Source organism: Lentzea kentuckyensis (assembly GCF_002150765.1).
In the GTDB taxonomy this organism is placed as follows: Bacteria; Actinomycetota; Actinomycetes; order Mycobacteriales; family Pseudonocardiaceae; genus Lentzea; species Lentzea kentuckyensis.
In genome coordinates, this window is record NZ_MUYM01000015.1 from 111,619 (window position 1) to 167,033 (window position 55,415).

Genomic DNA, 55,415 nt, shown 5'->3' on the forward strand with positions numbered 1-55,415 from the left:
ATACCGACTGGTCGGAATGTTGCCTAGGAGTCTCACCCCCGAGGAGGCAGGTGCCCGTGGAACTCACCGGCAAGGTCGCGCTCATCACCGGCGGATCGAACGGCATCGGTGCCGCGTCCGCCCGGCGCCTGGCTTCGCTCGGCGTGCGGGTCGTGGTCGCCGATGTGGACGCTGACCAGGGCAAAGTCGTTGCCGATGAGGTCGGCGGCGTGTTCGTGCGCTGCGATGTGACCCAGCCCGCGGACTCGGCCGAGGCGGTTGAGGTCGCCGTGCGCGAGTTCGGCGGGTTGGACATCGCCTTCCTGAACGCCGGCATCGGCACCGGGTGCTCGTTGGGCGACGATTTCGACGTCGAGAAGTACCGTCGCGCGATGGCCATCAACCTCGACGGCGTGGTCTACGGCGTGCACGCCGCGCTGCCGGCGCTGAGGGCTTCCGGCGGCCAGATCATCGCGACGGCGTCGATGGCCGGCCTCATGCCGGTACCCGGCGACCCCGTCTACGGCGCCAACAAGGCCGCCGTGGTCGGCCTGGTGCGCGCGCTCGGCGGGGCGTATTCCGATGTGCGGATCAACGCGCTGTGTCCTGCTTTCGCGGACACCAACATCATCACGCCGCTGCGCTCGACGCTGGAGGAGATCGGCATGCCGATCCTGCCGGTGTCGACCGTGGTGGACACCTTCATGTCCATTGTGGAGGGTTCGGGCACCGGCGAGGCCTGGTTCGTGCAGTCCGGCCGCCCGTCGGAGCCGTTCGGCTTCCGCAACCCGCCTGGGCCTCGTGCGGCTGACGGCTCGCGGGTCGCGGCCGCCCAGAAGGACCCCATTTCCATCGCGCTCAAGGAGAACTGACGTGCGTGCCATCCAGATCACCGAGTTCGGTGGGCCCGAGGTGTTGCAGCAGGTGGAGCTGCCCGACCCCGTCGCGGGTGAGGGCGAGGTGCTGATCAACGTTTCGCGGGCAGGGTTGAACTACGCGGACACGCACCAGGCGGAGAACTCCTACCTGGCTCAGATGACGCTGCCGCTGGTGCCCGGCGGTGAGGTCGTCGGCACGACCGTTGATGGTCGCCGGGTTGTCGCGCTGACGAAGAACTCCGGTGGGTACGCGGAGAAGGCTGTCGCGCCCGCGTTGACGACGTTCGACGTGCCGGACGGGGTGGACGACCTCACGGCGTTGTCGTTGATCGTGCAGGGCGCCACGGCGTGGCTGTTGCTGCGGAAGTCGACTCACATGGAGCCCGGTGAGTCGGTTGTCGTGCACGCGGCTGCTGGTGGCGTGGGGACGATCGCCGTTCAGCTGGCCAAGTTGTGGGGTGCTGGGCGGGTCATCGCCACGGCTTCCTCCGACGACAAGCGGAAGCTGGCGTTGGATCTCGGGGCGGATGTGGCGATCGACTCGCGGTCAGAGGACATGACCGCCGCGCTGAAGGAGGCCAACGGCGGCCGGCGCGTTGACGTGGTGCTGGACATGACTGGAGGGGCTACCACTGATCAGTCGTTGGTGGCGCTGGCTCCGTTTGGGCGGCTTGCGTTTTATGGGATGGCCTCGCGGGAAAGGCCGAAGCCGGTCGACCTCGGCGCACTGCTCGTGCACTCCACGGCCGTTGCGGGTATGTGGCTGCCGCACGCCCTGAAGGTGCGCGACGCCGAGCACGGGACGTTGGCGCACCGGGCCATGGCCGAACTCTTCCAGCTCGTGGTGGACGGCAAGCTGAAGGCCGTTCCCGGTGGGGAGTACGGACTCGGCGAGATCCAGCAGGCGCACGAGGACCTGCGGGCTCGGCGTACCGCTGGGAAGTTGCTGCTCGATCCGTCCCGCTGACGCACCGTTCGCCGGAGCGTCCACAATGGACTAACGCCGAAGGGGTGGTCCGCCGAAGCGGACCACCCCTTCAGGTGTCTTGCGGGCTTACTCGGAAAGCTCGGCCAGCTGGGCCTTCACCCTGGCCAGCTCGGCCTCCAGCTCCTCCATGCGGGTGCGGTGCTGGTCGCGCGCCGCCTCGAGCACCGTTTCGATGCCCTCCGCGATGTCCTCGTGCAGCTCCTTGGCCGCCTTGGCCACGGCGATGGCCGGGATGACGAGGCCCGACACGACTCGCTGCGTGCCGTGGACCAGGTCGGCCTGCCATTCGCCTTCGGCGGTGCCGGTCACCGTGAGCGTGAGCTCCACGGTGCGGGTCTTCTTCGCCGTGCTCTTGGCGCGGGCGGCCGCCTTCGGCTTTTCGGCCTTGGGCGCCTCCGCGGCCGGCTTGGGAGCCTCTACCGGCTTCGTCGCCTCGGGGGCCGCCGCCGGAGTCTCCTCCACGTCGGTTTCCTCGACTGCCTGCACCTCGGTGAGCGTGTCCGACACGATCAGGTTTCCTCTCTCCGCAACGACGTGACCCCGCGCACAATCGTAGAACACGTGTTCGATCGCGCGTGAATGGGGTCGGTGGAGAGCCTAGTCAGTAGGGCGGGAGCTGTACGCGCCACTGTCGTTCGACGTCCAGGACGCCGGGCACGGAGAGCAGCGAGGGGATGGCGCGGACCTCCACCGTGCCGGTCACCACGCCCAGGGCCTCCAGCACCGTGTCGACCACCAGGCCGGCCTCCCGCAGGTCGTTCAGGACGCGCGGGAGGCTGCCCTCGGTCACGGAGACCATCACCTGGTCCACCGAACCGGTCATGGCGCCTGGACTAGCCCACCGCCGACATCGGTGGACGGCAGCGGGAGCCGCAGGGAGGACAGGGCGAGGCGGGCCCAGAGCTCGAAGCCTCGGGCGCCGGTCTTCTCGGCGATCAGGACCGCCACGCCGGCCGCGTGCGGGGTCGCCATGGAGGTGCCGCGCAGGCGGGCGTACTTCTCGGGCAGTTTGAACGACGAGTAGACGTCCACGCCGGGGCCCGCCACGTCGACCTGGCCGATCTTGTCCGCGCTGCCCGACGAGAAGAACGCGATCTGCCGGTTCACGTCGATGGCCGCCACGGCGATGATGGACGGGCAGCGGGCCGGGTGGCCGACGGGCGCGATCTTGGCCGGGCGCGAGGAGGCGTTGCCGGCGGCCGCGATGATCAGGGTGCCCTTGGCCATGGCGCGCTGGGCCACGGTCTCGTAGATCTGCGAGGCGGGCGTGCCGACCGGGACGTCGGCGCCCAGGGACATCGAGATGACCGCGCAGCCGTTGCTCACGGCCCAGTCGATGCCCGCGAGGATGCCGCCGTCGGAGCCGGAACCCGCGTTGGACAGCACCTTGCCCGCGAAGATCTCGGCCTCGTGGGCGACGCCGTAGCCGGGGGGCGTGGCGGGCTTGCGCGGGCCCGCCGACGTGCCGATGCAGTGCGTGCCGTGGCCGTGGCCGTCCTGCACGTCTTCATTGGCGATGAACGACTTCGTGGTGATGGTGCGGCCCACGAAGTCGGGGTGGTTCTTCTCGAAACCGGTGTCCAGCACGGCGATCTTGACGCCCTTGCCGGTCGCCGTGCTGACGTCCGCGCCGACTGCCTGAAGGCCCCAGGTCAGGACGGACTCGTCGGCCTCGGCCGAGGGTTCTTCCTCGGCCGGTGCGGCGTCGAAGGCGTGCACGACGCGCTCCGGTTCGACGATCTGGATCGGGCCGGGACGCTCGGCGGCGCCGTTCAGCTCGGCCAGCAGGTTCGGGTCGGCGGACACCACCGCCACGCCGAGTTCGGGGAAGACCTGCACGGTCTCCGGGTCCAGCTCGCCGCTGTTCGGGTCGAACCCGGCGATCGCGCCGAGCTCGGCCACCCCCTCTTCGATGGCGTCTTCCTGTAGCAGCACCAGGAACCGGCCGGTGGTCTCCACTTCCGCGGGTTCGGTCATGACGATTCGCCCCTACTCTCCGTCTAGCCCTACTAGAGAGAGTCGTCATCCGGCGGCACTTGTTTCAGGCCATTTGCCGCTTGCGCTGAAAGAATTCACCGATTGGCTCAACGTACTTGGCCGCGATCGGCCCGAGGATCGCCATGAGCAGCACGTACGCGGTGGCCAGCGCCGCGAGCCGGTCGTCCACCTGGCCGGACGCCACGGCCAGCCCGGCGATGACGATGGAGAACTCGCCGCGCGCCACGAGTGCCGCGCCCGCACGCATGCGGCCCATCTTGCCGATGCCCTGCCGGCGGGCGGCCCACCAGCCGGTGACGACCTTGGTGAGGGTCGTGACCGCGGCGAGCGCCACGGCGATTCCAAGAACGGGTGGAATCGTCGACGGGTTGGTGTTGAGTCCGAACACGACGAAGAACATCGCGGCGAACAGGTCGCGCAGCGGCTCCAGCAGCCGTGTCGCGTTCTCGGCGGTCGAACCGGAGATCGCGATGCCGAGCAGGAACGCGCCGACCGCGGCGGACACCTGCAGCTGCGAGGCGATGCCGGCCACGAGCAACGCCGAGCCGAGCAGTTTGAGCAGGAACACCTCGTGGTCCGGACTGTCCACAATGGCCGAGATGAACCGGCCGTACTTCAACGCCACCACCAGGACCACGGTGATCGCGAGCAGTGAGATGCCGACCGAGGTGAGCCCGCCGATGATGCTCACACCCGCCAGCACGGCCGTGAGCACCGGCAGGTACACGGCCATCGCCAGGTCCTCGAACACCAGTACCGACAGCACCACGGGCGTCTCGCGGTTGCCCAGCCGGCCGAGGTCGCCCAGCACCTTCGCGACGATGCCGGACGACGAGATGTAGGTGACGCCGGCCATCGCCAGCGCGCCGACCGTGCCCCAGCCCAGCAGCAACGCGGCGATCGCGCCCGGCGCCGCGTTCAGCACCAGGTCGAGCACGCCGGCCATCCAGGACTTCTTCAGCCCGGTCGTGAGCTCGGACGCCGAGTACTCAAGACCCAGCAGCAACAACAGCAACACAACGCCGATCTCGCTGGCGATGTGCGTGAACTCCTCGATTCCTTGTAACGGCACTAAGCCGCCGACGCCGAACGCGAGACCACCGATCAGGTACAACGGGATGGGGGAGATGCCGATCCGGCGAGCGACGCGGCCGAGCAGGCCGAGGCCGAAGAACACCGCGCCGAGCTGGATCATGGCCAAAGTTGTCTGGTGCACTGTGCTTAACCGCCGTGGAGGATCTCAGCGGCGGCGTCGAGGCCTGCCGCGGTGCCGACGACGACAGCGAGGTCACCGTTTTCGAAGATGAAGTCGGGGCCGGGCGACGGATGCGCGTTGCCCGAGCGCACGACGGCCACGATGGACACACCGGTCCTGGTGCGCAGAGCGGTCTCACCGAGAGTGTGGTTCGCGAACGCGGTGACCGGCAGCTGGCGCGTCGTGATGCCCGCGATGTCGCGGTGCTCCTCGCGCAGGTGGGCGACGAGCTGCGGCGCGCCGAGCAGGCCCGCGAGCGTGCTCGCCTCTTCCGGTGAGAGGGGTATCGAGGCGGCGCAGGAGTCGGGATCGCTCGCCTTGGAGAGGATCAGCTCGAACCGGCCGTCCCGGTAGGTGATCACGCCGACGCGACGTCCGGCGCGGATCGTGAAGTCCTGGCGCGTTCCGATACCCGGCAAAGGCGTGATCTCTACGTTCACACAGATCATGATACGGGGATGTTTCTGCGAGTACGCCCAGTGAGACGGGGGTGGGTGGTGCGCGACCGCGTGCCCGGCCCCGACGTCGACGAGTTCGCCGAACCAGGACAGGTGATCGGCGCGCTCGCCAGAGCCCCGCACGGCACGTTGCTGGCCGTGCAGCACCCCCATCGCACCCCGGCGGCGCTGGCGGCCGGGACGGGGCTGCTCGACGCGCTGCCGGCCGCCCGTGCCGAACTCGCGGCGCTGATCCGGCGGGCGTACCGCGAGGTGACCGACGTCGTCGCGCCGTACCGGGTGGACGGACCGGACGGCACGGCGTGCGGGTTGCTGTGCCTGGTCGACCCGGACGCGATCGCGCACACCGAGGACGTCTACCCGGACGTGGTCGCCGAACGCGGTCAGGTGCTGGCCTCGCTCGGCATCGCGACGAGCGCGGCGATGCTGGTCCCGGTCACCGAGTTGAATCATTCCGGCCACGACGGGCTGACGTCGTTGGTGCTCGGCATGACCGACGAGCCGGCGGTGTCGCTTGTGGACTCCGGCGGGCGCAGGCACTGGGTGTGGCTGGTGGGGCCGGGCGAGTCGCAGGACGCGTTCCTGGAAGCCGCGGGCGCGCATCCGTTGCTCGTGGCGGACGGCAACCACCGGGTGGCCGCGGCCAGGGAGGCGGGGTTGTCCGGCCTGCTCGCGCTCGTCACGTCCGGGCCGGGGCTGCGGATCGGGCCGATCCACCGCGCGATCACCGGCACCGGGTTGGGCGCGTCCGATCTGGTGACGGCGTGGCGACGGGTCGGGTTGACGGTCTCGTCGTTGCCGTACGTCGTCGATCCGGAACCGGGCGTGGTCGTGGTGCGCTGCACCGACGAGGTGCTGCGGGTCGAACTTCCTGCGGGACAAGGGATCGACCACGCCGTCGTGGAGTCGTTGTTGCTGGACCGGGCTCTCGGGCTCGATCCGGAGAGCCCGCGCGTGCGGGCGGTCACCGATCCTTCGGCCGAGGCCGAAGCGGTGCTGCTCATCGCGCCGGTACCGCTGAAGGAGGTGCTCGAGGGTTCGAAGATGCCCCGCAAGAGCACTTACTTCACGCCGAAACCGCGCAGCGGGCTGCTGCTCGCGGACCTGACCCCGTAGGTCCCTGTCAGGCGGGTTCGTTCGGCCCTGTCGTACGAACAGTCCCAGGAACAAACTCGGTCGTAACGGTCCCCCGAGCCGCTGTGGAGAACTACGAATGCGCCACGAGCCGTCACCCTCGTTGCCGCCCCCTCACTCCAAGATCGGACTAGTGCACGTCAAGCACCTGAGGGCGATGACAGCCGCGTTGCGCGCGGTCGACTACCGCTACGGCGGTGGAGCGTGCCGCACGCAGGTGCAGGCGCTCTTGTCGTGGTGTGACAAGGCGTTCGCGCACTCGGCCAATGCCGCGGTGCGTGGTGACTTCAGCAGCGCCATCGCGGAACTGCACACGCTCGCGGGCTGGACCGCGTTCGACGCCGGGCTCGGTGGGTCCGCGCACCGCCACTTCAATCTCGCCCTGAACTTCGCCCAGGACGGTGATCTGGTGGCGAACATCCGCTATCGGATGGGGCGGGTCCACCTGCACCACGGTGGACCCGCCGAAGCGCTCGGCATGTTCCGGCTGGCCGGGCTGGTGGCGAACAGTCACCACACGAACGCGATCCTGGCCGCGAACCAGGCGTGGTGTTATGCCGAACTGGGGCAGCGGGTGCCCGCGCTGGCGTTGCTGGGACGTGCGCACGACGAGTTCGCACGTGCGGATGTGGACGAAGCAGCCCCGTGGGCCGCTTTCTTCGACGTGCCCGATCTCGCGGGCATCACCGGGACCGTCTACACGACGCTGGCGCGCACGGTGGACGAGAGTTTCGCGCGGCCGGCCATCACGTCGTTGCATCAGGCCGTGACGGGGTATCGCGACGACATGGCGCGCAGTCGGACGTTCGCCCTCATCGCGTTGTCGCTCAACCACCTCGTGGAGGGTGACGCGGACGAAGCGGCGGCCGTCGCGGGTCTGGCCGTGACGCAGACCGGCGACATGATGTCCGCACGCACGCGCAAGAAGCTCGAACCGTTGCACGCGGAAGCGGACAGACGCCGGGCGATCACGCTGAGAGAACTCATCATGCCGCTGCTGGCGGCTCCGGCGTATGCGGCGTGATGACCGCGCAGACCCGGTGGTTTCCGGCGATCCCGGCCTCGTTGCCCGAGATCCGGGCCTTCGTGCGCGACCTCGCCGGTGAGTCCGGTCTGAGCGGTGACGACGCGCGGGACGTGCTGCTCGCGGTGTCCGAGGCGGCGGACAACGCGGTGCGGCGCGCGGGCGCGTCCATCGTGGGGGTGACGTGGGAGCCGCGGGACCACGCGGTGTTGCTGACCATCGAGGACGACGGCGTGTTCGACCACGAGGGCAGCGCCTCCGCCCGTCCGCTCGGGTTGCGGCTGCTGTTCGGCATCGCCGACGAGGTGCAGGTGCGGCCCGGCAAACCGACCTGGCCCGGCACGGTCGTGCGTGCGCTCGTGCGGGTCTGGTCGCGTGCGGGCGTCCCGGATCTGCCCGCGCCTCCGGGACGTCCGCGCGTGCTGCTGCTGGACGGCGACCGGTTCTCCGGCCAGTCGCTGGCCGCGTTCCTGCACGCCGAGGGCTACGACGTGACGCTCGTGACGACGGTCGCGGCGGCCGAGTCGGTACTGGAGAACCCGCCCGCGCTGGCGATAGTGGACCTGTTGACGTCTCATGGTGAGGGGACCCGGTTCGCGGCCGTCGCGCGGACGTTCGGTGTGCCGGTCGTAGCCGTTTCGGCGATCGAGCCGGCCGCGCACGTTGCCGATGCCTACCTACCGAAACCCGCGCATCCGCTGCGAGTGCTCGCGGCGGTGCGCGACCTGTTGTCTCCCGACTCCTGAGGCACCGACGATGGATCCCGAATCAGGCTTGCTGGAGGTGCGGCGCCGGGGCGCGGTGGTGGCGCTCGCCGGTGAGGTCGACCTGACCACCAGCGGCCTGCTGCGGTCGGAACTGGCGCTGGCCTGTGCGCACGGGGACGCGGCGGGGGACGTGGTGATCGACTTCAGCGGCCTGACGTTCATCGGGTCGAGCGGCCTGCACGTGCTGATCGAGACGGCGACGCTGCTCGGGGAGAGGCGGCTCGTGCTGCACGGCGGCGGGTGGGCGGCCTACGTGGTGAACCTGCTCGGTCTCACCCTGCGGTACCCCAACATCGTGGTCGACCGATGAGACTTTCTGGCTGAAGCGCTGGGTAACTCGGCGTCGCATCTGGTGATCCGGGCGTGCGAGTTCGTCCCGCGCTAGTGTCGGACGCATGGCGGTACGAGCGATCAGGGGAGCCACGCAGATCGACGCGGACTCGCGTGACCTGCTGCTGGAGGCCACGGCCGAGCTGGTGCGCGAGGTCCTGGACCGCAACGCGCTGTCCCCGGACGACCTGATCAGCGTCGTGCTCACCGCCACACCAGACCTGACGTCCGAGTTCCCCGCCTACGCCGCGCGCCAGGCGGGGCTCTCGGACGTGCCGCTGCTGTCCGCGACCGAGATCGCGGTGCCGGGCTCGATGCCGCGGGTGATCCGCCTGCTGGCACACGTCGAGACGGAGCTGCCGCGGTCGTCGGTGAAGCACGTCTATCTGCGTGGGGCGGCGGCGTTGAGGACAGACCTCAACCACTGAGTCAGGGCGCCCGGTGAGCTCCCCCTGACGGACACCACCCGTTGCTGATTCCACCGATCGATACCGTCGGCGTCGTGCTGATCAAGTGGGTGCGCTGCGAGGTGGTCGATCCGGTCGCGTTCGACCGGGGGCAGCGGGGCTGGGGGCCGTTGGCGCGAGTGCCGGGGTTCCTCGGGCAGTGCGGCGGGTGGAGTGAGCCGGACGTCGCGCACGTGCTGGCGTTCTGGCGGTCGACCGACGATCACGCGGCCTTTCTCGCCGGTCCGCACGACGAACTGGCGAGGGCGCAGCGGGACGGTTACGGCCGGATCGACGTCCGGTTGTTCGAGCAGGAGCTGGCGCCGGGAGACGGCGCGGTGGTGCGGATCGAGCAGCGGGGCGGTGAACTCGTGCTGTCCTGGTGGGGTGCTGAGCGGGACCACGATCGACATCAGGCGGGCGGTGCCGGCGCCGAGGTTGTCGTGCTGGAGCCGTCGTGGGCCGTCCCGCCTGCGGTGTGAGCGTCCGCACCAGGCACAATGTGAACTGTGGGTGTCTCGGAGGGAGCTGTGGTGGGCCAGGGTCAGTTGCGCGGTGTGGTGGCACTCGACGGACCGGCCGGCACCGGCAAGTCCACCGTCGCGAAGCGCCTGGCGATGGCGCTCGACGCGCGCTACCTCGACACCGGCTCGATGTACCGGGCGATCACCGTGGCGGTGCTGCGGGCCGGCGTCGACCCGACCGACGAGGTCAAGGTCGCCGAGGTCGCGGACAACGCGAAGCTCGTCGTGATCACCGATCCCGGGAAGCCGGGGATCACGCTCGACGGCGACGACGTGTCGGTGGAGATCCGCGGGCCCGAGGTGACGCTGGCGGTGTCGCCGGTCTCGGCGGCCAGGCACGTGCGCGAGCTGCTCGTGGCGCAGCAGCGGGCGATCATCGCGGACGCCGTCGACACCGTGGGCGGGATCGTGGTCGAGGGGCGTGACATCGGCACCGTCGTGTCGCCGGACGCGCCGCTCAAGGTCTACCTGACGGCGTCGGCGGACGCCCGCGCCGCGCGCCGGACCAAACAGGACAACGCGGCCGGCCGTGAGTCCACTGTGGACGCCGTGCTCGCGGACGTGCGGCGGCGCGACAACTACGACTCCAGCCGGGCGGTCTCTCCGCTCAAGCCGGCGGACGACGCCGTGGAGCTGGACAACACCGACCTCGATCTCGCGGGCACCATCGACGCGTTGCTGGACCTGGTGGAACGCCGAGGGCTGAGGGTGACCGGGTGACCCTTCCCCCCGAGGGCCTGCCGTGGCTGACCGACATCGGCAGGTGGATCGCCCGCGTGCCGTACGCGTGGCAGTTCCGGATTCGGGTTCACGGGCGCGACCGCGTACCCTTGAGCGGCGGCGTGGTCGTCGTCGCCAACCACAGTTCGATGGCGGACGGGCCGATCCTGTTCGGTGTGCTGCCCCGGCGGGTGACTTTCCTGATCAAACAGGAGATGTTCAAACGCGTCGTGGGCACGTTGCTGCTGAAGATCGGGCAACTCCCCGTCAAGCGGGGGGAAGCCGATCGCACCGCGATGACCACCGCGTTGTCCGTGCTGAAGGCGGGTGGCGTGATCGGGGTCTTCCCCGAGGGCACCCGCGGCGAGGGCGACGTGGCGAGCGCGCAGAACGGTGCGGCGTGGCTGGCCAAGACGTCCGGCGCGATGGTGCTGCCGGTCGCCTGTCGCGGGACCTACCAGGCCAGGGGCTGGCGGCCCCTGGTCGACGTGCTGATCGGTGAGCCGTTCCACCTTCCCGAGGGGAAGGGGCGGGCGGCCCTCGGCGTTGCCACCGAGCAGGTGCGCGATCGCCTGGCGACACTGGTCGCCGAACTTGATGGACTTCGGGTGAGTGAGGGAAGACGATGACGGACCTGGACGGCACCTGGGAGGACGAGGCCGACTGGTCAGCCTTCACCGACCTCGACGGCGAAGAAGGCGAGGACTCGAAGCCGCCACAGCCGGTGCTCGCGGTGGTCGGACGGCCGAACGTGGGCAAGTCCACTCTGGTCAACCGCATCATCGGCCGGCGAGAGGCCGTGGTGCAGGACGTGCCCGGCGTGACGCGTGACCGAGTGGCGTACGACGCGCTGTGGAACGGCCGCAAGTTCACCGTGGTCGACACGGGTGGCTGGGAGCCGGACGCGCAGGGCCTGCAGGCCGCCGTGGCCGCGCAGGCCGAGCTCGCGATGGCGACCGCGGACGTGATCCTGGTGGTCGTGGACGCGTCGGTGGGCGCGACGACGACCGAGGAGGCCGTCGCGAAGGTCCTGCGCCGCTCCAAGAAGCCGGTGATCCTCTGCGCGTCCAAGGTGGACGACGACCGGCTGATGGCCGACGTCGCGTCGCTGTGGTCGCTGGGCCTCGGCGAGCCGTTCCCGGTGTCCGGTCTGCACGGCCGCGGCTCCGGTGACCTGCTCGACAAGATCCTCGAGATGCTGCCGGAGACGCCGCGTGACGACTTCCGCAACGGTGCCGGTGGCCCGCGGCGGGTGGCGCTGGTCGGCAAGCCGAACGTGGGCAAGTCGTCGCTGCTGAACCGACTGACCGGCGAGAACCGCTCGGTCGTCGACTCGGTCGCCGGCACCACCGTCGACCCGGTCGACTCGCTGGTCGAGCTCGACGGCGAGATCTGGCGGTTCGTCGACACGGCCGGCCTGCGCAAGCGGGTGAAGTTCGAGAGCGGCGCCGAGTACTACGCCTCGCTGCGCACGAAGTCGGCGATCGAGACCGCCGAGGTCGCGATCGTGCTGCTGGACGCGCACGAGCCGTTGTCCGAACAGGATCTCCGCGTGCTCACGATGGTGGTCGAGTCGGGCCGCGCGTGCGTGCTGGCGTTCAACAAGTGGGACCTCGTCGACGAGGACCGTCGCAACGAGATGATCCGTGAGCTCGAACGCGGCCTGGTGCGCGTGCCGTGGGCGGACAAGGTCAACATCTCCGCCCTGACCGGCCGCGCCGTGCACAAGCTGGCGCCCGCGCTGCGCACCGCGTTGAACTCGTGGGACACCCGCGTGCCGACCGGCCGGCTGAACCAGTGGCTGTCGGACCTGATCGCCGCGACCCCGCCGCCGGTGCGCGGCGGCAAGCAGCCCAAGGTGCTGTTCGCGACCCAGGCCTCGACCCGGCCGCCGACGTTCGTGCTGTTCACGACCGGGTTCCTGGAGGCGAGCTACCGCCGGTTCATCGAGCGCAGGCTCCGCGAGGAGTTCGGCTTCGAGGGCAGCCCGGTCCGCATCTCCGTGCGCGTGCGCGAGAAGAAGAAGGCCGGCGCCGGGAAGAAGTAGGCGCCGGCCGGTCACGACCCGGAACGGATCACTGCACAGGTGGTTCGTACCGGGTCGGCATGCGCCGCTTGCGCAGGCCCCGGTCGGGCAGGATGCGGTACGCGACGTTGGCGAACGCGATGAGGTAGACGATCGCGAAGACGAACGTGCACACCCAGCCCAGCAGGACCTGGGAGTCGGTCCGCACGTCGGGCTCCAACGGCTTGCCCCGCCGCGAGGTGTGGGCGGCGTACTCCTTGCCGATGTCCGACGGCTTCAGCCAGCCGGTCACAGTCGTCGTGCTGGTCGTACCGCTCTTGGCCCGGAGCTCGGTCTCGCACTCGTAGTGGTAACCGAAGCCCCGCCACGACACCGGGCTGAGGCGTTCGCAGGACTTCGCCACCGCCACGACGGTGGCGTTCTTCAGGTCACCGGGCTCGATCTTGTTCCAGAAGTGGAGGAAGATCGTGGCACCGATCAGGTAACCGAGCAGCGGCAGGACCAGGAAGACCAGGATCCGGCGGAGGACCTTCACTAGCCCTTCTCCTCCTCTTCCTTCAGCTCGCGCCAGGACTGCCAGCCCCGGTTGTCCACGATCTTCGAGCCCTCCTTGCGGAACTCCTCCGCCATGGCGGGACCGATGTCCTTCGGCAGGCCCGTGACGCCGTCGACGATGACCTTCTTGGCACCGGCTCCGGCGTCCTTCATCATCCCGGCGAAGTTGAAGTCCTTCATCGCGCGGGCGATGTCCGCGTTCGCGCCCTGCTTGAGCACGGTGACGAAGTCGTCGCCGCGCTTGGCGAGGTTGACGCTGGCGTTGGCGAGGACGTCGTCGAGCTTCTTGAACAGCCCGCCCGCCTTGCTGAACGCCTTGGTGAGCTTGCGGCACCAGTCGATGCACTTCTGCGCGTACCGCACCGCCGTGGGCACGCACTCGGCGACGGCACCCGCGATGCCCGCGCCGAGCGCCGCGACCGCCGGAGCCCAGCGCAGGCAGATGCTGATCAGCTTGCCGATCGCCTCGGAGATCAGGTCACGCACGATGTCGCGGACCACCTTGAGGATCGTCTTGCAGATCGTGATCAGGATCGACATGCCGCGCGCCGCCGTGCCGACCGCGCCGTAGGTGTCCGCGCGGTCCACACCGAACTCGCGGTACTTCGCCGAGTCCTTGCCGATCCACTGGGCCGCGTCCTTGTTGACGGTGTCCTTGAGGTCGGTGGAGATCTCGTCGAGGTAGCTCGATACCGACGACCACGTCTGCGCCATGCCGTCCAGCGTCTGCTGGTCGCCGGTGAGCCAGTCGAGCGGTTCCTTGAGGAAGCTGACGTGTTCCATCAACCAGCCGAAGCCCGCGCTGAACAGGTACGCAAGCGGATCGGTGAGCATCTTGCCGATGTCACCGGCGGCGCTCGCGAGGTTCAGCAGGCCCTCGGCCCAGTTGCCGTCGGCGAAACCGGTCACCGCCTCGGTGACGTCGTGGAACAGCCCGGCGCCCTCGGTGGCGGGAGTGTCCTCGCCCTTGCGGATCAGCGGGTTCTGGGTGGGCGCCGGAGCGGGCCCCATGCTCGGCGTGCTCATCACTCACCCACCTTGAAGCGGCTGACCTGGTCGTCTTCGTTGTTCTTGACGGCCTCGCGCCACGCCAGGACCCGCTTGTGGTGGTCCAGTGCGGCCTCGGCGGCGTCGTTGAGGGTGTTCATCGCCATGTGCTGCGCGGCCGAGCAGAGGGCGGCGAGCGGGATGCCGAGCAGGCCGAACGCCTCGGAGTTCGACGCCGCGTTGCCCGCGCCGATGGCGGTGCCGATGCGCCCGCCGATCTCGTCGACGCGCTTGGCGTGGTTGTCCATCTCGGTGAGGTCGATGCGGTAGTTCATCGCAGAATGCTCCCGCCGCCGAAGTCGTCGTCGTCATCGGCCGGACGATGCCGTGGCGGCTGCTGCGGCGGTCGCGGCGGCTGCGGGCGTGCGGGCGGCGGGGGAGGCGGCGGCGCGCCTTCGTCCTCGATCGCGCCCAGGCGGGTCTCGGTCGGACCCCAGCTTCCGCCTCCCTGCCCGTACTGCACGGGCGGTGGTGGCGGCTGGGCGCTGCGGAGCTTGTCCATCATCATGTGCATGGCCTCGGAGTCGGGGCCCAGCAGCGGCGCCATCGACTCCTGGACCGTGTTCGCGACACGGCTCTGCGCGGCCTGCAAGGTGCGCATGATGTCCTGCGCGACCGCCGCACCTTCCTTGCGCTGCAGTGCCTGGCCGAGTTGCAGGCCGACGAGGTTGCCCGCGTCGTTCACCGTCACCGTGATCTGCCCGTCCGGGCTCCGCTCGGTGACGTGCAGGTGTGCGAGGTTCTCGCGGATGGCGTCACTCTTGGCCTGAGCCTCGGCGAGCTTGCCTTCGTACTGGCTGAGCAGCTGCTCGGGATCTATCACGCGTCCCCCAGGGTCGCTTTCTCACTGAACGCGACCAGAGGTTAGCCGAACGTGCTGCTCCGTACAGGCTAATGAACTCATCTGTGACATTCGGCGGCGATGCGGCGATGTCGTGTGCGAGGGAGGCGTGGTGGCGAAATCGTTGAAGTCCCGCACAGGCCGGTTCGTGGCGGGGATCGTGCTGGTGGGCGCGGTCGCGGGGCTGGCGTTCGTGATCAGTTCGTCGGCCGAGCAGAGGTCCTGGGCCACGGCCGAGGGGACCGTGCAGGAGCGGCTGAAGTCGGGCAAGAGCGCCTCGGTCAAGGTCGAGTACCCGCTGCCGGACGGCACGAAGCAGGTCACGACCCTGTCGGAGAACGGACCGGCCCGGCACCCCGGTGAGCGCGTGACGGTCCGCTACGACCTGGAGAACGGCCGGGTCGTCGACGCCGCCCTGGCCGACAACGACCAGGCGCACTGGGTGGTCGGCGTCATGCTGGGCCTCGTGATCCTCGGCGGGATCTTCGCGAACTTCATCGCCTGGGCGCCCCGGCCTCGCCCTGAGTGATTTGTGACGCCCCTCACGGCCTGTCACATTCCCGTGGAAGCCGTCGTCTCGTGTGCATGACTGTCTCGGAAGCACAGACGAGCAACAAAGCGACGTTCGGCCGTTTCCACGACGCCGTCAACAGCGGCGACCTGGAGGCCATCACGAAGGCGATCGACGAAGTCGTCGATCCGGACCTGGTGTTCCACGCCCCGGTGCCGAGCGGCATGACGGGCGTGCAGGCGCTCAAGCAGGTGTGGGTGACGCTCCTGCGCGCGTTCCCCGACATCCACGTCGCCATCGAGGACGTGGTCGCCGAGGGGGACAAGGTCGTGTACCGGAACACGGTCACCGGCACCCATCAGGGCGAGTACCGCGGGCTGCCGGCGACCGGGAAGTCCGTCACCTACAACGAGATCTTCATCGTTCGCTTCGCCGGCGGCCGGATCGCCGAGATCTGGGGCGTCGTCGACGTTTTCGCGCAGCTCCAGCAACTCGGCCTTGTCTGACGAAGCCGGACCAACACGAGGAGGGGCAACCATCATGATCCTGATCACCGGAGCCAACGGTGTCGTGGGACGGCGTGTGACGGAACTGTTGTTGCAGGACAACGCGGCCGTCACCGTCGTCACTCGCCAGGAGGCGGAACCGCACGGCGTGGGAGTCGCCCGCGGTGACCTGTTCAGTCCACAGTGGATCAAACCGGCGCTGGCAGGCGTGGAGGCGATCCAGATCAGCCCGCGCGCCACCGGCCCGGGCCTGGCGGAGTTGCTGGCGCTGGCCGGCGAGCAGGGCGTGCGGCGCGTGGTGCTGCTGTCGGCCACCACGGTGGATCACCCGGCGGGAGAGGCCCGCTTCGCCGACCAGTTCCGGCAGGCCGAGGACCTCGTGACCCGCTCCGGTCTGGAGTGGACGGTCCTGCGCCTGGCCGACTTCGCCGCCAACGCGCTGGCCTGGGTGCCGCAGCTCAGGGCCGGTGACGTGGTGCGCGGCGCGTACGGCAAGGCCGCCACGTCCCCGATCCACGAGACCGACATCGCAACGGTTGCCGCACAAGCACTCCGGAGCAGCGTGCACGCCGGATCGGTGTACACGCTGACCGGACCCGAGTCCCTGGACCAGTACGAGAAGGTGCGGCTCATCGGCGCCGCCACCGGCCGGACGCTGTCGTTCCAGGAACTTCCGCCCGAACAGGTGCGGCAGGGCCTTCTCGCGCAAGGACTGCCCGAGGAGGTGCCCGCCCGTCTGCTCGGTTCGCTGGCCGACTACGCCGTCAGCCCGGGGCCCACCACGAGCACGGTGGAGGACCTGCTGGGCAGGCCCGCGCTGACGTTCGCCGACTGGGCCCGCGATCACGCGGCCGTGTTCGGCACACCGGTCAGATGATCAGGTTCAGCAGGAGCGTGAAGACCAGGCCGGTCACGGAAAGGATCGTTTCCATGATCGACCAGGTCTTGATGTTCTGCCCGACGCTGAGCCCGAAGTAGCCCTTCACCAACCAGAACCCGGCGTCGTTGACGTGGGAGAAGAACAGCGAGCCGGCGCCGATCGCGAGGACGAGCAACGAGGTCTCGCCCGCGGACAGGGTCGACACCAGCGGGGCGAGGATGCCGGACGCGGTGACCGTGGCGACGGTCGCCGATCCGGTGGCCAGCCGGATGAGCACCGCGACCAGCCAGGCCAGCAGCAGCACCGACATCCCGCTGCCGGCGACCCAGTCGGCGATCAGCTTGCCGATGCCGGTGTCGATCAGCGTCTGCTTGAAACCACCGCCGGCGGCGACGATGAGCAGGATGCCCGCGATCGGCGGCAGACCGTCCTCAACGGACTTCGCCACGGCCTTGACGTCCATCCGCGCGCCACGGCCGAGGGTGAACATCGCGACGATCACCGCGATCAGCAGCGCGATCAGCGGTGTGCCGAGGAAGTCCAGCACGGTGCGCACGGTGTTGCCCTTGGCCGCGAAGATGTCGGCCAGCGCCTTGCCCATCATCAGCACCACCGGCAGCAGCACGGTGGCCAGCGTGACGGCGAACGTCGGCCGCGGCCGTTCGTCGCGCGGTTCGGTGTCGAACAGCGCGGGGGCGGGCACGTCGACCCAGCGGGCGGCGAACCTGGCGAACAGCGGTCCCGCGATGGCGATGGTGGGCAGGGCGATCAGCACGCCGAGGCCGAGGGTGATGCCCAGGTCGGCCTTCAGCGCGGTGACCGCGACCAGCGGGCCGGGGTGGGGCGGCACCAGTCCGTGCATCGCCGACAGGCCGGCCAGCGCCGGGATGCCCAGGCGCATCAACGACATCCCGGAACGGCGGGAGACCAGCAGGATCACCGGCATGATCAGCACCAGGCCGATCTCGAAGAACATCGGCAGGCCGATCAGCGCGCCGACCGCGGCCATGGCCCACGGCAGGGTGCGGGTGCTGGAGCGGCCGATGATCGTGTCCACGATGGTGTCGGCGCCGCCGGAGTCGGCGAGGAGCTTGCCGAACATCGCGCCGAGCGCGATCAGGGTGCCCACGCCGGCGGCGGTGTCGCCGAAACCCTTGGCGAAGGAGGCGATCGACGCCTCCATGGGCATGCCCGCGATCACCGCGACGATCAGCGACGAGATCGTCAGCCCGAGGAACGGGTGCACCCGGAAGCGGGTGATCAGCAGGACCAGCAGCGCGATGCCGATCAGCGCGGCCGGGATCAGGCGTCCGCTGGAGACAGCGGCGAGTGCGATGTTCACAGGTCCTCCACGGCGGCGTGCAGGTAGGCCTCGACGATCCGGTCCACGGGCTGGTCGAGGTCGATCTCGATCCCGGTCTCGTCGGGGTCGAGCGGTTCGAGGGTGGCGAACTGGGTGGTGACGAGGCTGGCGGGCATGAAGTGTCCGGGCCGTCCGGCGACGCGTTTGCGGACGACCTCCTGATCGCCGGCCAGGTGTACGAACACCGTTGTGGGCGCGGCGGCGCGCAGGATGTCGCGGTAGTCGCGCTTGAGCGCTGAGCAGCTGATCACGCCGCCATCGGCCGAGTGCGCGGCGAGCCACGCGCCGATCGCCGCGAGCCACGGGGTCCGGTCGGCGTCGTCGAGCGAGATGCCGGCGGACATCTTGTCGATGTTGGCCTGGGGGTGGAAGTCGTCGGCGTCGCCGAACGGCACGCGCAGGCGCTGGGCCAGCGCGGCGCCCACGGTCGTCTTGCCTGATCCGGACACGCCCATGACGGCGATGAGTTGCGGCACGGCCCCTCCGTTGGGGTGTTGGCGAGCGCAGTGCGGAACATCCTGAGTTAATAATCTGCTTTTTGCAAGACTTGAGCTTGATTGATCAGCTCTTAACCGCTCCCGTAGCTGTGTGGGGGCAATGATGGGATGATTGGCACTTGTGGTAGCCGAAGAGCAGCTCAAACGTGGTCTGCATGAGACCGTCCTTGATCACCTGGGCACGCAGATCTGCTCCGGCGAGATCCCGTCCGGCGACGTGCTGCGCATCGAGGAGCTCGCCGGGCGCTACGAGGTCGGCCGCTCGGTGATCCGCGAGGCCGTGCGCGTGCTGGAGTCCATGGGCATGCTGACCACCCGTCGCCGCGTGGGCGTGATCGTCGCCGAACGCTCCGCCTGGAACGTCCTGGACCCGCGGATCATCCGCTGGCGGCTGGACGGCCCCGACCGGCAGGCGCAGCTGTCCTCCCTGGGTGAGCTGCGCGCAGGTGTCGAACCGGTGGCCGCGGCCCTGGCCGCGCGACGAGCCACCCCGGAGCAGTGCGGTGTCATGACCGGCGCCGTGATGGACATGGCCGTGCACGGCAAGTCCGGCGATCTGGAGGCCTACCTGCGGGCTGACCTGCTGTTCCACCGGACGCTGCTGGCCGCGTCCGGCAACGAGATGCTCGCCGCCCTGACCGGCGTGACCGACGAGGTGCTCATCGGGCGCACCCATCACGGCCTGATGCCGCAGCTCCCGAACCCGGTCGCCATCCGGCTGCACGGCGATGTCGCCCAGGCGATCCGGTCAGCCGATCCGGTTGCCGCCGAGACCGCGATGCGCGAGATCATCGCCGAGGCCGCCGAAGCCATCAACCACGGCTGAAGGCCATGAACGGCGCTTTCGTGGACCTCACGTCCACAAAAGCGCCGTTCATGGTCTTGCTCAGGTCGGAAGACCCCGCGCGGCGACCACCAGGGCCTCGGCGGTCGCCGCCGCCAGGGACTCCGGCGTCTCGATGTTGAACGCGTGGTGCTCCACGGTCACCCGCAACGCGCCGTTGATCATCGCTGCCTGGATCGCGGTGACCAGGTCGGGTTCGGCCAGTCCAGCGCGGCAGGCGAGCGCCTCGGCGAACACCGGCTCCGCCAGCCGGTGCGCCTCCAGCCAGACCGCGCGCAGGCCCGGCTCGGTCCGGGTCAGCCGGACCAGGTTCATCATCGCCGCCATTTCCTCACGGGATCCGACGCGGCCGGACGTGAGCATGTCGAGCAGCTCCGAGACGCCCTGGTCACGGCGCCACGAACGCAGGCACGCGGCCGTGTGTTCGATCCCGCCGGTCAGCAGCGGCATGACGCAGCTCTCCTTGTTCGGGAAGTAGCGCCACAACGTGCGTGCGGAGATGCCCACCTCCGCCGCGATCTCCTCGGCGGAGGTGCCCGCGAGGCCCTTGGCCAGGAAGAGGCGGACGGCCGCGCGCGCGACCTCCAGCCGGGTCTCCGCCTTGCGTCGCTCGGTCAGCGGCGGTCGTCCGGTCCGGTCCGACGTGCGGGTCTGCTGTTGGTTGGGCATGGCACCTCCGTCCCAGGGCCTCCACATCGTACTTCTTGTCGGCGAGTGACATTCTGGCACTGACTGACAATAAGTGGGTATGGTGAGGGCATGACCTCGAACAGTGATCTGAACGGCAGCAGCGTCGTCGTCACCGGCGGCGGATCGGGAATCGGGCGGGCCGCGGCCCGTCAGTTCGCCGAGTTGGGCGCGAAAGTGGTGGTGGCCGACGTCAACGGCGACGCAGCCAAGGCCGTCGCCGAGGAGATCGCCGCGGCCGGCGGCACCGCGGTCGTCGTGGCGGGTGACCTGACCGACTCCGCCGTGGTCGACGAGGTGGTCGCGACGGCCGTGGAGGAGTTCGGCGGCCTGGACGTGCTGGTGTGCAACGCCGGCATCATGGACTCGATGAGCGCGGCGGCCGACGTCTCCGACGAGGAGTGGGAGCGCGTCCTCGGCGTCAACCTCACCGCGCCGTTCCGGCTCACCCGCGCCGCGTTGCCGCACATGCTCGCCAAGGGCAAGGGCTCCATCGTCTACACGGCGTCGGAAGCGGGCCTGCGGGGCAGCGCCGCCGGCCTCGCGTACACGACTTCGAAGACGGGTCTCATCGGGCTGACGCGCTCGGTCGCGATCACGTACCGCGACTCCGGCATCCGCGCGAACGCCATCGCTCCCGGCGGAGTGAGCACGAGCATCGCCGTGAACGTGGATCCCGCCACGCACGGACCCCAGGTCCTCGGCAAGTACATGCAGAACATCGGCCGCGTCTCGCAGGCCGAGGAGCAGGCCGCCGCCATCGTCTTCCTCGCCTCGAACGCCGCCTCCAACATCAGCGGTGTCGTCCTCCCGGTCGACAACGGCTGGTCCGCGGTCTGAGAAACCCCTTTTAGCGAAAGGCTTTTCTGTGTCTGTTTCCGAGGACCTCGGATTCGACCCGCACGAGCTGCGCGCCAGGTACCGGGCCGAGCGAGACCGCCGGATCCGTCCCGACGGCGCCACGCAGTACCGCGCCGCCGCCGNNGTCGTCGTCATCGGCGGCGGCCTCGGTGGCCTGCTCGCCGGGGCACGGCTCCGGCAGGCGGGGGTCGGCTCCATCCGGGTGGTGGAGAAGGGCGGCGACTTCGGCGGCACCTGGTACTGGAACCGTTACCCCGGCATCCACTGCGACATCGAGTCGTATGTCTACATGCCTTTGCTGGACGAGCTCGGCTACGTCCCCGAGTGGAAGTACGCGCCCGGTGAGGAGATCCGCCGGCACTCGCGCGCGATCGGTGAGCACTTCGACCTCTACCGCGACGCGTGCTTCCAGACCGCGGTCACCGAGCTGCGCTGGGACGAGGACGCGGCGGTGTGGATCGTGTTCACCGACCGCGGCGACCGGATGCGGGCGCGGTACGTGGTGATGTCCAACGGGACGATGGACCGGCCCAAGCTTCCCGGTGTCCCCGGCATCGAGACGTTCCAGGGACACACCTTCCACACCAGCCGCTGGGACTACGCCTACACCGGCGGTGACTCCAGCGGGAATCTCACCGGTCTGGCCGACAAACGGGTCGCCGTGATCGGTACCGGTGCGACCGCGATCCAGGTCGTGCCGCACGTCGGCCGTGACGCGCAGCAGCTGTACGTCTTCCAGCGCACGCCGTCCACTGTGGACTACCGGGACAACCGGCGGACCGACCCCGACTGGGCGGCGTCGCTGGAACCGGGGTGGCAGCGGCACCGGATGGAGAACTTCCTCGGGATCGTCAGCGGCGGCCAGGTCGACGAGGACCTGGTGGGAGACGCGTGGACGGACAGCGCCCGGCTGTTGCGGAAGATCACCGCGGGCGGGGAGGGAGACTCGCTGACGCCGGAGGAGCGCGAGCGTGCCGAGGAGATCCTCGACTTCCGGAAGATGAACCAGGTCCGCGCCCGCATCGACGAGATCGTGGCGGACCGGGCGACCGCCGAGCTGCTCAAGCCCTGGTACCGCTACGCCTGCAAGCGGCCGACCTTCAGCGACGAGTACCTGCAGACCTTCAACCGCCCCAACGTGACCCTGGTCGACACCGCTGACCACGGCGGCGTCGAACGCGTCACCGAGAACGCGATCGTGGTCGGCGGCCGCGAGTACGAAGTGGACTGCGTCATCTTCGCCACCGGCTTCCAGGTCGCCATGTCCGACCTGATGACCGGCCGGCTGCCGGTGTACGGACGTGACGGCGTCAACCTGTTGCAGCACTGGAGCCGTGGACTGCGGACGCTGCACGGCTTCTACAGCGACGGCTTCCCCAACCTGCTCACCCTGGGCGCGTTCCAGAACGCCGCCTCGGTGAACTACGCGCACATCCTCGACGAGCAGGCGAGCCACATCGCGGCGGTCGTCGCGGAGGCCGGCAAGCGCGGCGCCCGGTGGGTCGAGCCGAGCGCGGAGGCGGTGGACGCCTGGGCGGCGGCTCTCGGCGAGAACGCGGAGGAGCTCTACAAGTTCCACCTCGAGTGCACGCCCGGCTACTACAACAACGAGGGCAAGCCGCACCCGCGCCAGGGTTACGCGAAGGGCGCCACCGCGTTCCACGCCATGCTCAGGGACTGGCGGGAAAGCCGCATGGACGACGTCATGGTGATCGCTGAATGAGTTCCTTCCACGGCACCAACGGCATCGCGTTCGGTCCGGACGGACGGCTCTACGTCGCCGACTTCCTCGGTGGGCGCATCAGCGCCGTCGACCTCACGACGGCGGAGATCGACGTGGTCGTACCGGCCGGAGGCGTCGTCCAGTCACCGGACGACCTCGCGTTCGGCGCGGACGGGTCGATGTACATCACCGACCTGGTGCCCGGCCGGGTGTGGCGCCGCGAGCCGCTCGGCGAATTCACGTTGGTCAGCGACGAGGTGAAGGTGCCGAACGGCATCGCGTGCGCCGGGAACCGGTTGTTCGTCAACGAGATGCGCCCCGGCGGACGGGTCCTCGAACTGTTCCCCGGCGGGGGTGAGCCGGTCGTGCTCACCGGCGATCTGCCGCTGGGCAACGCGATGCAGCTCGGCCCGGACGGCTACCTGTACTACCCGCACATGATCACCGGTGAGGTCCACCGGATCTCACCCGATGGCGGCACACCGGAACTCGTCGCCGACGGCGTGAGCATGCCGGTCGCGGTTCGCTTCGACCGCGCGGGCGTTCTGCTGGTCCTCTCCGCTGGTGCCGAAGGTGACATCACGCGCATCTCTCCCGACGGGACCCGGCACACCGTCACCACCGGCGTGTTCGGGCTGGACAACGCGGCGGTCGACGCGGACAACCGCGTGTACGTCTCCAGTTTCGCCAGTGGCGGCATCGCGGAGGTCCACCCGGACGGCCGGATCCGCCAGATCGTGCCGCAGGGCCTCGTCGGGCCCTACGGTCTCGCGGCCGGCTCAGGTGGCACCGTCCACGTGGCGGACCACTACCGCGTGGCCGGCGAGCGGGTCATGCGCTTCACGCACGGCATCGTCGCCGACGGGGACGAGTTGCACGCGACCTCGCAGTACGGCGAGGTGCGCACGGGCCAGAGGTCACGGGCCAACGGTTTGCGCTGCCCTCTCGGCATCGCGGTGCGTGGCGACGGCGCGCTCGTGGTCGCGGAGACAGGTGCGGGGCGGATCATCGCGATCGGTGCCGACGACGAGATCACCGTGGTGGCCGACGGGTTCGCCGAACCGGTGGACGTGGCGTTCGACGCCGAGGGGCGTTGCTACGTCAGCGACGAGCAGGGTGTGGTGTACCGGATCGACGAGCGTCCGGTCCCGATCGCCGAAGGCCTTGCCTCACCACAAGGCCTTGCTGTCCGAGGCGACGAGCTGTTCGTCGTGGAGGCCGGCCGGCGGCGACTGCTGGCCGTCGACCTCGTGACCGGTGAGATCAGGGCCGAGGCCGACCTCGACCTCGGCCCGCTGGAAACGGTCCGCCGCGAGCTCTTCGCGCACGGCATGCCGGGGTCTCCACGCCGGTTCGCGGGGCTCGTCGTCGCACCGGACGGCACACTGCTCGTGTCCGGCGACGGTGTCGTGCTCTCAGTGACCGCCGGCCACCTTGACCACGATGACGACCCCACCGATCAACAGGTTGACCAGTCCACTGAGGACTGACATGACCACGCTCGCCCGCATCCGCCGGCCCGCCGTGTAGCCCCACACGAACATGGTCGCGGTGTCCACGGCGACCGACGCGTACAGCGCGGCGGTGAGCGAGAAGGCACCGAAGGCGGAGAAGAGGATCAGGATCAACGGCCCGGCGGCCGCGGTCATCAGGGGGCTGGTGACGAACAGCATGTGCCGCAGCTCCGGGCCGTTCATCCGGTGTCCGTAGGCGAACCGGTGCCCCTGCACCTCGGCCGCGATCGTCGCGAGCCACAGGCCGAGCGAGGCGCCCAGCACGGACAGGGCGGCCGACAGGTGGGTGCTCGACCCGGCCAGCGCCAGTCCGAGCGTGACCGCGATGACCGCCAGTTCCGCGTAGATGCGTTCCTTGAGGCGTTCCGCGATGCGCGCCACGCTCTGGTCGGTGCTGCCGTCCGACTCGATCACCGTTCGCCGCCTTCGGGGTTCGTGAATCCATTGTGGAGCGACGACCACGGTACCCCGGGCGGTCAACGGTCAGGCGCGGGGTTCCCAGCGGAAGAACCGGGCGATCACCGCGGCGAACACGGCCGCCCACAGCAAGGTGGAGGCCAGGCCGAGCACCAGCGGAGGCACGGAGGTGAGCGTCGCGCCCGCGCCGTAACCGGACCAGCCCTTCGCGACCAGGTCGGCCGGGCCGATCAGCGGCAGCATCACCCCGGACGCCACCACCGGTGCGTCCGGCGCGTCCTGCATGAACAGACCGGCCAGCGTCGCGACGATGACCGGGAACGCGGTGACGGGCGTGGCCTCGACGCTCCTGCTCACGGCGGCGATCGCCATTCCGGCTGCCACCGTCATCAGCAGCCCGGACGTCAGCCCGAGCAGCAGCAGCCACGGGTGCGCCGGCATGGGTGCGCCGACGGCCAGGCAGAACACCACGTAGGCGAGTACCTGGAGCGCGCCCATCGTGACCACCGGCATGGTGATCGCGGTGATCACCCCGGCGTCGGTGAGCTCGGAGGTCCGCAGTCGTTTGAGCACCAGCGACTGCCGCCGTGCGGTGTACACGGTCATGCTGGTCATGAACACCGACAGCAGCATCAGCATCACGAACCGGTCGCTGACCAGTGATCCCCAGCTCTGCGGTGCGTGGTTGCGCACGGTGAACCAGGTCATCACGCACAACCCGATCGGCAGCACCGATGCCGCGAACGCGGTGGTCTTGCGCCGGAACAGCAAACGGATCTCGAGTACGCCGTGCCTCAACGCCATGTTCATCGGGTCGCTCCCACGGTGAGAAAGATCTCGGCCAGTGATGCCTGGCTGGCGGTCAGCCGGTCGAGCTCGATGCCGCCGTCGCCGGCCCAGCGCAGCAGGGAGCCGAGATCCTCCTGCAGTGCGGCGGTTTCGAGCACCAGCAGCGCCGTGTCTTCGTCCAAAGTGGACCTCAACGTGCCGGCGAAAGCGGGCAGTGCCCGTTCCAGGGCCGAGACGGGCACACGGGCGGTGATCCGGGACGGACGTGTCTCCAGCACCTCGGGCAGCGTGCCCGCCACCGAGATCCGGCCCTGGTGCATGATCGCCACCCGATCGGCCAGCGACTCCGCCTCCTCCAGGTAGTGCGTGGTCAACAGGATCGTGCTGCCGCTGTCGCGCAACCGCTCGACGGTCTGCCACAACCGTTGCCGTGACTCGGGATCCAGCCCGGTGGTCGGCTCGTCCAGCACGATCAGTTCGGGACGTCCGTAGATCGCGAGCGCGAAGTCCAGCCGCCGCTTCTCGCCGCCGGAGAGCTGTTCGACGCGGGTGTCCCGGCGCTGGACGAGCTCGATCCGTTCCAGCAGTTCCTCGGCGTCGTCGGTGCGGGTGGTCAGTGAACCCCACAGCTTCAGCGTCTCGAAGACGGACAGTTCCTCGATCAGTCCCGCGTGTTGCAGCATCACGCCCGTCCGAGGCTTCAGCAACGATCTGGCCCGCGCGGGGTCGTGCCCGAACACCCGGACCGTGCCCGACTCCGGGCGGCGGAAGCCCTCGATGAGTTCGAGGGTGGTCGTCTTGCCCGCGCCGTTCGTGCCGAGCAACGCGAAGATCTCGCCGCGGCGGACGGTGACGTCCACGCCGTCGACGGCGGTGAAGGTGTCGTAGGAGAACTTCAGCTGGGAGATCTCGATCGCGGTGTCGTTCATGCCCGGGAACGATCCCCGTAACGCGAACGCCGCCCCAGTCGCCGCTGTCACGACCGGAGATGACGCTCGTACGAGAACGACCATGACAGCTGTCATGGGTGGCTAACCTGGGCGGATGCGGGGAGCCAGACGGGCAGGGGATCGAGGTGCTCTCGAGTCCCTCCGCCGCTACAGCCGGTACAACGTGATCGTCGCGGTGAGCGTGATCGCGGCCGTGCTCGTGCTCGTCGAGTCCGGTGCGTCGCCGACGATCGAGCGCGCGGCGGTGGTGGCCGCCGGACTGGCCGTGCTCGTGCTGTCCCACCGGCGCTGGACACTCCGCTCGATCACCGGCCCGGTCGGCCTGATGCCGTGGTGGCAGGCCGGGGCGATCGCCCTGGTCGGGGTCGGGATGGTGGTGGCCTCCACCGGCACCGGTCGTACCGTGGTGTGGTCCCTGGCGGCGGGTCTGCTCGCGCACGATCTGCGCATCGCCCGCTTTCCCCAGGCCGGCTGGCGATTCAGCGTGCCGTTCGCGCTGCTGGTCGCGCTGGCCGCGAGCATCACCATGGCGGTCACCGGTAACGGGGGCGTCGGAGATGTGCTCCGGCAGGGCGGTTTCGCGTTGTGCCTGGTGCTGGCGACGACCTACGCCGAGGTGACCCTGCTCGGCCAGTGGCATCTCACGCTGGAGCTGGAGAAGGCGCGGCGTGATGCCGCGGAGCTGGCCACCACCAGGGAAAGGCTGCGGTTCGCGGAGGACCTGCACGACATCCTCGGGCACGCGCTCGAAGTCGTGTCGTTCAAGAGCGAGCTGGCGAGCAGGCTGAGCGAGGTCGATCCGGTTCGGTCCCGTGCCGAGCTCGACGAGATCCAAAGGCTGGCCAGGGGCGCGATCCACGACGTGCGCGCACTGGTGCAGGGTCGGCGGTCCACCGAGTTCGCCGCCGAACTGCCCGGTGTCCGCGCGTTGCTCGAATCGGCCGGCATCGGCTGGGAGTTCACCGGTGATCCGGCGGGACTCGACGGCGCGACGAGCGAACTGCTCGGCCGAGTGCTCCGTGAGGCGGTGACCAACCTGTTGCGGCACGCGGCAGCGAGCCGCTGCACCGTGCGGCTGGAAACCGATGACGGCAAGGCGGTTCTGATGGTCGGCAACGACGGAGTGGCTCCGATGCGCGGCGATGATCGTGAGGGTTCCGGACTGCGCGGGCTGGCCCGCCGGATCACCGAGGTCGGGGGAATGTTCAGCGCCGGCGTGCGGGACGGCGTCTTCGAGGTGCGGGCGGAGGTACCGCGATGATCCGGGTGGTGCTGGCCGACGACGAGCAGCTGACCCGTCAGGCCGTCGAGTCGTTGCTCAACCTGGAGCAGGACCTGGAGGTGGTGGCCGGGGTCTCGGACGGAGCCGCCGCGCTGGCCGCGGTCGCCGAGCACCGCCCCGACGTGCTGGTCGTCGATCACGAGATGCCGGTGCTCGACGGTCTCGCCGTGCTCGAACGGCTTTCTGTCGCCTACCCGGACGTCAGGTCGGTGATGCTGACCCGGCACGCCCGCCCCGGAGTGCTGCGGCAGGCGCTGTCGTCCGGTGCCAAGGGTTTTCTGGCGAAGACGGCGCCGGCGTCCCTGCTGGCCGAGGTGATCCGGCGAGTCCATTCCGGACTGCGGTACGTCGATCCGGACTTCGCCGCGGACGCCATCGCCGAGGTCCGCTGCCCGCTGACCGAACGCGAGCTCGACGTGCTGCGGCTCGTCGACGACACCGTCACGGCCAGCGAGATCGCGCGGGCGATGCACGTGTCCGCGGGCACCGTGCGGAACTACGCGTCGTCCGCGATGGCCAAGCTCGGCGCCCGCAGCCGTGGTCAGGCCGCCCGGATCGCCCGCGACCACGGCTGGATCTGATTCCGGCTATACGGCGTATAGTTCGACCTATACGCTGTATAGCATGAGCACTGGAGGGACCTCCGAGCGGATCGCGTCGGCGGCGCGGTCGATCCTGCTGGCCGAGGGCGCCGCGGCGGTCAGCATGCGACGGGTCGCCGAGGCCGCGGGCATCACGGCGATGGCGATCTACTCGCACTACCCGAACCGGGACGCGCTGCTGCGCGCCGTCGCGGACGCGTGTTTCCTGGAGGTGGCCGGGAGCTGGGGGCAGCGCGCGAAAGAAGGCGACCTGCGCGCGCGGACGTTCGGGCTGCTGGAGGACCTGCTCGACTTCGCGCTGGGTCAGCCGCACCTCTACCACTTCCTGCTCGCCGACCGGCGCGAGTCCGCGCGGCGTTTCCCGGAGGACTTCCGCAACGGCGGCTCGCCCACGTTCACCCCGATCCTCGATCTCGTCGAACTCGGCATGCGGGAGGGGCTGCTGCGCGAGGACGACCCGCTGGAGGTCGCGCTGATCTTCACCTCGTCCGCGCAGGGGCTCATCCAGCTCTACCTCGGCGGCCGCATCGGTCTGTCCGAAAAGGACTTTCGTGCGCTGTGCGCGCGGACGACAGGGAGGATTCTCGATGGACTCGAAACGTGATCGCCTGTTAGCCGGCCTGGGGGCCGCGTTGTGCTCGGGGTTGTTGTCCTTCTTCGGCACCGGGTTCACTCCGGTGCCCGCGCTGACCTGGCTCGCTCCCTTGCCGGTGCTGCTGCTGGCGCCTCGGGTGCCGGCCCGGTGGGCGGCCGCCGCGGCGTTCCTCGCCGGTGTGCTGGGGTCCGCGAACAACTGGGCGCATTCCTTGCACTCCAACGATGTTCCGCTGCCGATGGCGCTGGGGATCAGCGCGGGCATGGCGGTGACGCTGACAGCCGTGGTGCTGTTGTTCCGCGCCCTGGTCCTGCGCGGTCTGCCGTTGCTCGCCACAGTGGCCGCGCCCGCCGTGTGGACCGGTGCGTTGTACCTGGCGTCGGTGGCGAACCCGACCGGGGTGATGGGCACGCCGGCCAACAGCATGGGCGATGTGCCGGTGGTGCTGCAGATCGCGTCGGTCACCGGGTTCTGGGGCATCGAGTTCGTGCTGCTGCTGGTGCCCGCGGGCATCGCGGCGATGGTCGGCTCCACGGTGCCGCGGTGGCGGATCGGCGCGGCGCTGGCCGTCGTGCTCGTCGGCGTGCTGGGCTTCGGGATCATCCGGCTGGCGGGGGAGCCCGGGCCGTCGCACCAGGTCGCGCTCATCGCGCCCAACCAGGGGCATTGGGCGGTGGACGTCGCGACGGCGGACGGCGAGCGACTGGTCAGGGCTTACGCGGACCGGATCGCGGCGTTGCCGGAGGGGGTCCGGCTGGTCGTGCTGCCCGAGGGCGAGTTCGGGGTCGACGACGCGAGCCTGCCGTCGTTGGTCACGCCGCTCACCAACGCCGCGCGCGACCGCGGCGCCGATGTCGTGGTCGGTTACGTGCGGCGGTCAGGGGACGCGAAGCTCAACACCGCGCTCGCCATCCCGGCGGACGGCGCTGCGCCGGCCGCGTACGTCCGGGGCCAGGCGCGCGAACTGGTCTACGCGGCGGGTGCGGGGGTGCAGATCTGCGGGGAGGTCAACCTCGCCCACCCGAGTCGCGACTACGCGGCCGCCGGTGCGCGCACCATGGCGATCCCGGCCGCGGACGAGAAGGCGAACGGCTGGCAGCACGCTCGGGTCGCGTCGCTGCGTGGAGTGGAGAACGGTTTTGGCGTGGCCTGGTCCGGCCGGACGGGCGTGCTGATGGTGTCCGACGGGATGGGCCGGATCGTGGCCGAGGCCCGCACCGGCGGAGCGGACACCTTCACGACGGTGGTCGCCGGCCTGCCCGCGGGTCCTGGAGCCACGCCGTACACGCGGCTGGGCGACTGGTTCGCCTGGCTGTGTCTGGTGATCGCGGTGTCGTCGGTGATCGTCGCCGTGCGGCGTCAGCGGGCCGGCGGCTAACGGTATTTCGTCGGTTCGCGATTCGCGAGTGAAGTTGTGGGCAGCAAGAAGAATGGACCATTTGGTCATTGTGCTGCGTCCGGAGGGGCCGTCCCATTGGTCGATTGCCCCGACTTCGGTGCGCCCCTAGTCTTCAGTCGTCAGATTTTTCGGGGGGCGGGGAGCTGACTTGCGTGGGACTCCGTTTGCCGACCCCTGAATTCACCGATCGCACCACAAGATCGTCCTGGAGGGGGATAATTGTGGTAGGCAAACGATTGACGGTGTTGTTCGCGGCGGCAATCACCGCTACCGCACTGGCCAGTGGTGTCGCCACGGCCGAAAGCAACGCCGACGGAAACGCGGTTTCGGTAGCCCGTTCGGCGGACGGGCGCACCGTGAACTCGGCCGCTGCGGAAAGAGCAGTTCTGGATTACTGGACGCCGGAAAGAATGAAAGCATCCATTCCGGCAGATTTACCCGCCGACACGGTCACGTCGACGCGCAAAGCCGTGCCGACCGGGCCCGCGGGTGAGATCAAGCCCGTCGCGCCGACGGTGCAGCCGCAGGACGTCGGCATCCAGGACATCGGCATCCAGGCCACGAACGCGTCGCGAGCCATGGGCAAGGTGTTCTTCCACAAGCCCAACGACACCCGGTTGTGGCACTGCTCCGGCGCCTCGATCGGCAGCCCGAAGCGCCGGCTCGTGCTCACCGCCGGACACTGCGTGCACGGCGGTAAAGGCGGCGGTTGGGCGACCGACTTCGTCTTCGTGCCGTACTACTTCAACGGCAGCCGGCCGCACGGCAGCTTCGCCGCGACGTATCTCAGTTCCAAGAACGGCTGGATCAACGACAGCGACTTCGGCTACGACATGGGTATCGCGGTCACCGGCAACAACGCGGCCGGCCGCAACGTGAACGACGAAGTCGGTGGCAACGGCACGCGCTGGAACTACCCGCGCGACGTGAACATCACGATGATGGGTTACCCGTTGGACCGCAACAACGGGGAAGTGCCCTGGCTGTGCTGGGGCAAAACCGAGCGGGTCGGCATCTTCGACGGCCGCATCCAGATCAAATGCGGTTTCCAGGGCGGCGCGAGCGGCGGCCCGTGGTTGCAGGATTACAACGACCGCGCGGACGGCTGGGGTGTCGGTTACGCCAACGGCGTGACCAGCACCATCAATTCCGACAACTGGAACCGCAGCCCGTACTTCGACGACAACTTCAAATCCTTGTACGATTTCGCCGAGTCGCATGCCTGACAGTCGCCCTGTTTTCGGGATGAGGCAGGCCGCCGTGCTGGCGGCCTGCCTCATCGCGCTGTTCGCGTGCGGTTCCGGCGAGTGCGCTGTAGGAGGTGGGTGCGTGGCCACGTCTCAGGGCGACGAATGCCCGGCGATCGGGCTGCCCAGCGGGGTTTCCGTGCGGGTGGCCGAAGAACTCGCGGCGGCGACCGAGGCCGAGATCACCGTCTGCGAGGGCGAGGCCTGCCAGACGCGGCGAGTACCGCTGACGCCGTCGACGGCGCCGGCCACCACCACCTGCGCCGGGGACAACTGCGGGGCCACGCTGGTGCCGACCGGTGCCAAGAACGGCTTCGCCACGCTGGACATGCCGGTCGCGGCGGTGCGGGTGACGGTGAAACTCTTCGACGCGGCGGACAAACCCGTCGCGGAGGGTTCCGTGGAGGCGACCGCCAAGGGTTCGTCCTCCACGACGTGCCCGACGCCGGGCCGTCAGGTCGCGCTGGCGATGACCCAGGCGGGCGTCACCGTCACCTGACGATGTTCTCCTTCACTCGCAACGCTTCCACGCGAACTGGTAGACCGTGGCGACGTAGGCGTCGGTCGAGTCCATCGCCATGAAGCTCGTGGTCGTCTTCGGGTCCGACGTGCCCGCGCTGACCCGCAGCTCGGTGTTGATGTTGAGGTTCCTGGGCTCGCCGCACGGCCGGTAGACGACCGCCAAGCCCTCGTCCGAGGACTGCCAGTTGTCGCTAACCGGCCCGCGCCAGGTGTGACTCCGGTACTCCGTCGGCACCGTGCCCTGGAAGTAGTAGTTGGCTTTCTGCGTGCCCGTAGCACCACCTGCGAGCTGGATGTACCCGCGGTAGTCGACCTGGGAGATGCCGTAGGTGTAGCCCTGCGGCGCGTTCACCCGGAGGGTGAGCTGGCAGTTCTTCCGGAAGTCCGTCGGCCTGGCACCGACACCGACCAGGGCGATGTAGTCGCTGTAGAGCGCGTGGAACGCGGTGTTGTCCGGTGTCGGCGCCACCGAGGCCGTGCCGGGAGGGCAGCCGGATCCGTTGACGGTGACCAGATCGATGGTGACCGCACCCGGCGGTGGGACGTCGGCCTGAGGGACGTCGGCCTGAGGGACAACGACGGTGGACATCGCCAAGGCGGCGGCGGCAACGGCGTTGATCATCGGACCCACCTTCCGGCTCGTGCGCTGCCTTTACCCAACCCGATGCGGGGGCCGCGAACGTGCCGTGTCACCTTGCGAATGTCTGACGATCCGCCCTCGGCACAGTGAGGCCGTTGTCCCAGAGCGTCGACAGCGTGGGGAGCTGTCGGGGACTGGACCCCGACGGCCAAGGTCACGATGTACTGATCTCCAGTCGGCCGAACGGGCGGTTCAGCCTTCGGACGGACGGTGTGACCGCCGGTGTGGCGGTCACACCCCTTTCCGGACGCTCAGACCGTGCGGCGGGTGAACTGCTGGTTGGTGCCGCTGCCACAGGACCACTGGATGAGTTTCGCGCCGTTGGCGGTGGAACTGTCTGCCACGTCAAGGCATTTGCCGCTGTGCCGGGCGACCAGGCGGTAATAACCGTTGCCCTGGTCCTGGAACGTCCACTGCTGGTTGGTGCCGCTACCGCACTTGTACTGCAGGACGGTGGCGTTGTCGGCGGTGGAGGCTCCGGACACGTCGAGGCACTTGCCGCTGTGCTGGGCGATGACCTTGACGTAGCCGCCGCCCGCGTCGGTCAGGCGCCACTGCTGGTTGAGCCCGCTGCCGCAGGTGTACTGCAGGACGGTCGCGCCGTCCGCGGCCGAGTTGCTCGTGACGTCGACGCACTTGCCGCTGTGCCGGGCCGCCAGGTTGTAGTAGGGGCCTCCGCCGACGCCGGTGATCGTGCCCGCGGTGGTGTCGATGGAGAGTTGCGGGTACCAGGGCAGGGCGATGGTGGTGTTGGTGGGGAAGGTGATCGGCGCCCAGACGTACTTCGAGTCGTTGACGGTGCCGCCGATGGAGTTGCCCCATCGGTCGCCCAGGTACAGGTACGAGGTGCCCGACGTGCCCTGGACCGGGAGGACGAACGCGGTCTGCGAGCCGTAGGTGGTGTCGTTGCCGGCGTCCGCCATCGCCGTCCACGGACCGGTGAGGCTGGTGGCGGTGGCATAGCGCTGCTGGTTCGGGTTCCAGCCGCTGGTCCCCGAGGTGAGCATGAAGTAGACGCCGTTGCGCTTGAACAACGCCGGTGCCTCGCGGAAGCTGCCGGGCCACGGGTTCGCGACGAGGGTGTCGTAGCCGGTGTAGTCGGCGGTGAGCCGGAAGATGCTCAGGTCGGCGTTGTTGGCGGTCGCGGTGATCTGGTACGCGGTGCCGTCGTCGTCGGTGAACAGCGTCTGGTCACGCGACGTCGTGCCGCTCGGCGGCCGGAAGCTGCCCTGCCACGTGTAGTTGCCGTCGATCGTGTCGGAGACGGCGACCGCGGCGCGGGCCTCGTTGTAGTCCTTGCCGTTCTCCTTGTGCATCCACATGACGAACTTGCGGGTCGTGCTGTTGTAGATGACCTTGGGGCGTTCGATGTTGGCCACCTGCAGTTCCGCGGCGCTCGACTGGGTCAGCGCGTTGGTGCGGAACTCCCACCTCTTCAGGTCGGCAGAGCGGTAGACGGAGACGGCCTTGAAAGTGTTGTCGGGATTGCGGTTCTCGCCGAGCCAGTAGTAATAGGCACCGACCTTGAGCACACCTCCGCCGTGGGCGTGCACCACGGCTCCGGTCGTGTCGGTGAACTGCGTGGCGTTGGTGATGACGACCGGTGCGGCGGAGGCCGGCGTGGTGATCGCCAGCGGGGAGAGGAGGATCATGGCGGCGGCCACGGCGAATCTGCGGAACATCATTGGTCCCTCCGGATGTTGTGCGTGGTGACTCGGGCTGCAGATCGACGATCGGCCGGTCGTCGACCTCGAAGGCCCGGACGGAGGCCCAGACACCGGACGGCGGCCCGGTGACCGTCACCCGCACGTACCGCGCCTTGTCGTTGGCCTTGGCGCGGTGACATTCGCATCGAATGTTGTTCTCTGCAATAGTTTGTTCGAACTTGTTCGGCGTTGCTCAGGGCAGTGGGGTGACGGTGACCGGGCCCTGTTCGAGGCGATCGAGGCGGTCCATGCCGGATTCGACAGTGCCCAGGGTGATGAGGTTGTCGTCGTGGCCGCCGGTGGCGTTGTAGTAGAAGCCGAGGTTGTCCCACGGCTTGTAGTAGATGAGAGTGCCGTCGCGGGGCGTGCTGCCCGACGATCCGTCGGTGGTCAAGGGCTCGGTCAGATAGCTGATCTTCTCCCGGCCGGAGAACTCCTCGAACTCCAACGTCAGGGGGAGCCTGGCCAGCAGGTCGCGGCTCGTCGGGTTGTCCGCGACGCGGACGACGACCTGGGCGTCGCCCGCAGTGAAGCTGATCCGTGCGGCGGTCACGGCTGGGTCTCCTGTCGTCGGGACGCTCACGGGTGCCGTGGCGGTCGTGGCCGGCTGGGGCGCGCGACTTGTCGAGGCACCTGGATCAGGGGAGGGCGCCGAACAGCCCGCCACGGCGAAGGCCGCTACGGCCGGGAGCAGTCTGCTTCTCATCGGTGTGCCTTTGACGTCGGACTTCAGGTGGTGGAGGGAGCCGCGGCGTACTCCTCGTCGGTGACGGGGGTCAGCCAGTGCACGACGTCGTGGTCGGCGTCGCCTTCGTTGATGGCCAGGTGGACCATCAGCCGGTTGCGTGCCGCGCCGTGCCAGTGCTCTTCGTCGGGCTCGAACCCGCGATCGGGAGATCAGGGTGTGAGGAGGGCCTTGATGGCTCGGCGTTCGTCCATCGCCCGGTAGCCGTCGGCGACCTGCTCCAGGGGCAGGGTGAGGTCGAAGACCTTGCCGGGGTTGATCCGGCCCGACAGGACCCGGTCGATGAGATCGGGCAGGTAGCGGCGTACCGGGGCGGGCCCGCCGCGCAGTCCGACGTGGGAGAAGAACAGCTCTTGGCCGTCGACGGCGACCTCGTGGGGGACGCCGACGAAGCCGACGTTTCCGCCGGGCCGTGCCGAGTGCAGGGCTTGCTGCATGGCCTGTGCGGTGCCGACGCACTCCAGGACGGAGTCGGCGCCGATGCCGCCGGTGAGGTCCTTGATCCGGGCGATGCCGTCCTCGCCGCGTTCGGTGACGATGTCGGTGGCGCCGAACTCCCGGGCGAGGTCCTGCCGGGCGGCGTGCCGCGACATGGCGATGATCCGCTCCGCGCCCATCTCCTTGGCCGCGATCACCCCGCACAGGCCCACCGCGCCGTCGCCGACGACCACGGCGGTCGAGCCGGGCTTGACCTCGGCGGCGTCGGCTGCCCACCACCCGGTGCCCATTACGTCGGACACGGCCAGAAGACCGGGCCAGAGCTGTTCGCCGGGCACCTCGCCGGCAGCGACGAGGGTTCCCTGGGCGTTGGGGATGCGCACGTATTCGGCTTGGCAGGTGCTCATGAACTCGCGGTGCAGGCAGTTCGACTGGAAGCCGTTGCGGCAGTTCGCACAGGTGTTGTCGGAGGTGGCGAAGGAACCGACGACGAACTGGCCGGGTTTGACCGAGGTGACCTCGGTGCCGACTTCCTCGACGAAGCCGACGTACTCGTGTCCCATCGGGTGTGCCTCGCCGATCGGTTCCAGGCCGCGCCAGGGCCACAGGTCCGAACCGCACACGCAGGTGACCGCCGTGCGGATGACCGCGTCGGTCGGATGGAGAATCTTCGGGTCGTCCAGGGTTTCGAAGCGGACATCGCCGGGGGCGTGGATCACTGCTCCGCGCATGAGGGTCCTTTCGATGATGAAGTGGACTGTGTCTCAAAAGGACGGTTGTTCGGGACCGCCGTGCACCACCGGGCCTTACCTGAGCACAGGTGCCGTCCACTTGAGACGGTTGGGAGAAAGCTAGCGTTCGGGCGCTGACGAGACGCGGCTCTCGGAGGCTGCCCAGGAGGCGAGCAGCGACAGTGCCTCGGCGGTCGGCGAGTCGGGTTCGGCGGCGTAGATCGTCATGATGAGATCCGGCTCGGCCCGCAGTTCCATGCTCTCGTACGCCAGGTCGAGATCGCCGACGACGTGGTGGTGGAAGGTTTTCCTGCCGGTGCCGTGGATGCGGACGTTGTGCGCGCCCCAGCGTCGGCGGAACTCGTCGCTGCGGGTGGACAGCTCGCCCACGAGGTCGTGCAGGTCTTTGTCGTGCGGATCGACGCCCGCGGCGGTGCGCAGATTTGCCACGAGCATGTCGGCGGCGACGTTCCAGTTCGGGTAGAACCGGCGCGCGACAGGGTCGAGGAAGGTGAACCGGCCGAAGTTCGGCACACCGGCCGAGTCGGTGTAGACGTCGCTGTACATGGCGCGGCCGAGCAGGTTCGCGGCGAGCAGGTCCTGGCGCAGGTTCACGACGATCGCCGGGGCGGTGACGCTGTCGAGCGACCATTGCAGGCTGGGCCGGACCGTGCGCTGTTTCGGCTTGTTGGTGGGACGCAACAGCGCGCCGCTGCCGTTCGCCTCCTGTGCCAGGCGCAGCAGGTGTGCGCGCTCGGCGTCGTCCAGTTGCAAGGCGCGGGCGACTGCCTCCAGCACACCGGGGGAGACCCCGGCGAGTTGGCCGCGTTCGAGTTTGGCGTAGTACTCCACGCTCATCCCGGCCAGTGCGGCCACCTCGGTGCGGCGCAACCCGGGGACGCGGCGTTGCCCCGCCGTCGGCAGGCCGGCCTGCTCGGGCGTCACCTTGGCACGCCGCGAAGTGAGGAAGTCGTGCACCTCGGCTCGGTTGTTCACCGCCTCGACGGTACGGTGCGTCGCGCTGAACAGGGATGTACTGCTGGTACACCTATGGCTGGTGTCTTCTTGGTGCCACCCGGAGCCAGTTTTCTCGAACACATGCCCTCACTGATTTCCGCGCCAGTGCCGCCGGCCGACAGGGGCGTGTCCGGGCTGGTGCGTCGCCAGGCGCGGGTGACCGTCGGCCTGGTCGCCACCGTGATCTTCCTGACCGCGATCGCGCCGCTGGCCACCGACATGTATGTGCCGGCGTTCCCTCGCGTCGCGGGTGACCTGACGGCGACGGCGACGCAGGTGCAGCTGACTCTGACCACCTTCTTCGTCGGCATGGCCCTCGGACAGCTCATCGGCGGCCCGGTGTCCGACCAGCACGGTCGGCGGCGGCTGCTGATCGCCTCGATCGTGGTCATGACGGTCGCCTCGGTCGTGTGCGCTCTCACTCCCTCCATCGCGGTCATGATGGCGGGACGCTTCGTGCAGGGCTTCGCCGGCGGCTGGGCCATGGTGATCGGCAGGGCGGTCATCGTCGATCTTGCTCGTGGCGCCCGGCTGGTCCGCATCTTGAACGTCATCGCGGCGGTCGGCGGCATCGCGCCGATCGTCGGGCCGTTGCTCGGCGCGGTCATCCTGCAGCTGTCGGATTGGCGAGTGTCGTTCTGGGTTGTCGCGGCCATGGGTGGCGCGATGATCCTGGCGGTGCAGGCGGCCGTACCGGAGACGCTGCCTGTCGAACGGCGGCACGGCGGCGGCCTGCGGGCGTTCGTGACCAGCGGACGGCAGGTGCTGCGGCAGCGCCGCTACCTCGGTTACGTGCTGGTCAGCGGGTCATCGATGGGTGCTGTGTTCGCCTACGTGGCGACGTCGGCGTTCGTGCTGCAATCGATGAACGGAACGTCTCCGGTCGCGTACTCGGCCGACTTCGCCGCCAACGCCGCCGGCATGACCGCCGCCGCGCTGATCGCCGCCCGGCTCGCCGGACGCGTCGCGACCCGCAAGGTCATCGCCGCCGGACAGATCGCCGCCCTGCTCGCCGGCGTGGCGATGCTCGCCGGTGCGTTGTGGTGGGACACCCCACTGCTGCTCGCGATCGTCTGCTTCGCCGTGCTGATGACCGCGCAGGGCCTCATCGGCTCCAACGGCGGCGCCCTCGCCTCCGCGGAGGTACCCGAGCACCCCGGCACCGGCTCGGCGGTGCTCGGCTTCGTCCAGTGGATCGCCGCCGGCGTCATCGCCCCGATCGCCGGGCTCGGCGGCGAGCACACCGCAGTGCCGATGGCCCTGCTGATGATCACGTGCGTCGCGCTGTCCATGGTCGGCCTGCTCATCCTCGCCCGACCCGCGAAGACGTCCACCGGACCACTGAGCGCACTCGCCTGAGCCCGTACCACCGCGACACCACCCGGTTGGCTCTGGGGGCCACCGGCTGACGCCCGTCCCGCCTGACAGTGTCAGCCGGGGATGTTGCGCGGATCGCTGCTGCGCGGATAGGTGTTCTTCTCGCTGATCGTGCCGTCCATGTTGCGGATGACGTGCTCGACCCCGCGTTCGATCGCCATCTCGCGGCCCCTGGCGACGGCCTCGTCCTTGGTGTCATGCGTGCTGGACGCCTGCGAGTTGCCTTCGACCTTGTTCTTCCAGGTTCCGTTCTCGTGGTAGGTCTCGACATCGCCCTGCATCACGGCCTCCTCGCTCGTCTGGTCAGAAGATGGATGCCCAGCAACAAGATCTCCGACACGTGCACCCGACTGAGCTGGTCAGCAATCAGAGATGCGGCAGGTGTGCGGCGTTGAGGTGTGCGATGCGTTCGAGATCGGCGCGGCGGAACGGCGCTGTGCGGAGGAACTCGACTGCCTCGGCGGTCGCGTAGAGGTTGTGTCGTAGGTAGTGGGAGGGCAGTTGTCGCGGCCTGCTCGCGCGGCCGGCCTGGTGGTAGCGGCTGTCGAGCCGTGCCAGCTGGAAGGGCAGCAGCTCTCCCATGTGCCCCAGCGTCACCGAGGCCCTGGGGAACTCGTCGAACACTCCGCCGTAGATCAGGCGGAGTGCGTGGGCGCCGACCTGCGCGATCCATCCCCGGGACGGCCCGCTCACCACGGGATGCCCCTCGAACACCCGCCAGCGATCGGCGGGGAAGAGCGCGGGATGGAGGTAGAGAGTCACTCCGAGCCGTTCAAGTTCGGCCCACAGCGGCCGGAACCGCGGCTCGTCGAGGTAGTGACCCAGAACGTGGTCGTTGTGCAGGACCCCCTTGAGGCCGACCGGCGCCGTCACGCGACCCGACCTCCACCCCGGCGCCGATGGCCGTGGTGGAGGTCGGCGATCACACCGCTGATCCGGTCTCTGCTCTGATTGCGGTGAGGTCTTGACTCTCGTCGGGCAACCGGGACACCGTCCACAAGGGACAGGACTTCGGGGTCGTGTTCAGCCGCGAGGTCTACCGCGGTCCGGTTGCCCTGTGCGATCAGCACCTCATAGCCATTGGCGCTCAGCTTGTTTTGCAGCGCGCGGGCGGTGCGCGGCTCGCTGTCGACAAGCAGGACCGTGATCATGATGGGCGCGGGCTCCTTGTCCCGCCGGGGTTCCGGCTGCCGGACGCCGAAAATTTGTGCTGGCGGTCCGGTTTTCGCTCATACGGCGAAGAACGTCTTGGACGTGTCAGGGATGGAGGTGCTCACGCCGTTGGTCGTGTCGGTGAGCAGGATGTTCGTGTAGGTCACGCTGGCCAGGACGAGCCGCTGACCGCGCGGGCAACTGAAGCCGCCGGCGGACGGCGCTGCCGTGGTCAGGCTCGCCTGCACGCGACCGTTCTTGGCTTCGAACGAACCGTTGGCCGACACTTCGGAATTGATCGTTTCCTTGTTGGCTGCCTGCGGGTGGTTACCGCCGCCGTTGATGCACGCGTACACCGCCGAGGCGTCGGCTGTCAGTGTGTAGTCGATGTTCTCGTTGCCGAGACCTCTCTCGTCGAACGAAACGGTCAGTGCCCCGGAGTTGGTGACGCTGCCGGTGGCCGAGTGGAACTTCGGGGCGCCAGCCCCTGCGGGCGCAGTCGCCATGAACAGTGCGGTGACGACAGCTACCAAGACGATGATCAGTTTGCGCATCTGAGTCTTCTTTCAAGGACCCCCAAGGTTGTTCGCCGCTGAGCGGATGTTACGACCACCCTCCTGGCTGTCGGGAGGAGTCGTTCGCCCTGTTCACCCGCTGCAGTGTCCCGGTAGCAGAGCTCGCACGTCGGCGCCGGAGGAGCGGCAGCAAAGTGATCAGCTCCGAGGCGGGCTGACTCGCGTACCGGTCCACCTCCTCTCGGAGCCGCCGACCGCCGCTGACGGGCACGAAGCCGTGAAGCGGGTGTGTCCGGCTACCTGCTCGAGTACCTGCCGTCGCAGGAACTGGCCGCGAAGGTCGAACTCGCCGCGCGTGCGTGGCCCACTTCGACCCGGCTGCCGCAGCCCCGGCTGGCGGCGGTGCTGCGGCCGGTCGCGGCTGGTGCCACCAACCGGAGATCGCCGGACGCCTCTACCTGTCGGACGGCACGGTGAAGAACCGCATCTTCAGCATTCTCGGCAGGCTCGGGTTGCGCGACCGCATCCAGGTGGCCCTCTACGCCCAGTCGCACGGCCTGGTGTGAGTGCGGGACCGTTACGTTCGCCTTTCTCCGGACGATCAAAGAGGTGTAGCCCCCGAAGAGGAAGAGCTGCGACATGAGTCGGACCGGCGCGGACGTGCACGAGCCCAGCAACGACAGCCCGCCGTTGGTCGGCGAGGTCGACCGGATCTCGGCGCACGCCGATCCCGTCGTCCGCAACCTCCAGATCACCTACTGCTACCACCGGTTGTCACGGGTGCTGGCTGCCCACACCGACGGCGCCGCGAACTGGTGCACCTTCGCGGTGTGGGCGTCCAAGCAGGTGGGGCAGACCATCCGGCGGGAGGACCTGGCACGCACGGTCGAGCGCCTGCTGAAGTCGTCACCTGAGGTGGCCGCTGGGGTCGACCTGGTCGTGCGCAGTCTGCGGCGGGCGGTGTCCGCGGAGGCTTTGGAGGGAGCTCACCGGACCGTGCGCCAGGTCGTGGTGACGACCGCGCGGCTGGGCGACGTCAGCGCCGCGTCGGCACGGGGGAACCTCAAGGTCTTCGAGGAGATCGCGCGCGAGTTCGCCCGGTTTCTCGCTGAGTTCCCGGAAGCGACCGATGACGACGCACGGATCGGGGAGTTCTGCGAGGCGCTGCGGTCTGGGGAGCCGCCAGAGGGACAGCGCTATCTCAAGCAGGCCTTCACCCGCTACCACCGGGCGATGTCCACCCAGGACCACAAGCGGCGTGCCGAACTACTGCTCCTGGCGAACATCGAGGTCGGCCTGCACGAGCAGACGCGGCTGCAACCGGAGATCGCCGCCGCGCTGGAGGCACCGGTGGTCGACCCCCGCGAGCTCGAGCGCCGTCTTTTTGACGTGCTGCTGCCGGGCAATCGGATGGTGAAGTGGCTGCGCCTGGCGCTGCTGACCGTGCTCGGCAGGAAGGCCGCTGTCCGGGCCGCCGGCGAGCAATTGGCCGACCAGGTGCGAGTACTGGTTCGACGGGCGGTCACCAAGCACCTGATGACTCTGGCACTGCCCGGCGGTGAACTGCTCGACCTGAGCGACGATCTGCCCGCGACGTTCCCGCCGCTGCTCGCGGAGCTCGCCGACCCGGAACTGCTCGCGCTGCTGAGGATCGTGGACCCGACTCCGGACAGCACCGCCGGCACCGCGGCGCGCGACTGGGCCGATCTGCCCGACCGGATGCATTACATCGCGGACATGTTCCGCTGCCACGCGCTGCGCGACGACCTGCTCGAACCGCCGTTCACCGCCGAACAGGTCGAGGCCCTGACAGCCGGTCGCAGGCCGTCAGGGGCACTCTGACGCCACAACCAGGGCGCTGTCAGGCTGATCATGGATGGGAGGCGGTGCCGGGACAACGCTGGCGTCATGCAAACCTGATCACCGCCGCCTTCCTGGCTCTCGCTCTGACCGCAGTGGCGCGATTCCCGTCGCCGCAAGGGTTCCGAAGATTGGACGCGTCAGCGCACCTGTTGGTGAGGGGCACCGGCGGGGCATCGGGCGACTCTCACTCTGAACGGGTGGAGCGAAACTGGGGCACAGCAGGAAGCTGAACGTCGCCGAATGGCTTGCAACGGCGCTGAACGGCGGTCTGCGGCTCTTTATCTGCTGGGGCAATGGGGTTTCCGCGGGTAGGAGTCCCTTGTGGACTGGCAGTGCGACACCCTCGCTCTGGCCGCCGCGGACAACGGACTCAAACTCGGCTCCAAGATCACGCGACGTGCCGCAGCGCAATGCTCTTGCCGGAACCCGGATGCCCCTCCAGCAGGATCAACCGCTCGGTGCTGGTGCGCAACGCCTTGGACAATGACCCGACCCGGCGCAGCGAGTCGGTCCTGCGCCCGGAGAACCACCGGCGCCGCTGGCCGCCCTCGAGTTCGACCTCGGCCTCGAGCTCCGCGTACTTCTCGTCCTGCCAGTCCTCCTGGCTTGCCAGCTCGTCCAGCAATGTGCACAGGTGACGTGCGAATAGCTCCTGCCGAGACACCCTGCTCTTCTCGTCCGCGTCGCCTTGGCGCAACAAGAACGACAGCACGAGCGCGACCGCGGCTAGCAGGGCACCAGCAATGCTGGCGCGCTGGTCACCGATCTCGAGACCGTCGGCCGCGAGGTACCAGCCAAGGCTGAGCACACCCAGTCCCGCGCCACCCCACCAGCTGATGCGGACCAACCATCTGCGGTGTTTCCGCACTCTGCCTCCAGCCATCGGAACTCGCGGAGACCATCGCGGCAACATTCGTGGCGTTACGACATTCCACCCCACTTCGACCGCAGATCCAGAGCAGGAATCGGAGATGCCGAACAGACTGTCCGCTGCCGCGCCGCCACAGTCGAGGCACTCGTAGTTGACGGGTTCGTCGCCGTCGGCGTCACCGAGCGGGAGCAGGGATCGCATACCGGCGGCCTGCAGCAGTTGCTCCTGCCTCGCCACCGGCCACCACTGCGTGACCGCGCCGAGTCGTCGGTTCCGGGGACCGAGCTCGAACCACTTGCACATCTGGCAGGTCCACCCGCCGCGCCGCAGCATCGCCAGCGATACGTCCACAACCGCTGCGCACGGGTTGTGTCGTGTTCGAAAGCGGGCGTGTGCGTGATCTCCGAGCTGAACGATCGTCGCATCGCAGGCCTCTGCCATTGTGGTGAGGCATTGGTCGCAGAAGCCCACCGCACGTCTGAGCCGAGGCCACCGCGACTCCCGTCCGCAGTCAGGAGCGGCGCAAGTCCCGTTCGCGTTGCCATCGACCATCACAGAAGCCGAGTCCAGCTGTGGATTTCCGCCATGACCACGTGTGGTCTCGGGGCTGTCGAGTAGACCCGGATTTCCCGGTAGCAGGGGTGATTGATCGTCAACGCCGGCAGGTCGTCCTCACGTAACCGCACGACGACGTAGCCCGCGGCCAGCAGATCCTGGCTCTTGCGCTGGTCGACGAGAAGCTTGGCGGGGGCCGCGTGCCAGTAGGCGCCGTCATATTCGATCACCACCGTGCGTCCGTCAACGGAGACGCTGATGTCCGCGCTCCACGAGTCGCGTGACGTGAACCGCTTGTCTCGCAGGACCACACCCGAGCGAGCAGTGCCGAACAGGTCTTTCGCTGCTTCGAAGTGGTCCAGCTCGACCCGGGACTTGCCGGTCTCACGGCATTCCGGGCACTCCGCGCCGTCCGACCGAGCCGAGAGAGGCGCTTCCCAGACATGCGCCGGATTCGTGGCGCAGATCCACTTCGGGACGAAGGCGGTTTTCGCGTGCGGCCGCACCTGCCACGCGCTGACAGGGTTGGCCGGACTCCACTCGGCGGCCAAGCCGGGGTCGTGCCAGGCCATCGATCCGAGAATTGTTTTGCAACGCGGGCAGCGCAGGCGTTTGTACTTGTCCCTGTCGCGCACCGACTCCTGCCACTCGTGTTCGCAGCAGTCGGTGCGCCACCACACGGTGCGCTTCGAGTCCCACACCACGGTCTGAGGCGTCAGCTTGCCGTTGAGGCTCGGGTGCCACTGCGAGGCGATCTCCGGCAGCGTGTCGGCCAGCCAGCGTTTGTCCGCCTTGGTGGCGTGACAGTGCGGGCAGCCGTTCTGGAGATACGTCAGCGGGCTGATGCGCGGGTGGTGACCGTTCGGGCACCTGAACCGTCCGACGCTGCCGCCGGCCACCATCACTGCGCTGGGGTCGAGGTCGTCAGCCCAGGCCGCGGCCAACTCGGGTACGGCGGAGACAGGGGTGACGGTCAACCTGTCGTATTCCACCTGCCACTTCGACCTTCGCTGGGCAGAGCAGCTGGGACAGGACGGCGTGGTGGCCATGTCGTTGACCTTCGCCATGAAGGACTGACCGCAATCCGGGCAGATCCAGTGACAGGTTCGTGTCGCGCGCACTGTGGCGGTCTGCAACGTCGACACGTCGTTGTGCTCGTGATCCCACCACTGGAGAGCGGGAGAACCGGATTCGATCAGCAGCTCGCGGCCGGGCCGCTTGGACGCCGGATTTGCTGACCGGGTGTTGGTGCTGCACCGACACCCGAACCCGACATCGGACATCTGCCTGACGCTGATGTGACCGCAGGCCTGGAACCGCGCGACGACCGGGTCGTAACCGCCTTTGACCGTGGTGACGAAGTCGTAGCCGTGTTCGTTCAGGTGCGCAGTAGCCCGGTCCGCTGACCAGAGCTCGGTCCATGCCCGATCACGCGGCTCTGGCCGCCAGCAACACGCCCGGCACGTCTTCTCATCGATCTTGTTCTTGTCCACCACGTACTCGAACTTGTAGTGCGCCTCCACGCCGCACTCAAGACATCGGGTCAACCACCACGCCGACGGCTTGCTGAACGGCTCGACGGCCTCGAGCCCGCCGATGCGCAGGATCTCCGCGATGCACGCCTCACACCACGCGGGCCTGGTCCTCGACCTGAACGCCGCCGGGTTCGCACAGCCCGCGGTCGAGCACTCCTGAATCACCACACCAACCCCCCAGTCAGTCCTGCCGACCATGATCGCAGCCCAGTGCGAGCCGTTGTCGCGCGACCACCACACGCAGCAGGACGCTTCCGATGGATGCCGCGAGATCGTGCTCGGGCGTTACTGTGGCCGTTCTGATGATGTTGCTCAGGGGAGGGCAAAGTGGGGAGCGTCGTAGTCGGTCCGCGTCGTGCTCGTCCGTTTCTGAACCGTGTCGGCGCACGGACGGAAATGAGCCGGTTGCTGGACGAGCGGCGGGCGGAGGGACGTCCCTGCCTGGTGTACCTGCACGGCCCGGACGGCATCGGACGTACGAGCCTGGCCAGTGAGTTCTTCCACGAGCACCGGTCGGCGTTCGACGACGCCTACATCGAGGTGGCTGCTCGACAGCCTGACGGCAAGCTGGTCCAGCAGGGCGAGATGCTCGGGCAGGCGCTGCGAGGTCTGGGTGTGGCCGACGCGGATCTGGCCAGTTCGGACGCTGCCCGTGCGGAGGCGTTTCAGCGGCTGTCCGCGGGTAAGCGGTTCCTGATGCTGATCACGGACGTGGCGAGTGCGGAACAGGTCACGAGGCTGATCCCCACCTCCTCGCCGGAGGCCGCGGTGGTGGTGACGGCTCGGGTGATGTTGCGTGAGTTGTTCCAGCACGACTTCGCGGATGTGTCGTTGAGCAGGTTGCCGCGTGCGGAGTCGAGGGACCTGCTCGTGGCCTGCATGGGGCCGGGTGCGGCCGAGTTGCCTGCCGAGGTCATCGACGAGCTGACCGAGATCTGCGACGGCTTCCCGTTGTTGATCCGGATCCTGGGTGCGCAACTCGTGAGGCGGCCTCAGCGCGCCGTGGAACGGTATCTCCGGGAACTGCGGGCCTCGGATGAGGCGCTGCTGGCCATGGACCATTCGCAGCGCGTGACGAGGTTCCTGAACGCCACCTTCAGCCTGGTGCGTGATCTGCAGCTCGCACTCCGCCGCCTGGCGCTGCTGCCCGGACCGAAGTTCGGGATCGACGCTGCGGCGGTGGCGCTGGACGTCGACCGCGATCGGGCCGAACAGGTGCTCGACGAGTTGTCCGATCTCAACCTGCTGGTCCATGACACTGATCGGGACAGGTACTCGTTCTACCGGGTCGTGCGCGCGCACGCTCTTCGTCTCGCACAGGAGGTTGACGGTCCCGAGGTCGTGAGGCCGGCGGTCGAGAGGATCACGACGTGGTATCTCCGCGAGGCGATCCCACGTGACGCGGCACTGGCGAACCGGTGGCGGGTCGGTCCCGAGTTCGACAGGTACGTCACGACCAATCCGGCCCCGCTTCCGCGGAAGGACGCCACGGCCTGGTTCGACGTCGAATGGGCCTCGGTCGTTGCCTGCGTGCGCGCCGCGCACGAGCAGAACCTGCATGACATCGCATGGCAGCTCTGTGTCGCGGTCTTCAAGTACCTGCACCTGCACGGGCACGTCGACGTGTGGCTCGACAGCCACCAGCTCGGAGTCCGTTCCGCGGAGGCGAGCGGGAACGTGACGGGTCTGATGCAGGTCACGTCGCAAAGGGGCTCCGCACATCTCGCCGCCGGGAACACGGCGCTCGCGCGGCAGGACTTCGAGGTCTCGCTGCGTGCTGCCGTCGAGGCCGGGCACCGGCACGGCGAGCAGAGCGCGTGGGAGTGGCTCGGCAAGACCGCCGCCGCGGAGCGCGACATGGAGACGGCGTTCCGCTGCTTCGACGAGTCCGAGGCGGTCGTCGAACGGTCCGGGCAGGCAATCCCGGAACAGCAACGGATCCGGATGCGGGCGCTGTTGACCCTGCACCGCGCGAGGGCATGGGTGAAGCTTCAGAGCTGGGACCGCGCAGCGAGCCTGGCGGCCACGGCGATCGAGCACTTCGAGTCGGCCCACGAGACGGACAACCACGCCAAGTGCCTGCTCGTACTGGGGGATGCTGCCCTCGGCACCGGTAACCCCGCCGAAGCCGCTCAGCACTACAACCAGGCTGCCAGGCTGTTCTCCGGCGACCAGACCGCTCGTGCCGAGGCCGGCGCCTTGCGACAACTCGGCGCTGCCTTGCGGGCCGGCCGTGACTTCCGGGGCGCCGCCGAGGCCCTCCGGTCGGCGATGGAGCTGTACATCACGCTGGGGGACGCCGAGGCGGATGGGGTGAACGCTCTGCTGAAGGAGGTCGAGGAGGAAGGTTCGGGCGGCTGAGCGCTACCTCGATCTGACGGCCGCCGATCCGCAGCGTCACCCTGTCGGGTAGTGCCTCCCACGTGCGGCCGGTGGAGAGCCAGGCGTAGATCGCGGACGCGCAAGCGAGGGATTCGTCCACATCAGACAGACCTTGCGCGACAACGCCTTTGTCGCGGTGCACGACTTCATTGCCCGTGATGACCAACCTGCAGGTCGGCCGGCGAGTGAACGTCTCGCTGGCCTCGCGCAGATCCTCGAGCATCACGATGGCCGCATTGCCGTGCAGATCTCGGCGGGGATGAGCCTGCTCCACCACCAGATGCCGGTCGATGGTGTTCGGAGGCTGTTCGTCACGGGCGTCGACGTCCGCGGGCCACCTCGTCACCTCGGCGTCATGGTCGCCGTGCCACTGTGCGGTGACCCACCACGCGGCGACCGGCATCCGCTCGGGCAGCAGTGCGTGCGCGGCATAGCGCGGGACCAATGGTGCTCGTGTCGGCTCGGGGAGCGCCATGAGGTCGTAGAAGGCTTTCCTCAAGACGGCAGCCGATGAGCCAGGTAGCGAGGTCGCGAGTTCACGCACCTTCGCGAACTGGCCGGCTGCGGCGTCCGCAAGCGCGGCGTCGAACTGCGGGAGGAATGCCGATGCGGGGTCGAGTCGCCTCGCAGTGCGTCCCAGTTCGTCCATCGCGGACCCCTCGGCGATCTGGTCCTCAGGGAACGAAGCCAGCAGCGTCGCCCGTCCCACGCACGCCGCGTATCCGGTCACCGCGCCGAAATCGCCGATCACCACGTCGGCGGCCAGCACCGCCTGCTGCCAGCCCTCCGCGGGAGGAATCAGCCGCAGGCCTGCGCGCAGGCAGTCGCCGAGCCACAGCCTGATCTGCGCGGGTCCGTGCGCGTACCACGTGTTCGGGTGGAGTACGGCGGCCACGACATGTCGGTCACTCGGCAGTTCCGCCAGCACGTGGGCGATGAGGTGCGGGTTGCGCCCCAACAGGGAATCCGGTCCCCAGGTCGACGAAACCACCACGACCGTCATGTCGTCGTCCGCGCCCAGCGCGCCTCGGTACTCGCGGCGTCGCGGTTCGCTCACCGCCATCCGGTCGAAGCACGGATCGCCCGCCACCACTGAGGATCCCAGCGCTTCGGGAACCGCATCGGCCAGGCGGGCGTACTGCTCGTCGTGCGACAACACCACCGCGCGAGGCACTACCGCACCGTCCCGCACCAGCCATTCGCGCGACAGGCCGTAGACGGAGCGGTTTCCGGTTTCCGGTTTCCGGTTTCCGGTTTCCGGTTTCCGGTTTCCGGTTTCCGGTTTCCCGGGTGAATGCTTAGTGTAGCCAATTCCGTGCGAAAGAATTGCGAGCGGTGCGTTGATGTCGTGCAGATTCCCACTATTGTGTACCGACAGTGCAAGGTCGAACTCGGTCACGGTCACCTGATCCCACGGCATGATCAGCGCGCCCATCGATGCGAGGTGTTCCTCCACGCCGTTGGTCACCGCAGAAGCCTGCGGGCACGTGTAGACGATCTGCACCCGCTGATCGCTGTCGAACACCGGAAGGATGTCGGCCAGGCGGTTGAGAGCCGTCACGGTGTGGGCGACGGCCAGCACCGAGCGCTCGGCGGCCACCGTCCGCCACCTGGGACCGTGAGGTCCGAGCGGCACCTTCAGCCACCGGCTTGACGACACAATCCACTCCCGCAGGTACTCAACTCCAGCTCACCGTACCTGGCATCCGACGACGTGATCACGGAATCGGTACGGTGCTGACGTGACTCCGATCTGGGTGACGATGCTCGTGGCCGTGCTGAGTGTCTTCGGTGCGCTTGGCGCCCAGTGGCTCAACACGATGCGTGCCTTCCGCCTCGCCGAAATCGAACGACGCGCCAAGCGCGAGGAACGCCACCAGCAGAACCGTGAAGACACCTATGCGAAGTTCCTGGTCGCGGCACGAGCCCTGCGTCCTGCCCTGCGTTCCGGCACCAGCGAAGCGGCATTGGTCGCGCTCCGCGACGCTGCGGCGTACATCGAGCTGAACGCTCCCGAACTCGCAGACGGGGCGCTCACAGCTGTGCTCGACTCGGCTGAGCGGTGGGCCGAGCTCGTGTTGAGCAATCCGGCGACGGCTCCCGTGGTCAAAGAGGCCGACGAGGAGTTTCACCAGGCTGTCCGCGTCATGCGCGATCTCATGCGGAACGACCTCGCCAGGGCGTGATCACAACGCGTGCCGCCGTCGTCACGCGACCGATAAGCTGACCGGATCGATCTTTGCCGGAGCGTGGGAGGCGCGGCATGGCGGGCGAGCCCGACGTGACGAACATGGTGGACGGGTCGGCGGGCAACGTCGTTCAGGCCGGCTCCGTCGGTGAGATCCACTTCCACGGTTCGCAGAAGCAGATGCCGCGGCCGCGCCAGCTGCCCGGAGCGATCACGAAGCTGGTCAACCAGAAGCGGACACTCCGTGCACTCGACGAGGCATTGGACGCGGTGAGCGCCGAGGGCCCGGTGATCAGAGTGCTGCGCGGCCAGCGCGGTAGCGGGAAGACGACAGTCGCCGTGCATTGGCTGCACCGCCGCGCGGATCATTTCCCCGACGGGCAGCTCTACGCGAACCTCGGTGCGTGGACCGATCAGGTGAGCGCGCCGAGCGAGGTGCTGGCCGGATTCCTGGGCGCACTCGGGGTTGACCGAGCGCAGATTCCCGCGGACCTCGAGGCGCGGCACAACATGTTCCGGTCACTGACCCACGGCAGGTCTTTTCAGGTGATGCTCGACGATGCGGTGACGCCCGCCCAGGTGCGCGCGCTGCTACCGGGCAAAGGCGCCTCGCTGGTCGTGGTCACGGGTCACGGGGCGTTCGGCACCCTGTTGCAGAACAACGCTGCTTTTGTGGACGTCGAGCCGCTCGAGGCAGAGATGGCAGTAGAACTGCTTCGCGTCTTCGTGGGGGACCGCGTTGACGACGAAATTTCTGCTCGTGATGCCCTGGTCGCCATGTGCGCAGGCTTGCCAGCCGCGTTGTGTGTGGTGGGCGTGCTGCTTGCCGAGTCACCGGACATGCCACTGGCGGAACTGCTGGACGAACTGAAGGACCCGGCGACAGGAATCACGCGTGTGAGCGTGGGCGGCGAGCCGTCGCTGGGCACCGTGTTCGATGCCGGATACCGCAGGCTCAGCCGCCTCGGACAGCGCTGCTACCGAGCGATGGGCCTTCATCCGTACGCCGACGACCTGTCCGTGGCAGTGCTGGTGACCGCGTTGGGGGTCGAGGAGGCGGAGTTGCGTCCGGTGATCCGTGAACTTCGGGACATGCGCACGATCGATCAACCTCGCGCCGGCAGACTGACCGTTCACAAGCTCGTGCACGAGCACGCGCGGCTGGTCGCCGACACCGTCGATGACGCGGCGCACCGTTTTGCCGCTACCCGGTCGATGGTCGGGTGGTATGTGACGGGTGCCGTCACGGCAGCCACTGGATTGTTGCCACCGCGGTCATGGCGTGCCGAGTTCCTCCCGGAATCCCTTGTGGACAGCACGCATCCCGCTTCGGTCGATCCCGGCGCGTGGCTGCGAGCCGAGCGGGTGAACCTGCGTGCGGCGGTGAGCGTCGCGTTCGAACTCGGTGAGCTCGACTCGGTCTTGCGGTTGTGTGTCTCGCAGTGGTGGTTGTTCCTGGCAGAGAAGTACGCCGATGACCTGGTGGCCACCCATGCGCTCGGCCTTCGTGCCGCAGACCACCTGCACGCTGATCGGGAGAAAGCGCTCCTGCTGGTGCAGCGGGGCTTCGCGTATCGCAGCCTCGGCCGGTTCCGCGATGCGGTCGACTCGTGTACCGCGGCGATCAGGCTCGCGGAGACGGCGGGCGGCGTGGAACTGGTTGCCACGGCGCTGGAAGGTGCCGGCCTCGCCGCGTTCGACGGCGGCGATCTCACTCAAGCGGTGTTGTGGTTGAGGCGCAACCTGGAGCTGGCGGAAGCGACCCGCGATCCACGACGTATCGCCTTGGCGTGTCTGCACGGTGCCAAGCCCGAAGCGGCCGAGCAGGCGCTGGTGTTGCTGGAGCGAGCCTACGAAGGGTTCCGGTCGCTACCTGTGCCTGAGCCGCAGAACTTGGCGAAAGTGTTGCTGTGGCAAGGACGGAAGCACGGCAGCGAAGGCGGTCCGCGGCTGCGGGAAGCACTCGCCCTGGTGACTGAACACAAGCACCAGGCCGACCGAGCGGAGATCCTGGAAGCACTGGCGCAGCTCGAAACCGACCGCGATGCTGCCATCGAGCTGTACCGCGAAGCGTTGACGATCTACGAGGAGCGCGGGCTGCTCCATTCCGCGCTGGCGTCCCGGCAAAGGCTGGCCGAGCTGGCTTGATCTGCTTGCAGGTGAACGAGAGCGGGAAAGTCGGTGACGTTACGACCTTCCCGCAACCACGCCAGCACGACGACCGACCAGACCCTGCCGTCACCGCCTGTCGACGTGAACTCCACGAACCCGGCGTCCCGCGTACCCACCACCCAGGTGGTTCGGTTGACGGGCATGGTTGCGAGTACAGCACCGGGAAACGCGTCGAGAGTGTCGGCGATCCAGCCATGTGCGTCGCCCGGCTGGTCGTGCACCACGATGTCGGCCAGCTCCAACTGAGCCGAGCAGGGTTCGTCGGTGCTGACCATCAATCCCGCGCCCGCCGGCAACGGCGCCACATCAGCGGCATACCGCACGACGGCAGCAGACAACTGATCATCGGAATTCCGCAGGTCCGCCCGCACGATCTCGGCGACCGGAGGTCGCAGCGACAGCTCGGGCACGGGAACGACGCGGGTGACGGCAGGAGTTTCGGGCTCCGGCAGGTCGAGCAGGCGGTAGAACTCCGCGCGCAGCAACCGTGCCGCATCTCCTGGCACCGACGTCGTGAACCTGGTGATTTCCTCGTGGGTCCGGCCGCGCTCGATCGTGGCGCGCACCTGCTCGCGCAGCGGCCGATGAGGGTCGAGCCGGTCCGCCGCGGCAATGAACATGCCGACCGGAGACGCGGGGTCGACGGCGTTTTCCGGCCACGCTGTCAGCAACGTCGGCTTGCCCAAGGCGGCTCCGTAGAACGTCACCGAGCCGTGGTCACCGATCACCAGGTCGGATGCGATCAATCCTGCGCGCCAGCCCTCCTCCGGAGGAACCAGTACCACCCCACGACGACGGCAGTCGTCGAGCCACATCTCGATCTGCCAAGGCGAGTGGTGCGCCCAGATGTTGGGGTGCAGGGCAACCGCGACGGTGAACTCGTCCAGCGGCAATTCGTCGCGCAGATCGCGCACCAATTTCGGCGCGGTGCCGTACAGCGACTCCGGACCCCAGGTCGACGAGACGAACACGAGCTGTTGTCCCGGCTGCAGACCGAACGCGTCGCGATACGTTCGGCGCAGCGGCATGCTTGCGAGCATCCGGTCAAAACACGGGTCACCCGCGACAACGGCCACGTCCAGCGCGGCAGGACAGGACTGTCTCAGCCGCTCGATCTGCTCGTCGTGCGAGAACACCAGCGATGAGGCGATCGGCACGCCCTCTGACAGCAACCACTCAGGCGCCAGACCGAATACCCGGTTTCCGGTTTCCGGTTCAAGTATTTGTTGTAGCCCATTCCGTGGGGCAGAATTACGATAGGGCTGTCCAGCTCGTGAAGGGGGCCGCCGTGACTTGTCGATATCGCGAGATCGACCTGACGCTCCGCGAGCTCCGACCATCCGACCTGGCGCACTCGGTTCCTGTCGAGATGCGGGTCGACATCCATCGCGAACGGGGATGACCCCGTGCAGGCGAAGATCACCTCGACACGATGGTCTGTTGCAAGCAAGGGCAGCACGTCGAAGAGCCGGGTCGCGGAGGTGACGTTGTGGACCACGCCGAGCACGGTTCGCTCAGATTGCCGCGTTGGCCACACACGATCGACGGCTGCATCAGGGACGGCCGTCGGCCGCGCGGTCAACACGATCGACGATCATAACTACCCCTCCTCCGAATGGGCGGCCGATCGGGAGTGCGCGTCGTCACCTGCGATCGACGGAAGGGAGGTGCATTTTCAGGCGCGAGAACAGGAAGACCTTCGTCGCGGGGCGGCCGTCAACGAGGTTTCGATCTGGCCTCAGGCGCTGCGGAAGGCCGACTCGAAGTGTGTGACCACGTCCTGTCCTGTTCGTGTCGAGATTGAACTTACCCAGCCGGAGTCGAAGGCGGCTGTTCGACGGACACGGGGTTGGCGCCAGGGCGCGTGAGGGTCGCGGGCGCTGCGGGCGAAGTAAGGGCCGGCCAGGAAGGCGGGGATTTCGATGCCGCTGGCCTGGACCAGCGGCATCAGCTGACTGGCCCGCCGCTGTAGAGACTCCGCGCGGACTTGGTCGGGTGAGCATCGTAGCTCCACATAGGATCACGAACAGCGTTCTGGTCACGCTCACCGCCCCGCGGATGTTCGAGTTCACGGGCTGGTCCATTCTCCACATGGTTCCAAGCGATTCCGTGCCGATCGACGGTGATCGCTACTGGTCGAGAGGCGTTACCGCTGACCACATCCAAAAACGGTCTCACGAGGACCAAATCCGCTCACGCCGAAACCCGAAAAGTGTGCGCGCCCCCTGGCCGGTTGCTGACGGCCGCGTGCCGCATTCTCACCAGGATTGATCTACTCATCGCAAATGCGTGCTAGCAGAACTTGGTTTCGAAAAATAGCCGTCTTCAGTTTTGCGGCAGAACCCAGCCGCGTTGCGTTGCAGCTCGGCCATATTAGCCTCGAAGTCGGCCAGCCACTCATCAGGCGTCATCGTCCGCTCACTTCGTCGTCGGTCTCGGCCCGTACTTCTCCAGACCGACTTTCGGCGACACGCCAATATCGCCGTGGCCGATCGACTTGGACAGGCCCACTTCACCCTTTGCCGGCGGGTTGTCCGAGGAGTAGACGACGTACTGAAACGACATGTGGTCCTCCCGGTCGTACGCCGTGCTCAGCCAGTAGTCGCGGTTCGCGATGTCCTCCAGCCTTTCCCAGACCTCGGCCGTGAACGACTCCGCGCGGACGATGACATCGAGATCGATCTGCTGTCCCGAGTCGATGCCGTGCACGTAGACGTAACTCGCGTCGACTACCTCAGCCTGCGCCTTCCAGTCCTCCACGATCTTCTTGCAGAGCTCGTCCACGTCCTCGTAGTACTGCACGAAGAGATTGCAACCGGACAGCAGCCCGACCAGCAGCACAACCAGGCCCACGACACCGGTCACACGCCTTACCGCGCTCACTCCGCTCCCTCCCGTTTCACGTGACGGGTCGACGTCAACCCGGTTCGCCTCCAGTAAGGGTTTCGCGGCCGCGAAACCTCCGAGCGGGTGGATCAGAACTCTGATCGATCGTGGTTCCGAAGTGACCGTCGTGCGGTTCGCGGTAGTACTGGGACGTCCGCTGTGCAACCGCTACGGTCGCCGGTAGATCGAGTTATCACTGAAGTCGTCGTCCTCGACCGGCCTCGGCATAGGCTTCCGCGGTTCAGGAGTACCGAACGCAGGTACCGACACGTCGGTGTCGAGCTGTCCTGCCTGTCCGCCGACCGCGTTCCGGAACTCGCCGAGCACGTTGGCCGCGGCGCCTTCCCTCGCCTGCCGCACCAACTCCATCAGTTTCGCGGCGAGCTCCGGGTTCTGCACGATCTTGAGATCAAGCAGGGCGCCGTTCGGCGCCACCGTCACAGTCAGCGCCTTGTCCTCGGAGGTAACGGTCTGCCCAGCAGC

General features: G+C 68.4%; 61 protein-coding genes (1 of these 61 running past the window's edge). 31 read left to right on the forward strand and 30 right to left on the reverse strand.

What is annotated here, in order from left to right; translation table 11 throughout:
- Positions 1–50 precede the first annotated feature (50 nt).
- Both B0F77_RS08865 and B0F77_RS08870 read left to right on the forward strand, forming a co-directional pair.
- Positions 51–851, forward strand: a complete 801-nt coding sequence (locus B0F77_RS08865) for an SDR family NAD(P)-dependent oxidoreductase (RefSeq protein ID WP_086662316.1) — start codon at positions 51–53, stop codon at positions 849–851.
- A 1-nt stretch (position 852) separates the two neighbouring features.
- Positions 853–1,824 carry a quinone oxidoreductase family protein gene (locus B0F77_RS08870; protein WP_086662317.1) on the forward strand — a complete coding sequence of 324 codons (972 nt, stop codon included), beginning with the start codon at positions 853–855 and terminating at the stop codon, positions 1,822–1,824.
- Between the two features lie 87 nt (positions 1,825–1,911).
- On the opposite strand, the gene B0F77_RS08875 is transcribed toward B0F77_RS08870, so the two are convergent.
- The 5 genes from B0F77_RS08875 to B0F77_RS08895 form a co-directional block, all read right to left on the reverse strand.
- Positions 1,912–2,352: a DUF6319 family protein gene (locus tag B0F77_RS08875; protein WP_245847903.1), complete on the reverse strand. Its 441-nt coding sequence runs from the start codon at positions 2,350–2,352 to the stop codon at positions 1,912–1,914.
- A 94-nt stretch (positions 2,353–2,446) separates the two neighbouring features.
- Positions 2,447–2,668, reverse strand: a complete 222-nt coding sequence (locus B0F77_RS08880; protein WP_245847904.1) for a hypothetical protein — start codon at positions 2,666–2,668, stop codon at positions 2,447–2,449.
- Positions 2,665–3,822, reverse strand: a complete 1,158-nt coding sequence (locus tag B0F77_RS08885; RefSeq protein ID WP_086662318.1) for a S8 family peptidase — start codon at positions 3,820–3,822, stop codon at positions 2,665–2,667. Before B0F77_RS08885 ends, B0F77_RS08880 begins: the two co-directional genes overlap by 4 nt.
- A 64-nt stretch (positions 3,823–3,886) precedes the next feature.
- Positions 3,887–5,059, reverse strand: a complete 1,173-nt coding sequence (locus B0F77_RS08890; protein WP_086662319.1) for a cation:proton antiporter — start codon at positions 5,057–5,059, stop codon at positions 3,887–3,889.
- 5 nt (positions 5,060–5,064) lie between these two features.
- Positions 5,065–5,538 carry a cation:proton antiporter regulatory subunit gene (locus tag B0F77_RS08895; RefSeq protein ID WP_086662320.1) on the reverse strand — a complete coding sequence of 158 codons (474 nt, stop codon included), beginning with the start codon at positions 5,536–5,538 and terminating at the stop codon, positions 5,065–5,067.
- An 18-nt stretch (positions 5,539–5,556) separates the two neighbouring features.
- Between B0F77_RS08895 and B0F77_RS08900 the strand changes: the two genes are divergently transcribed.
- The 9 genes from B0F77_RS08900 to der all read left to right on the forward strand — a co-directional run bounded on the left by B0F77_RS08900 (position 5,557) and on the right by der (position 12,548).
- On the forward strand, positions 5,557–6,672 hold the full coding sequence (locus B0F77_RS08900; RefSeq protein ID WP_086662321.1) for a DUF1015 family protein: 1,116 nt from the start codon (positions 5,557–5,559) through the stop codon (positions 6,670–6,672).
- Between the two features lie 97 nt (positions 6,673–6,769).
- Positions 6,770–7,714, forward strand: a complete 945-nt coding sequence (locus B0F77_RS08905) for an NsdA family TPR-like regulatory protein (protein ID WP_483868446.1) — start codon at positions 6,770–6,772, stop codon at positions 7,712–7,714.
- Positions 7,714–8,460: an ATP-binding protein gene (locus B0F77_RS08910; protein ID WP_086662323.1), complete on the forward strand. Its 747-nt coding sequence runs from the start codon at positions 7,714–7,716 to the stop codon at positions 8,458–8,460. The genes B0F77_RS08905 and B0F77_RS08910 overlap by 1 nt, the downstream gene beginning before the upstream one ends.
- Positions 8,461–8,470: 10 nt before the next feature.
- On the forward strand, positions 8,471–8,791 hold the full coding sequence (locus tag B0F77_RS08915; RefSeq protein ID WP_158102650.1) for an STAS domain-containing protein: 321 nt from the start codon (positions 8,471–8,473) through the stop codon (positions 8,789–8,791).
- A gap of 85 nt (positions 8,792–8,876) precedes the next feature.
- On the forward strand, positions 8,877–9,239 hold the full coding sequence (gene aroH / locus B0F77_RS08920) for a chorismate mutase (RefSeq protein ID WP_086662325.1): 363 nt from the start codon (positions 8,877–8,879) through the stop codon (positions 9,237–9,239).
- 74 nt (positions 9,240–9,313) lie between these two features.
- A complete protein-coding gene (locus B0F77_RS08925; protein ID WP_158102651.1) occupies positions 9,314–9,739 on the forward strand; it encodes a DUF4937 domain-containing protein in 426 nt (141 codons plus the stop codon).
- 75 nt (positions 9,740–9,814) lie between these two features.
- A complete protein-coding gene (cmk, locus tag B0F77_RS08930; RefSeq protein ID WP_169730911.1) occupies positions 9,815–10,501 on the forward strand; it encodes a (d)CMP kinase in 687 nt (228 codons plus the stop codon).
- Positions 10,498–11,130, forward strand: a complete 633-nt coding sequence (locus B0F77_RS08935) for a lysophospholipid acyltransferase family protein (RefSeq protein ID WP_086662328.1) — start codon at positions 10,498–10,500, stop codon at positions 11,128–11,130. Before cmk ends, B0F77_RS08935 begins: the two co-directional genes overlap by 4 nt.
- Positions 11,127–12,548: a ribosome biogenesis GTPase Der gene (gene der, locus B0F77_RS08940; RefSeq protein WP_086662329.1), complete on the forward strand. Its 1,422-nt coding sequence runs from the start codon at positions 11,127–11,129 to the stop codon at positions 12,546–12,548. The genes B0F77_RS08935 and der overlap by 4 nt, the downstream gene beginning before the upstream one ends.
- A 28-nt stretch (positions 12,549–12,576) precedes the next feature.
- On the opposite strand, the gene B0F77_RS08945 is transcribed toward der, so the two are convergent.
- The 4 genes from B0F77_RS08945 to B0F77_RS08960 are packed head-to-tail and all read right to left on the reverse strand — an operon-like array spanning position 12,577 to position 14,952.
- Positions 12,577–13,062 carry a DUF6346 domain-containing protein gene (locus B0F77_RS08945; RefSeq protein WP_086662330.1) on the reverse strand — a complete coding sequence of 162 codons (486 nt, stop codon included), beginning with the start codon at positions 13,060–13,062 and terminating at the stop codon, positions 12,577–12,579.
- Entirely contained in the window at positions 13,062–14,108 is a 1,047-nt protein-coding gene (locus tag B0F77_RS08950; RefSeq protein WP_143466638.1) for a hypothetical protein, read from the reverse strand. The genes B0F77_RS08945 and B0F77_RS08950 overlap by 1 nt, the downstream gene beginning before the upstream one ends.
- Positions 14,108–14,404 (reverse strand): hypothetical protein, encoded by a 297-nt coding sequence (locus B0F77_RS08955; protein WP_086662332.1) that lies wholly within the window; start codon positions 14,402–14,404, stop codon positions 14,108–14,110. Before B0F77_RS08955 ends, B0F77_RS08950 begins: the two co-directional genes overlap by 1 nt.
- A complete protein-coding gene (locus B0F77_RS08960; protein ID WP_086662333.1) occupies positions 14,401–14,952 on the reverse strand; it encodes a YbaB/EbfC family nucleoid-associated protein in 552 nt (183 codons plus the stop codon). Before B0F77_RS08960 ends, B0F77_RS08955 begins: the two co-directional genes overlap by 4 nt.
- A 130-nt stretch (positions 14,953–15,082) precedes the next feature.
- Here B0F77_RS08960 and B0F77_RS08965 point away from each other — a divergent pair, with 130 nt between their 5' ends.
- The 3 genes from B0F77_RS08965 to B0F77_RS08975 are packed head-to-tail and all read left to right on the forward strand — an operon-like array spanning position 15,083 to position 16,864.
- Positions 15,083–15,499 (forward strand): DUF3592 domain-containing protein, encoded by a 417-nt coding sequence (locus B0F77_RS08965; RefSeq protein WP_158102652.1) that lies wholly within the window; start codon positions 15,083–15,085, stop codon positions 15,497–15,499.
- A gap of 56 nt (positions 15,500–15,555) precedes the next feature.
- Positions 15,556–15,987, forward strand: coding sequence for an ester cyclase (locus tag B0F77_RS08970; protein WP_086662335.1), 432 nt, complete (start codon positions 15,556–15,558; stop codon positions 15,985–15,987).
- Positions 15,988–16,021: 34 nt separating this feature from the next.
- Complete coding sequence (locus tag B0F77_RS08975) at positions 16,022–16,864, forward strand: NAD(P)H-binding protein (RefSeq protein WP_086662336.1); 843 nt, start codon at positions 16,022–16,024, stop codon at positions 16,862–16,864.
- Here B0F77_RS08975 and B0F77_RS08980 read toward each other — a convergent pair.
- Together B0F77_RS08980 and B0F77_RS08985 are read right to left on the reverse strand one after the other, a co-directional pair.
- On the reverse strand, positions 16,857–18,209 hold the full coding sequence (locus tag B0F77_RS08980; protein WP_086662337.1) for a GntT/GntP/DsdX family permease: 1,353 nt from the start codon (positions 18,207–18,209) through the stop codon (positions 16,857–16,859). The genes B0F77_RS08975 and B0F77_RS08980 overlap by 8 nt on opposite strands.
- Positions 18,206–18,706, reverse strand: a complete 501-nt coding sequence (locus B0F77_RS08985) for a gluconokinase (RefSeq protein WP_245847905.1) — start codon at positions 18,704–18,706, stop codon at positions 18,206–18,208. The genes B0F77_RS08980 and B0F77_RS08985 overlap by 4 nt, the downstream gene beginning before the upstream one ends.
- A 142-nt stretch (positions 18,707–18,848) precedes the next feature.
- Between B0F77_RS08985 and B0F77_RS08990 the strand changes: the two genes are divergently transcribed.
- Positions 18,849–19,553, forward strand: coding sequence for a FadR/GntR family transcriptional regulator (locus B0F77_RS08990; RefSeq protein WP_425435645.1), 705 nt, complete (start codon positions 18,849–18,851; stop codon positions 19,551–19,553).
- A 60-nt stretch (positions 19,554–19,613) separates the two neighbouring features.
- Here the strand turns inward: B0F77_RS08990 and B0F77_RS08995 are convergent, their stop codons facing one another.
- A complete protein-coding gene (locus tag B0F77_RS08995; RefSeq protein ID WP_086662338.1) occupies positions 19,614–20,240 on the reverse strand; it encodes a TetR/AcrR family transcriptional regulator in 627 nt (208 codons plus the stop codon).
- A 90-nt stretch (positions 20,241–20,330) separates the two neighbouring features.
- Here B0F77_RS08995 and B0F77_RS09000 point away from each other — a divergent pair, with 90 nt between their 5' ends.
- From B0F77_RS09000 to B0F77_RS09010, 3 genes are all read left to right on the forward strand, one after another.
- Entirely contained in the window at positions 20,331–21,098 is a 768-nt protein-coding gene (locus B0F77_RS09000; protein WP_086662339.1) for an SDR family NAD(P)-dependent oxidoreductase, read from the forward strand.
- Positions 21,099–21,126: 28 nt separating this feature from the next.
- The gene (locus B0F77_RS09005; protein WP_086662340.1) at positions 21,127–22,842 is read left to right on the forward strand and encodes a flavin-containing monooxygenase; all 1,716 of its coding nucleotides are present in this window, start codon (positions 21,127–21,129) and stop codon (positions 22,840–22,842) included.
- Positions 22,839–24,332: an SMP-30/gluconolactonase/LRE family protein gene (locus B0F77_RS09010; RefSeq protein WP_143466640.1), complete on the forward strand. Its 1,494-nt coding sequence runs from the start codon at positions 22,839–22,841 to the stop codon at positions 24,330–24,332. The genes B0F77_RS09005 and B0F77_RS09010 overlap by 4 nt, the downstream gene beginning before the upstream one ends.
- Here B0F77_RS09010 and B0F77_RS09015 read toward each other — a convergent pair.
- From B0F77_RS09015 to B0F77_RS09025, 3 genes are all read right to left on the reverse strand, one after another.
- A complete protein-coding gene (locus B0F77_RS09015; RefSeq protein ID WP_086662341.1) occupies positions 24,258–24,770 on the reverse strand; it encodes a hypothetical protein in 513 nt (170 codons plus the stop codon). The two genes, B0F77_RS09010 and B0F77_RS09015, sit on opposite strands and share 75 nt — an antisense overlap.
- A 69-nt stretch (positions 24,771–24,839) precedes the next feature.
- On the reverse strand, positions 24,840–25,583 hold the full coding sequence (locus B0F77_RS09020) for a hypothetical protein (protein ID WP_143466641.1): 744 nt from the start codon (positions 25,581–25,583) through the stop codon (positions 24,840–24,842).
- Positions 25,580–26,491 carry an ABC transporter ATP-binding protein gene (locus B0F77_RS09025; protein WP_086662343.1) on the reverse strand — a complete coding sequence of 304 codons (912 nt, stop codon included), beginning with the start codon at positions 26,489–26,491 and terminating at the stop codon, positions 25,580–25,582. Before B0F77_RS09025 ends, B0F77_RS09020 begins: the two co-directional genes overlap by 4 nt.
- Before the next feature lie 115 nt (positions 26,492–26,606).
- On the opposite strand from B0F77_RS09025, the gene B0F77_RS09030 reads away from it, so the two are divergent.
- From B0F77_RS09030 to B0F77_RS09055, 6 genes are all read left to right on the forward strand, one after another.
- Positions 26,607–27,773: a sensor histidine kinase gene (locus tag B0F77_RS09030; RefSeq protein WP_086662344.1), complete on the forward strand. Its 1,167-nt coding sequence runs from the start codon at positions 26,607–26,609 to the stop codon at positions 27,771–27,773.
- Positions 27,770–28,375 carry a response regulator transcription factor gene (locus B0F77_RS09035; protein ID WP_086662345.1) on the forward strand — a complete coding sequence of 202 codons (606 nt, stop codon included), beginning with the start codon at positions 27,770–27,772 and terminating at the stop codon, positions 28,373–28,375. The genes B0F77_RS09030 and B0F77_RS09035 overlap by 4 nt, the downstream gene beginning before the upstream one ends.
- Before the next feature lie 43 nt (positions 28,376–28,418).
- The gene (locus B0F77_RS09040; RefSeq protein ID WP_086662346.1) at positions 28,419–29,000 is read left to right on the forward strand and encodes a TetR/AcrR family transcriptional regulator; all 582 of its coding nucleotides are present in this window, start codon (positions 28,419–28,421) and stop codon (positions 28,998–29,000) included.
- Positions 28,984–30,369 (forward strand): nitrilase-related carbon-nitrogen hydrolase, encoded by a 1,386-nt coding sequence (locus tag B0F77_RS09045; RefSeq protein ID WP_086662347.1) that lies wholly within the window; start codon positions 28,984–28,986, stop codon positions 30,367–30,369. Before B0F77_RS09040 ends, B0F77_RS09045 begins: the two co-directional genes overlap by 17 nt.
- A 263-nt stretch (positions 30,370–30,632) precedes the next feature.
- Positions 30,633–31,616: a trypsin-like serine peptidase gene (locus tag B0F77_RS09050; RefSeq protein WP_143466642.1), complete on the forward strand. Its 984-nt coding sequence runs from the start codon at positions 30,633–30,635 to the stop codon at positions 31,614–31,616.
- Positions 31,617–31,719: 103 nt separating this feature from the next.
- Positions 31,720–32,136, forward strand: a complete 417-nt coding sequence (locus B0F77_RS09055) for a hypothetical protein (RefSeq protein ID WP_211293724.1) — start codon at positions 31,720–31,722, stop codon at positions 32,134–32,136.
- A gap of 12 nt (positions 32,137–32,148) precedes the next feature.
- Here B0F77_RS09055 and B0F77_RS09060 read toward each other — a convergent pair whose 3' ends face one another.
- The 5 genes from B0F77_RS09060 to B0F77_RS09085 all read right to left on the reverse strand — a co-directional run bounded on the left by B0F77_RS09060 (position 32,149) and on the right by B0F77_RS09085 (position 37,415).
- Positions 32,149–32,781, reverse strand: a complete 633-nt coding sequence (locus B0F77_RS09060; RefSeq protein WP_086662473.1) for a DUF4360 domain-containing protein — start codon at positions 32,779–32,781, stop codon at positions 32,149–32,151.
- A gap of 269 nt (positions 32,782–33,050) precedes the next feature.
- Positions 33,051–34,481, reverse strand: a complete 1,431-nt coding sequence (locus B0F77_RS09065) for an RICIN domain-containing protein (protein ID WP_086662474.1) — start codon at positions 34,479–34,481, stop codon at positions 33,051–33,053.
- Between the two features lie 217 nt (positions 34,482–34,698).
- Positions 34,699–35,058 (reverse strand): cyclophilin-like fold protein, encoded by a 360-nt coding sequence (locus tag B0F77_RS09070; RefSeq protein WP_211293725.1) that lies wholly within the window; start codon positions 35,056–35,058, stop codon positions 34,699–34,701.
- A 344-nt stretch (positions 35,059–35,402) separates the two neighbouring features.
- On the reverse strand, positions 35,403–36,419 hold the full coding sequence (locus tag B0F77_RS09080; protein WP_086662351.1) for a zinc-dependent alcohol dehydrogenase family protein: 1,017 nt from the start codon (positions 36,417–36,419) through the stop codon (positions 35,403–35,405).
- Positions 36,420–36,539: 120 nt separating this feature from the next.
- On the reverse strand, positions 36,540–37,415 hold the full coding sequence (locus tag B0F77_RS09085) for a helix-turn-helix transcriptional regulator (protein ID WP_086662352.1): 876 nt from the start codon (positions 37,413–37,415) through the stop codon (positions 36,540–36,542).
- Between the two features lie 102 nt (positions 37,416–37,517).
- Here B0F77_RS09085 and B0F77_RS09090 point away from each other — a divergent pair, with 102 nt between their 5' ends.
- The gene (locus tag B0F77_RS09090; protein ID WP_086662353.1) at positions 37,518–38,795 is read left to right on the forward strand and encodes a multidrug effflux MFS transporter; all 1,278 of its coding nucleotides are present in this window, start codon (positions 37,518–37,520) and stop codon (positions 38,793–38,795) included.
- A 71-nt stretch (positions 38,796–38,866) separates the two neighbouring features.
- Here the strand turns inward: B0F77_RS09090 and B0F77_RS09095 are convergent, their stop codons facing one another.
- The 4 genes from B0F77_RS09095 to B0F77_RS09110 all read right to left on the reverse strand — a co-directional run bounded on the left by B0F77_RS09095 (position 38,867) and on the right by B0F77_RS09110 (position 40,519).
- On the reverse strand, positions 38,867–39,094 hold the full coding sequence (locus B0F77_RS09095; protein WP_211293726.1) for a DUF2188 domain-containing protein: 228 nt from the start codon (positions 39,092–39,094) through the stop codon (positions 38,867–38,869).
- An 85-nt stretch (positions 39,095–39,179) separates the two neighbouring features.
- Positions 39,180–39,686, reverse strand: coding sequence for an amidohydrolase family protein (locus tag B0F77_RS09100; protein ID WP_086662355.1), 507 nt, complete (start codon positions 39,684–39,686; stop codon positions 39,180–39,182).
- Positions 39,683–39,964 (reverse strand): response regulator, encoded by a 282-nt coding sequence (locus tag B0F77_RS09105; RefSeq protein WP_086662356.1) that lies wholly within the window; start codon positions 39,962–39,964, stop codon positions 39,683–39,685. Before B0F77_RS09105 ends, B0F77_RS09100 begins: the two co-directional genes overlap by 4 nt.
- A gap of 78 nt (positions 39,965–40,042) precedes the next feature.
- Positions 40,043–40,519: a hypothetical protein gene (locus B0F77_RS09110; RefSeq protein WP_211293727.1), complete on the reverse strand. Its 477-nt coding sequence runs from the start codon at positions 40,517–40,519 to the stop codon at positions 40,043–40,045.
- Positions 40,520–40,768: 249 nt separating this feature from the next.
- On the opposite strand from B0F77_RS09110, the gene B0F77_RS09115 reads away from it, so the two are divergent.
- On the forward strand, positions 40,769–40,957 hold the full coding sequence (locus B0F77_RS09115; protein ID WP_086662357.1) for a hypothetical protein: 189 nt from the start codon (positions 40,769–40,771) through the stop codon (positions 40,955–40,957).
- A 162-nt stretch (positions 40,958–41,119) separates the two neighbouring features.
- Positions 41,120–42,322: a hypothetical protein gene (locus B0F77_RS09120; RefSeq protein ID WP_086662358.1), complete on the forward strand. Its 1,203-nt coding sequence runs from the start codon at positions 41,120–41,122 to the stop codon at positions 42,320–42,322.
- Between the two features lie 409 nt (positions 42,323–42,731).
- Here the strand turns inward: B0F77_RS09120 and B0F77_RS46990 are convergent, their stop codons facing one another.
- Both B0F77_RS46990 and B0F77_RS09130 read right to left on the reverse strand, forming a co-directional pair.
- Entirely contained in the window at positions 42,732–43,211 is a 480-nt protein-coding gene (locus tag B0F77_RS46990; RefSeq protein WP_143466644.1) for a hypothetical protein, read from the reverse strand.
- Positions 43,212–43,765: 554 nt separating this feature from the next.
- Positions 43,766–45,472, reverse strand: coding sequence for a zinc-ribbon domain-containing protein (locus B0F77_RS09130; RefSeq protein WP_086662476.1), 1,707 nt, complete (start codon positions 45,470–45,472; stop codon positions 43,766–43,768).
- Between the two features lie 228 nt (positions 45,473–45,700).
- Here B0F77_RS09130 and B0F77_RS09135 point away from each other — a divergent pair, with 228 nt between their 5' ends.
- Positions 45,701–47,665: an NB-ARC domain-containing protein gene (locus B0F77_RS09135; RefSeq protein ID WP_086662360.1), complete on the forward strand. Its 1,965-nt coding sequence runs from the start codon at positions 45,701–45,703 to the stop codon at positions 47,663–47,665.
- On the opposite strand, the gene B0F77_RS09140 is transcribed toward B0F77_RS09135, so the two are convergent.
- Positions 47,589–49,286: a hypothetical protein gene (locus B0F77_RS09140; protein WP_086662361.1), complete on the reverse strand. Its 1,698-nt coding sequence runs from the start codon at positions 49,284–49,286 to the stop codon at positions 47,589–47,591. The genes B0F77_RS09135 and B0F77_RS09140 overlap by 77 nt on opposite strands.
- Positions 49,287–49,428: 142 nt before the next feature.
- Between B0F77_RS09140 and B0F77_RS09145 the strand changes: the two genes are divergently transcribed.
- Both B0F77_RS09145 and B0F77_RS09150 read left to right on the forward strand, forming a co-directional pair.
- On the forward strand, positions 49,429–49,872 hold the full coding sequence (locus B0F77_RS09145) for a hypothetical protein (RefSeq protein ID WP_086662362.1): 444 nt from the start codon (positions 49,429–49,431) through the stop codon (positions 49,870–49,872).
- Between the two features lie 299 nt (positions 49,873–50,171).
- Positions 50,172–52,022, forward strand: a complete 1,851-nt coding sequence (locus tag B0F77_RS09150; protein ID WP_245847907.1) for an NB-ARC domain-containing protein — start codon at positions 50,172–50,174, stop codon at positions 52,020–52,022.
- Here B0F77_RS09150 and B0F77_RS09155 read toward each other — a convergent pair.
- Positions 51,956–53,386, reverse strand: a complete 1,431-nt coding sequence (locus tag B0F77_RS09155; protein WP_143466647.1) for a hypothetical protein — start codon at positions 53,384–53,386, stop codon at positions 51,956–51,958. The two genes, B0F77_RS09150 and B0F77_RS09155, sit on opposite strands and share 67 nt — an antisense overlap.
- Positions 53,387–53,452: 66 nt before the next feature.
- On the opposite strand from B0F77_RS09155, the gene B0F77_RS47000 reads away from it, so the two are divergent.
- Positions 53,453–53,914 (forward strand): hypothetical protein, encoded by a 462-nt coding sequence (locus B0F77_RS47000; RefSeq protein ID WP_143466648.1) that lies wholly within the window; start codon positions 53,453–53,455, stop codon positions 53,912–53,914.
- Positions 53,915–54,464: 550 nt separating this feature from the next.
- Here B0F77_RS47000 and B0F77_RS09160 read toward each other — a convergent pair.
- Complete coding sequence (locus B0F77_RS09160) at positions 54,465–54,911, reverse strand: hypothetical protein (protein WP_086662365.1); 447 nt, start codon at positions 54,909–54,911, stop codon at positions 54,465–54,467.
- Positions 54,912–55,100: 189 nt separating this feature from the next.
- Positions 55,101–55,415 carry the 3' portion of a YbaB/EbfC family nucleoid-associated protein gene (locus B0F77_RS09165; RefSeq protein WP_086662366.1) on the reverse strand. 87 nt of this gene lie beyond the right edge of the window, so the window shows 315 of its 402 coding nt (coding positions 88–402); its start codon lies off the right edge, out of view — the gene reads right to left on this strand; the stop codon is at positions 55,101–55,103.

Excerpts from the sequence above, each read along its gene's own strand:
- B0F77_RS09025 (WP_086662343.1), bottom strand. The coding sequence starts at position 26,491 with ATGAACGACACCGCGATCGAGATCTCCCAGCTGAAGTTCTCCTACGAC.
- B0F77_RS09090 (WP_086662353.1), top strand. The coding sequence starts at position 37,518 with ATGCCCTCACTGATTTCCGCGCCAGTGCCGCCGGCCGACAGGGGCGTG.
- B0F77_RS08970 (WP_086662335.1), top strand. The coding sequence starts at position 15,556 with ATGACTGTCTCGGAAGCACAGACGAGCAACAAAGCGACGTTCGGCCGT.
- B0F77_RS09030 (WP_086662344.1), top strand. The coding sequence starts at position 26,607 with ATGCGGGGAGCCAGACGGGCAGGGGATCGAGGTGCTCTCGAGTCCCTC.
- B0F77_RS09010 (WP_143466640.1), top strand. The coding sequence starts at position 22,839 with ATGAGTTCCTTCCACGGCACCAACGGCATCGCGTTCGGTCCGGACGGA.
- B0F77_RS08900 (WP_086662321.1), top strand. The coding sequence starts at position 5,557 with ATGTTTCTGCGAGTACGCCCAGTGAGACGGGGGTGGGTGGTGCGCGAC.
- B0F77_RS08910 (WP_086662323.1), top strand. The coding sequence starts at position 7,714 with ATGACCGCGCAGACCCGGTGGTTTCCGGCGATCCCGGCCTCGTTGCCC.
- B0F77_RS09065 (WP_086662474.1), bottom strand. The coding sequence starts at position 34,481 with ATGTTCCGCAGATTCGCCGTGGCCGCCGCCATGATCCTCCTCTCCCCG.
- B0F77_RS09045 (WP_086662347.1), top strand. The coding sequence starts at position 28,984 with ATGGACTCGAAACGTGATCGCCTGTTAGCCGGCCTGGGGGCCGCGTTG.
- aroH (WP_086662325.1), top strand. The coding sequence starts at position 8,877 with ATGGCGGTACGAGCGATCAGGGGAGCCACGCAGATCGACGCGGACTCG.
- B0F77_RS08955 (WP_086662332.1), bottom strand. The coding sequence starts at position 14,404 with ATGAACTACCGCATCGACCTCACCGAGATGGACAACCACGCCAAGCGC.
- B0F77_RS08905 (WP_483868446.1), top strand. The coding sequence starts at position 6,770 with ATGCGCCACGAGCCGTCACCCTCGTTGCCGCCCCCTCACTCCAAGATC.
- der (WP_086662329.1), top strand. The coding sequence starts at position 11,127 with ATGACGGACCTGGACGGCACCTGGGAGGACGAGGCCGACTGGTCAGCC.
- B0F77_RS08975 (WP_086662336.1), top strand. The coding sequence starts at position 16,022 with ATGATCCTGATCACCGGAGCCAACGGTGTCGTGGGACGGCGTGTGACG.
- B0F77_RS09020 (WP_143466641.1), bottom strand. The coding sequence starts at position 25,583 with ATGAACATGGCGTTGAGGCACGGCGTACTCGAGATCCGTTTGCTGTTC.
- B0F77_RS08995 (WP_086662338.1), bottom strand. The coding sequence starts at position 20,240 with ATGCCCAACCAACAGCAGACCCGCACGTCGGACCGGACCGGACGACCG.
- B0F77_RS09095 (WP_211293726.1), bottom strand. The coding sequence starts at position 39,094 with ATGCAGGGCGATGTCGAGACCTACCACGAGAACGGAACCTGGAAGAAC.
- B0F77_RS09110 (WP_211293727.1), bottom strand. The coding sequence starts at position 40,519 with ATGCGCAAACTGATCATCGTCTTGGTAGCTGTCGTCACCGCACTGTTC.
- B0F77_RS08880 (WP_245847904.1), bottom strand. The coding sequence starts at position 2,668 with ATGACCGGTTCGGTGGACCAGGTGATGGTCTCCGTGACCGAGGGCAGC.
- B0F77_RS09060 (WP_086662473.1), bottom strand. The coding sequence starts at position 32,781 with ATGATCAACGCCGTTGCCGCCGCCGCCTTGGCGATGTCCACCGTCGTT.
- B0F77_RS09120 (WP_086662358.1), top strand. The coding sequence starts at position 41,120 with ATGAGTCGGACCGGCGCGGACGTGCACGAGCCCAGCAACGACAGCCCG.
- B0F77_RS09080 (WP_086662351.1), bottom strand. The coding sequence starts at position 36,419 with ATGCGCGGAGCAGTGATCCACGCCCCCGGCGATGTCCGCTTCGAAACC.
- B0F77_RS09040 (WP_086662346.1), top strand. The coding sequence starts at position 28,419 with ATGAGCACTGGAGGGACCTCCGAGCGGATCGCGTCGGCGGCGCGGTCG.
- B0F77_RS08885 (WP_086662318.1), bottom strand. The coding sequence starts at position 3,822 with ATGACCGAACCCGCGGAAGTGGAGACCACCGGCCGGTTCCTGGTGCTG.
- B0F77_RS08950 (WP_143466638.1), bottom strand. The coding sequence starts at position 14,108 with ATGAGCACGCCGAGCATGGGGCCCGCTCCGGCGCCCACCCAGAACCCG.
- B0F77_RS09155 (WP_143466647.1), bottom strand. The coding sequence starts at position 53,386 with ATGGTCGGAGCTCGCGGAGCGTCAGGTCGATCTCGCGATATCGACAAG.
- B0F77_RS09000 (WP_086662339.1), top strand. The coding sequence starts at position 20,331 with ATGACCTCGAACAGTGATCTGAACGGCAGCAGCGTCGTCGTCACCGGC.
- B0F77_RS08915 (WP_158102650.1), top strand. The coding sequence starts at position 8,471 with ATGGATCCCGAATCAGGCTTGCTGGAGGTGCGGCGCCGGGGCGCGGTG.
- B0F77_RS09035 (WP_086662345.1), top strand. The coding sequence starts at position 27,770 with ATGATCCGGGTGGTGCTGGCCGACGACGAGCAGCTGACCCGTCAGGCC.
- B0F77_RS09105 (WP_086662356.1), bottom strand. The coding sequence starts at position 39,964 with ATGATCACGGTCCTGCTTGTCGACAGCGAGCCGCGCACCGCCCGCGCG.
- B0F77_RS09135 (WP_086662360.1), top strand. The coding sequence starts at position 45,701 with ATGAGCCGGTTGCTGGACGAGCGGCGGGCGGAGGGACGTCCCTGCCTG.